This window comes from Pseudomonas medicaginis (assembly GCF_965119365.1).
Lineage (GTDB): Bacteria > Pseudomonadota > Gammaproteobacteria > Pseudomonadales > Pseudomonadaceae > Aquipseudomonas.
The window spans coordinates 3,834,360-3,888,728 of record NZ_OZ221631.1 but is presented as its reverse complement, the minus strand read 5'-3'; the positions used below and the strand labels follow the sequence as shown (position 1 = coordinate 3,888,728).

At 56.2% G+C, this 54,369-nt stretch carries 60 protein-coding genes and 3 pseudogenes (2 of these 63 running past the window's edge); 41 read left to right on the top strand and 22 right to left on the bottom strand.

Annotated elements, in window-relative coordinates; all coding sequences use genetic code 11:
* The 7 genes from ACMTA2_RS17095 to ACMTA2_RS17065 form a co-directional block, all read left to right on the top strand.
* Positions 1-252, top strand: partial view of a chemotaxis protein gene (locus ACMTA2_RS17095; RefSeq protein ID WP_413790929.1) — the final stretch only. 420 nt of this gene lie to the left of the window's left edge; the window shows 252 of its 672 coding nt (coding positions 421-672); the start codon falls outside the window, past its left edge; it ends in the stop codon at positions 250-252.
* A gap of 9 nt (positions 253-261) precedes the next feature.
* Positions 262-981, top strand: a complete 720-nt coding sequence (locus ACMTA2_RS17090; protein ID WP_413790928.1) for a TIGR03759 family integrating conjugative element protein — start codon at positions 262-264, stop codon at positions 979-981.
* Positions 963-1,511, top strand: coding sequence for a lysozyme family protein (locus ACMTA2_RS17085; protein WP_413790927.1), 549 nt, complete (start codon positions 963-965; stop codon positions 1,509-1,511). The genes ACMTA2_RS17090 and ACMTA2_RS17085 overlap by 19 nt, the downstream gene beginning before the upstream one ends.
* Complete coding sequence (locus tag ACMTA2_RS17080) at positions 1,508-2,023, top strand: integrating conjugative element protein (protein ID WP_413790926.1); 516 nt, start codon at positions 1,508-1,510, stop codon at positions 2,021-2,023. Before ACMTA2_RS17085 ends, ACMTA2_RS17080 begins: the two co-directional genes overlap by 4 nt.
* 9 nt (positions 2,024-2,032) lie before the next feature.
* On the top strand, positions 2,033-4,192 hold the full coding sequence (gene traD / locus ACMTA2_RS17075; protein WP_413790925.1) for a type IV conjugative transfer system coupling protein TraD: 2,160 nt from the start codon (positions 2,033-2,035) through the stop codon (positions 4,190-4,192).
* A gap of 22 nt (positions 4,193-4,214) precedes the next feature.
* On the top strand, positions 4,215-4,946 hold the full coding sequence (locus ACMTA2_RS17070; protein ID WP_413790924.1) for a TIGR03747 family integrating conjugative element membrane protein: 732 nt from the start codon (positions 4,215-4,217) through the stop codon (positions 4,944-4,946).
* A 127-nt stretch (positions 4,947-5,073) separates the two neighbouring features.
* Positions 5,074-6,054 carry an integrase domain-containing protein gene (locus ACMTA2_RS17065; RefSeq protein ID WP_413790923.1) on the top strand — a complete coding sequence of 327 codons (981 nt, stop codon included), beginning with the start codon at positions 5,074-5,076 and terminating at the stop codon, positions 6,052-6,054.
* Positions 6,055-6,389: 335 nt separating this feature from the next.
* On the opposite strand, the gene ACMTA2_RS17060 is transcribed toward ACMTA2_RS17065, so the two are convergent.
* From ACMTA2_RS17060 to ACMTA2_RS17015, 10 genes are all read right to left on the bottom strand, one after another.
* Positions 6,390-6,773: a hypothetical protein gene (locus tag ACMTA2_RS17060; protein WP_008075291.1), complete on the bottom strand. Its 384-nt coding sequence runs from the start codon at positions 6,771-6,773 to the stop codon at positions 6,390-6,392.
* A 97-nt stretch (positions 6,774-6,870) separates the two neighbouring features.
* Positions 6,871-7,059 carry a hypothetical protein gene (locus ACMTA2_RS17055; RefSeq protein WP_413790922.1) on the bottom strand — a complete coding sequence of 63 codons (189 nt, stop codon included), beginning with the start codon at positions 7,057-7,059 and terminating at the stop codon, positions 6,871-6,873.
* A 460-nt stretch (positions 7,060-7,519) separates the two neighbouring features.
* Positions 7,520-8,320: an SEL1-like repeat protein gene (locus ACMTA2_RS17050; protein WP_413790921.1), complete on the bottom strand. Its 801-nt coding sequence runs from the start codon at positions 8,318-8,320 to the stop codon at positions 7,520-7,522.
* Positions 8,321-8,768: 448 nt separating this feature from the next.
* Positions 8,769-9,581, bottom strand: coding sequence for an AbiJ-NTD4 domain-containing protein (locus ACMTA2_RS17045; protein ID WP_413790920.1), 813 nt, complete (start codon positions 9,579-9,581; stop codon positions 8,769-8,771).
* A gap of 116 nt (positions 9,582-9,697) precedes the next feature.
* Positions 9,698-10,345 carry a hypothetical protein gene (locus ACMTA2_RS17040; RefSeq protein ID WP_413790919.1) on the bottom strand — a complete coding sequence of 216 codons (648 nt, stop codon included), beginning with the start codon at positions 10,343-10,345 and terminating at the stop codon, positions 9,698-9,700.
* A gap of 94 nt (positions 10,346-10,439) precedes the next feature.
* Complete coding sequence (locus tag ACMTA2_RS17035) at positions 10,440-11,237, bottom strand: DNA translocase FtsK (RefSeq protein ID WP_413790918.1); 798 nt, start codon at positions 11,235-11,237, stop codon at positions 10,440-10,442.
* A 146-nt stretch (positions 11,238-11,383) separates the two neighbouring features.
* Positions 11,384-11,695: a DUF4156 domain-containing protein gene (locus ACMTA2_RS17030; protein ID WP_413790917.1), complete on the bottom strand. Its 312-nt coding sequence runs from the start codon at positions 11,693-11,695 to the stop codon at positions 11,384-11,386.
* A 103-nt stretch (positions 11,696-11,798) separates the two neighbouring features.
* The gene (locus tag ACMTA2_RS17025; RefSeq protein WP_413790916.1) at positions 11,799-12,122 is read right to left on the bottom strand and encodes a hypothetical protein; all 324 of its coding nucleotides are present in this window, start codon (positions 12,120-12,122) and stop codon (positions 11,799-11,801) included.
* 11 nt (positions 12,123-12,133) lie between these two features.
* Entirely contained in the window at positions 12,134-12,463 is a 330-nt protein-coding gene (locus ACMTA2_RS17020) for a hypothetical protein (protein WP_413790915.1), read from the bottom strand.
* Positions 12,464-12,478: 15 nt separating this feature from the next.
* On the bottom strand, positions 12,479-12,727 hold the full coding sequence (locus tag ACMTA2_RS17015) for a hypothetical protein (RefSeq protein ID WP_413790914.1): 249 nt from the start codon (positions 12,725-12,727) through the stop codon (positions 12,479-12,481).
* 250 nt (positions 12,728-12,977) lie between these two features.
* Between ACMTA2_RS17015 and ACMTA2_RS17010 the strand changes: the two genes are divergently transcribed.
* From ACMTA2_RS17010 to ACMTA2_RS16970, 9 genes are read left to right on the top strand one after another with little or no spacing between them, the layout of a single operon-like run.
* Positions 12,978-13,313, top strand: a complete 336-nt coding sequence (locus ACMTA2_RS17010) for an integrative conjugative element protein, RAQPRD family (protein WP_413790913.1) — start codon at positions 12,978-12,980, stop codon at positions 13,311-13,313.
* Positions 13,310-13,549, top strand: a complete 240-nt coding sequence (locus tag ACMTA2_RS17005; RefSeq protein WP_161549007.1) for a TIGR03758 family integrating conjugative element protein — start codon at positions 13,310-13,312, stop codon at positions 13,547-13,549. Before ACMTA2_RS17010 ends, ACMTA2_RS17005 begins: the two co-directional genes overlap by 4 nt.
* 17 nt (positions 13,550-13,566) lie before the next feature.
* On the top strand, positions 13,567-13,938 hold the full coding sequence (locus tag ACMTA2_RS17000) for a TIGR03745 family integrating conjugative element membrane protein (RefSeq protein WP_413790912.1): 372 nt from the start codon (positions 13,567-13,569) through the stop codon (positions 13,936-13,938).
* 7 nt (positions 13,939-13,945) lie between these two features.
* Positions 13,946-14,359, top strand: coding sequence for a TIGR03750 family conjugal transfer protein (locus tag ACMTA2_RS16995; RefSeq protein WP_413790911.1), 414 nt, complete (start codon positions 13,946-13,948; stop codon positions 14,357-14,359).
* A complete protein-coding gene (locus ACMTA2_RS16990) occupies positions 14,356-14,997 on the top strand; it encodes a PFL_4703 family integrating conjugative element protein (protein WP_413790910.1) in 642 nt (213 codons plus the stop codon). The genes ACMTA2_RS16995 and ACMTA2_RS16990 overlap by 4 nt, the downstream gene beginning before the upstream one ends.
* Positions 14,994-15,806, top strand: a complete 813-nt coding sequence (locus ACMTA2_RS16985) for a TIGR03749 family integrating conjugative element protein (RefSeq protein ID WP_413790909.1) — start codon at positions 14,994-14,996, stop codon at positions 15,804-15,806. Before ACMTA2_RS16990 ends, ACMTA2_RS16985 begins: the two co-directional genes overlap by 4 nt.
* Positions 15,796-17,310 carry a TIGR03752 family integrating conjugative element protein gene (locus ACMTA2_RS16980; RefSeq protein WP_413790908.1) on the top strand — a complete coding sequence of 505 codons (1,515 nt, stop codon included), beginning with the start codon at positions 15,796-15,798 and terminating at the stop codon, positions 17,308-17,310. The genes ACMTA2_RS16985 and ACMTA2_RS16980 overlap by 11 nt, the downstream gene beginning before the upstream one ends.
* Positions 17,273-17,689, top strand: coding sequence for a TIGR03751 family conjugal transfer lipoprotein (locus ACMTA2_RS16975; RefSeq protein ID WP_413790907.1), 417 nt, complete (start codon positions 17,273-17,275; stop codon positions 17,687-17,689). The genes ACMTA2_RS16980 and ACMTA2_RS16975 overlap by 38 nt, the downstream gene beginning before the upstream one ends.
* Entirely contained in the window at positions 17,689-20,442 is a 2,754-nt protein-coding gene (locus tag ACMTA2_RS16970) for a conjugative transfer ATPase (RefSeq protein WP_413790906.1), read from the top strand. The genes ACMTA2_RS16975 and ACMTA2_RS16970 overlap by 1 nt, the downstream gene beginning before the upstream one ends.
* A gap of 39 nt (positions 20,443-20,481) precedes the next feature.
* On the opposite strand, the gene ACMTA2_RS16965 is transcribed toward ACMTA2_RS16970, so the two are convergent.
* Positions 20,482-20,739 (bottom strand): LasR-specific antiactivator QslA, encoded by a 258-nt coding sequence (locus ACMTA2_RS16965; RefSeq protein WP_413790905.1) that lies wholly within the window; start codon positions 20,737-20,739, stop codon positions 20,482-20,484.
* Positions 20,740-20,908: 169 nt separating this feature from the next.
* On the opposite strand from ACMTA2_RS16965, the gene ACMTA2_RS16960 reads away from it, so the two are divergent.
* The 5 genes from ACMTA2_RS16960 to ACMTA2_RS16940 all read left to right on the top strand — a co-directional run bounded on the left by ACMTA2_RS16960 (position 20,909) and on the right by ACMTA2_RS16940 (position 25,483).
* Positions 20,909-21,163, top strand: a complete 255-nt coding sequence (locus tag ACMTA2_RS16960) for a helix-turn-helix domain-containing protein (protein WP_177115045.1) — start codon at positions 20,909-20,911, stop codon at positions 21,161-21,163.
* A gap of 117 nt (positions 21,164-21,280) precedes the next feature.
* A complete protein-coding gene (locus ACMTA2_RS16955; RefSeq protein WP_413790904.1) occupies positions 21,281-22,237 on the top strand; it encodes a TIGR03756 family integrating conjugative element protein in 957 nt (318 codons plus the stop codon).
* A complete protein-coding gene (locus ACMTA2_RS16950) occupies positions 22,234-23,616 on the top strand; it encodes an integrating conjugative element protein (protein ID WP_413790903.1) in 1,383 nt (460 codons plus the stop codon). Before ACMTA2_RS16955 ends, ACMTA2_RS16950 begins: the two co-directional genes overlap by 4 nt.
* 3 nt (positions 23,617-23,619) lie before the next feature.
* Positions 23,620-23,928: a hypothetical protein gene (locus ACMTA2_RS16945; protein WP_413790902.1), complete on the top strand. Its 309-nt coding sequence runs from the start codon at positions 23,620-23,622 to the stop codon at positions 23,926-23,928.
* 10 nt (positions 23,929-23,938) lie between these two features.
* A complete protein-coding gene (locus ACMTA2_RS16940) occupies positions 23,939-25,483 on the top strand; it encodes a conjugal transfer protein TraG N-terminal domain-containing protein (RefSeq protein ID WP_413790901.1) in 1,545 nt (514 codons plus the stop codon).
* A gap of 10 nt (positions 25,484-25,493) precedes the next feature.
* On the opposite strand, the gene ACMTA2_RS16935 is transcribed toward ACMTA2_RS16940, so the two are convergent.
* A complete protein-coding gene (locus ACMTA2_RS16935; protein ID WP_413790900.1) occupies positions 25,494-25,877 on the bottom strand; it encodes a DUF3742 family protein in 384 nt (127 codons plus the stop codon).
* Between the two features lie 456 nt (positions 25,878-26,333).
* Between ACMTA2_RS16935 and ACMTA2_RS16930 the strand changes: the two genes are divergently transcribed.
* Both ACMTA2_RS16930 and ACMTA2_RS16925 read left to right on the top strand, forming a co-directional pair.
* Positions 26,334-26,663 carry a hypothetical protein gene (locus tag ACMTA2_RS16930; protein WP_413790899.1) on the top strand — a complete coding sequence of 110 codons (330 nt, stop codon included), beginning with the start codon at positions 26,334-26,336 and terminating at the stop codon, positions 26,661-26,663.
* 135 nt (positions 26,664-26,798) lie between these two features.
* Positions 26,799-27,758 carry an ArdC family protein gene (locus ACMTA2_RS16925; RefSeq protein ID WP_413790898.1) on the top strand — a complete coding sequence of 320 codons (960 nt, stop codon included), beginning with the start codon at positions 26,799-26,801 and terminating at the stop codon, positions 27,756-27,758.
* A gap of 132 nt (positions 27,759-27,890) precedes the next feature.
* Here ACMTA2_RS16925 and ACMTA2_RS16920 read toward each other — a convergent pair whose 3' ends face one another.
* Positions 27,891-28,088 (bottom strand): DUF7740 domain-containing protein, encoded by a 198-nt coding sequence (locus ACMTA2_RS16920; RefSeq protein ID WP_007901093.1) that lies wholly within the window; start codon positions 28,086-28,088, stop codon positions 27,891-27,893.
* A gap of 222 nt (positions 28,089-28,310) precedes the next feature.
* Between ACMTA2_RS16920 and mobH the strand changes: the two genes are divergently transcribed.
* From mobH to ACMTA2_RS16885, 7 genes and pseudogenes are all read left to right on the top strand, one after another.
* Positions 28,311-30,050 carry a MobH family relaxase gene (gene mobH, locus ACMTA2_RS16915; protein ID WP_413790897.1) on the top strand — a complete coding sequence of 580 codons (1,740 nt, stop codon included), beginning with the start codon at positions 28,311-28,313 and terminating at the stop codon, positions 30,048-30,050.
* Positions 30,051-30,224: 174 nt separating this feature from the next.
* Positions 30,225-30,491, top strand: a pseudogene (locus ACMTA2_RS16910) (DNA polymerase V subunit UmuC); the annotation flags it as partial.
* Between the two features lie 64 nt (positions 30,492-30,555).
* A complete protein-coding gene (gene tnpA, locus ACMTA2_RS16905; RefSeq protein WP_413790896.1) occupies positions 30,556-30,930 on the top strand; it encodes an IS66-like element accessory protein TnpA in 375 nt (124 codons plus the stop codon).
* A complete protein-coding gene (gene tnpB / locus ACMTA2_RS16900) occupies positions 30,927-31,271 on the top strand; it encodes an IS66 family insertion sequence element accessory protein TnpB (protein WP_233367667.1) in 345 nt (114 codons plus the stop codon). The genes tnpA (ACMTA2_RS16905) and tnpB (ACMTA2_RS16900) overlap by 4 nt, the downstream gene beginning before the upstream one ends.
* Positions 31,272-31,306: 35 nt before the next feature.
* Positions 31,307-32,812 (top strand): IS66 family transposase, encoded by a 1,506-nt coding sequence (tnpC, locus tag ACMTA2_RS16895; protein WP_413790895.1) that lies wholly within the window; start codon positions 31,307-31,309, stop codon positions 32,810-32,812.
* A 3-nt stretch (positions 32,813-32,815) separates the two neighbouring features.
* Positions 32,816-33,397: a plasmid pRiA4b ORF-3 family protein gene (locus ACMTA2_RS16890; RefSeq protein WP_413790894.1), complete on the top strand. Its 582-nt coding sequence runs from the start codon at positions 32,816-32,818 to the stop codon at positions 33,395-33,397.
* A gap of 136 nt (positions 33,398-33,533) precedes the next feature.
* Positions 33,534-33,737, top strand: a complete 204-nt coding sequence (locus ACMTA2_RS16885) for a hypothetical protein (RefSeq protein WP_095964904.1) — start codon at positions 33,534-33,536, stop codon at positions 33,735-33,737.
* Between the two features lie 186 nt (positions 33,738-33,923).
* Here ACMTA2_RS16885 and tnpC (ACMTA2_RS16880) read toward each other — a convergent pair whose 3' ends face one another.
* The 5 genes from tnpC (ACMTA2_RS16880) to ACMTA2_RS16860 form a co-directional block, all read right to left on the bottom strand.
* The gene (gene tnpC, locus ACMTA2_RS16880; protein WP_413790893.1) at positions 33,924-35,492 is read right to left on the bottom strand and encodes an IS66 family transposase; all 1,569 of its coding nucleotides are present in this window, start codon (positions 35,490-35,492) and stop codon (positions 33,924-33,926) included.
* 190 nt (positions 35,493-35,682) lie between these two features.
* Positions 35,683-35,889 (bottom strand): IS66 family insertion sequence element accessory protein TnpB, encoded by a 207-nt coding sequence (gene tnpB, locus ACMTA2_RS16875; protein WP_413790892.1) that lies wholly within the window; start codon positions 35,887-35,889, stop codon positions 35,683-35,685.
* Complete coding sequence (gene tnpA, locus ACMTA2_RS16870; RefSeq protein ID WP_413790891.1) at positions 35,886-36,203, bottom strand: IS66-like element accessory protein TnpA; 318 nt, start codon at positions 36,201-36,203, stop codon at positions 35,886-35,888. Before tnpA (ACMTA2_RS16870) ends, tnpB (ACMTA2_RS16875) begins: the two co-directional genes overlap by 4 nt.
* A gap of 238 nt (positions 36,204-36,441) precedes the next feature.
* Positions 36,442-37,083: a DUF1109 domain-containing protein gene (locus tag ACMTA2_RS16865; RefSeq protein WP_413790890.1), complete on the bottom strand. Its 642-nt coding sequence runs from the start codon at positions 37,081-37,083 to the stop codon at positions 36,442-36,444.
* Entirely contained in the window at positions 37,080-37,652 is a 573-nt protein-coding gene (locus tag ACMTA2_RS16860) for a sigma-70 family RNA polymerase sigma factor (RefSeq protein ID WP_413790889.1), read from the bottom strand. Before ACMTA2_RS16860 ends, ACMTA2_RS16865 begins: the two co-directional genes overlap by 4 nt.
* Before the next feature lie 248 nt (positions 37,653-37,900).
* Here ACMTA2_RS16860 and ACMTA2_RS16855 point away from each other — a divergent pair, with 248 nt between their 5' ends.
* From ACMTA2_RS16855 to ACMTA2_RS16835, 5 genes and pseudogenes are all read left to right on the top strand, one after another.
* Positions 37,901-38,173 carry a BufA1 family periplasmic bufferin-type metallophore gene (locus tag ACMTA2_RS16855; protein WP_413790888.1) on the top strand — a complete coding sequence of 91 codons (273 nt, stop codon included), beginning with the start codon at positions 37,901-37,903 and terminating at the stop codon, positions 38,171-38,173.
* 27 nt (positions 38,174-38,200) lie between these two features.
* A complete protein-coding gene (bufB, locus tag ACMTA2_RS16850; protein WP_413790887.1) occupies positions 38,201-39,055 on the top strand; it encodes an MNIO family bufferin maturase in 855 nt (284 codons plus the stop codon).
* Positions 39,052-39,816: an HvfC/BufC family peptide modification chaperone gene (locus ACMTA2_RS16845; RefSeq protein ID WP_413790886.1), complete on the top strand. Its 765-nt coding sequence runs from the start codon at positions 39,052-39,054 to the stop codon at positions 39,814-39,816. The genes bufB and ACMTA2_RS16845 overlap by 4 nt, the downstream gene beginning before the upstream one ends.
* 34 nt (positions 39,817-39,850) lie before the next feature.
* Entirely contained in the window at positions 39,851-40,324 is a 474-nt protein-coding gene (locus tag ACMTA2_RS16840) for a DoxX family protein (protein WP_413790885.1), read from the top strand.
* Between the two features lie 490 nt (positions 40,325-40,814).
* Positions 40,815-40,934: pseudogene (locus tag ACMTA2_RS16835) on the top strand (DUF4113 domain-containing protein); the annotation flags it as partial.
* 193 nt (positions 40,935-41,127) lie between these two features.
* On the opposite strand, the gene ACMTA2_RS16830 reads toward ACMTA2_RS16835, so the two are convergent.
* Genes ACMTA2_RS16830 through ACMTA2_RS16820 form a run of 3 tightly spaced genes read right to left on the bottom strand, consistent with a single transcriptional unit; the run spans position 41,128 to position 44,811 of the window.
* Complete coding sequence (locus ACMTA2_RS16830; RefSeq protein WP_413790884.1) at positions 41,128-43,134, bottom strand: DUF3732 domain-containing protein; 2,007 nt, start codon at positions 43,132-43,134, stop codon at positions 41,128-41,130.
* Positions 43,131-43,592: a three component ABC system middle component gene (locus tag ACMTA2_RS16825; RefSeq protein ID WP_413790883.1), complete on the bottom strand. Its 462-nt coding sequence runs from the start codon at positions 43,590-43,592 to the stop codon at positions 43,131-43,133. Before ACMTA2_RS16825 ends, ACMTA2_RS16830 begins: the two co-directional genes overlap by 4 nt.
* The gene (locus tag ACMTA2_RS16820) at positions 43,585-44,811 is read right to left on the bottom strand and encodes a hypothetical protein (protein ID WP_413790882.1); all 1,227 of its coding nucleotides are present in this window, start codon (positions 44,809-44,811) and stop codon (positions 43,585-43,587) included. The genes ACMTA2_RS16825 and ACMTA2_RS16820 overlap by 8 nt, the downstream gene beginning before the upstream one ends.
* 450 nt (positions 44,812-45,261) lie before the next feature.
* On the opposite strand from ACMTA2_RS16820, the gene ACMTA2_RS16815 reads away from it, so the two are divergent.
* The 6 genes and pseudogenes from ACMTA2_RS16815 to ACMTA2_RS16790 all read left to right on the top strand — a co-directional run bounded on the left by ACMTA2_RS16815 (position 45,262) and on the right by ACMTA2_RS16790 (position 54,261).
* Positions 45,262-46,551, top strand: coding sequence for a phosphoribosyltransferase-like protein (locus ACMTA2_RS16815; RefSeq protein WP_413790881.1), 1,290 nt, complete (start codon positions 45,262-45,264; stop codon positions 46,549-46,551).
* Between the two features lie 191 nt (positions 46,552-46,742).
* Positions 46,743-47,909, top strand: a complete 1,167-nt coding sequence (locus ACMTA2_RS16810) for a reverse transcriptase family protein (RefSeq protein ID WP_413790880.1) — start codon at positions 46,743-46,745, stop codon at positions 47,907-47,909.
* A 369-nt stretch (positions 47,910-48,278) separates the two neighbouring features.
* Complete coding sequence (locus tag ACMTA2_RS16805) at positions 48,279-50,417, top strand: AAA family ATPase (protein ID WP_413790879.1); 2,139 nt, start codon at positions 48,279-48,281, stop codon at positions 50,415-50,417.
* Complete coding sequence (locus ACMTA2_RS16800) at positions 50,417-52,198, top strand: UvrD-helicase domain-containing protein (RefSeq protein WP_413790878.1); 1,782 nt, start codon at positions 50,417-50,419, stop codon at positions 52,196-52,198. Before ACMTA2_RS16805 ends, ACMTA2_RS16800 begins: the two co-directional genes overlap by 1 nt.
* 358 nt (positions 52,199-52,556) lie before the next feature.
* Positions 52,557-53,825: pseudogene (locus ACMTA2_RS16795) on the top strand (tyrosine-type recombinase/integrase).
* Positions 53,826-54,063: 238 nt separating this feature from the next.
* On the top strand, positions 54,064-54,261 hold the full coding sequence (locus ACMTA2_RS16790; RefSeq protein WP_208555565.1) for a hypothetical protein: 198 nt from the start codon (positions 54,064-54,066) through the stop codon (positions 54,259-54,261).
* On the opposite strand, the gene ACMTA2_RS16785 is transcribed toward ACMTA2_RS16790, so the two are convergent.
* Positions 54,258-54,369 carry the end of a methyl-accepting chemotaxis protein gene (locus ACMTA2_RS16785; protein WP_413795672.1) on the bottom strand. It continues 653 nt past the right edge of the window, so the window shows 112 of its 765 coding nt (coding positions 654-765); its start codon lies beyond the right edge, outside the window; it ends in the stop codon at positions 54,258-54,260. The two genes, ACMTA2_RS16790 and ACMTA2_RS16785, sit on opposite strands and share 4 nt — an antisense overlap.

Here is a 54,369-nt window from a genome sequence, read left to right as displayed (position 1 = left end):
ACGGCCAAGCCGAAACAGACCGCTCACCCCAAACCCATCTCGCTCTCGCCACCGTTTTCAGTGTTGAGTGTCGAGTCCCGCGGTGGTGAGCGCTTTCTGGCGGTCGCTCCTCATGACAGTCGCTCGCTCATGGATGTTCGGCTGCTGCATAGTGGCGAGCAAATGGGCGCCTGGCAGTTGAAAGTGCTAGAGCCGAACTCAGCCATCTTCGCGGTGGTCGCTCAGCCAGACCAGACCGTGCAACTCCCTTGAGACGCGATCATGAACCGAGCGCAAATGCCCGTCGTCGTCTGTCTCGCTTCGCTACTGACCACAGGCGCTGCGATGGGCAATCCCGTCCCGACACAGTCACGGATCCAGGACGCGCAGTCTGCTCCCTTGGCGCGCTCTCACGCGGAACAAGCTGCGAGCTGGGGTCTGACGGAGCAGGAGTGGAAGCGTTTCGAACAGATCCAAGCCGGCCCACGCGGTTTCTGGAGCCCGAACCTCGATCCGTTGACCGCACTCGGGGTCGAGGCCGAGACCGACCAAGAACGCCAGCGCTATGCCGAATTACAAGTAGCGCTGGAAGCCAAACGCGCCGAGCGCGAGTTGGCCTACCAAAACGCTTACACCGCGGCCTGGACCAAACTGTTTCCCGGGCTGCTGCCGATCCAGGGCATGGCCTCCCCGTCCCCTACCAGCTCAACGGTCGCGCCGCGCCAAGCTCTGTTTGTGGAGGACCACTGCCCAGCGTGCAGCGCCGAAGCGCAGCGTCTGCAAAGCAGTGACACGGCGTTCGATATCTACCTGGTGGGCAGCCAGGGCGAGGATGAACGCGTCCGTCGCTGGGCTCGGCAAGCGGACATCGATCCGGCCAAAGTGCAACGCCGGCAGATCACCCTGAACCATGACCGTGGTCGCTGGTTCAGCCTGGGTGCCCCGGAGCCATTGCCTGCCACATTTCAACAGGTGAATGGACAATGGCAACGCCTCGACTGAGTGGTATTGCGCTCCTGCTGACGGTGCTCGCCGTCCAGGCTGACGAACTTCCGCCTCCTGCCTACCAACTGGCGGCGCATGACGCCGATATCCCTTCTACAGTGCTGTTCGCGATTGCCCTGCAGGAGAGTGGACTCCGCGTCCGTGGTCGACTGCTGCCCTGGCCTTGGACCCTGAACATCGCCGGAACACCCTACCGCTTCGCCACTCGCCAGGCCGCCTGTGACGCCTTGCTTCAGACGCTCGCCCTGCATGACGCCAAGCGGGTCGATGTCGGTCTTGGACAAACCAACCTGGGTTACCACGGGCAACGTTTTTCCAGTCCCTGTGAAGCCCTCGATCCCTACCGAAATCTCGCCGTGACCGCCGCGCTGTTGCAGGAGCATCACGCCGCCACCGGTGATTGGGTGTCAGCTGCCGGACGCTATCACCGCCCGGCAGGAGGAGCGCCCGCCGCGCGTTACCGCGCAGGTTTTTCCCGGCAACTCGAACGGTTGCTGGTTTCTTTCGAACAGGGCACATCGCCATGAAGCCCATATCTCTTACCTGTTATTTCCTCCTGCTCTTGGCACCTTTCGCCCAGCCGGAACTAACCATAGCTGGGGGGCAGCCAAGCGACTTCACCCGACCCCACTTTCAAGTTTCCAGACCGCCAATAAACGACAAGACCCAGCTTGATCGGGCCATGCATGCGGACCTGTCCACGTTTGCCGATGAAGCCTGGATACTGCCCGTCCGCAGCTCTCACTTGAGCCCCGGCCAGATCACGCCTCGCGCCCTGAGCATGCCGGGCTTGCAGCCATTTTTCCTGGTCGGTGACGATCCCCAATCACTGGCTTGGTTGCGTCACCGTGCGGCTGAACTGCAGGAAATGGGCGCGGCTGGCCTCGCCGTCGAAGTGGCCGATACTGAAGCCCTGTCCCGGATTCGAGCAGCCGCTCAGGGCATCACCATCCTCCCGGTCAACGGCAACGACATCGCCACCCGCCTGCAGATTGAGCACTACCCCGTCTTGATCACCGCCACCTCACTGGAACAGTGAGTCCAGGTCATGGCCGAGCATGCGATGGAGTCCAAGCTTCGGCCAGCGGTGGAACTGTACACCGTAGCGATCTGCATCGCCGCCGCGGTGTTGTGCGTGTACTCGCCCTGGGCTGTGGCCCTGTCACCCGAGATCGGTCTGGTTGCAGCGCTGGCCTATGCCCTGTTCGGCCTGATCCGGCTGCGCCAAGCCTGGGAGGTGCTGCGCTATCGGCGCAATATCCGTCGGCTGCCCCGCTACGAGCTGACCAGCCGACAGATTCCGGTCAGCCGCAAGCGTCTGTTCATGGGTCGCGGCTTTCGCTGGACCCGCCTGCACACCCAGCGCTTGGTCGAGGCCCAGGATCCGGCGGTCGCCCACTATGTCGACCAACCAACCCGCTACCGCCTGTCCCGTGGACTCGAGCGGCGCCTGGAGCATGCACCGTTTCCGCTCTCGACCCTGGCGCGTGTCACTGCCTGGGACAGCGCCTTCAATCCGTTGCGCCCTTTGCCCCCGGTCGGTGGTTCGCCGCTGCTGCATGGGGTAGAACCCGACGAAACGGAAGTCAGTCTGCCGCTGGGCGAACGGGTCGGACACACCCTGGTGCTGGGCACTACCCGTGTCGGCAAGACGCGACTCGCCGAGGTGTACATCACCCAGGACATTCATCGCACCGAACATGAGGTAGTCATCGTCTTCGATCCGAAAGGTGATGCCGACCTGCTCAAACGGATGTACGTCGAAGCCAAACGCGCTGGTCGGGAAAAGGAGTTTTATGTGTTCCATCTGGGCTGGCCGGAGATCTCCGCGCGCTATAACGCGGTGGGACGTTTCGGACGGATCTCGGAGGTAGCATCACGCATCGCCGGGCAGCTCAGCGGTGAAGGTAACTCGGCGGCCTTCCGTGAGTTCGCCTGGCGCTTCGTCAACATCATTGCCCGGGCTTTGATCGAGTTGGGCCGACGCCCGGACTACCTGCAGATTCAGCGACATGTGGTCAATATCGACGCGCTGTTCATCGAATACACCCAGCAGTTTTTCGCCAAGACCGACCCGAAGGCGTGGGAAGTGATCGTCCAGCTTGAAGGCAAGCTCACCGAGAAGAACATTCCCCGACATATGATCGGGCGCGAAAAGCGCGTGGTGGCGATCGAACAGTACCTGGCGGTGAAAAGGGTATTTGATCCGGTGCTGGATGGATTACGCTCAGCGGTGCGGTACGACCGCACCTATTTCGACAAGATTGTCGCCTCGCTGCTACCGCTGCTGGAGAAACTCACCACCGGCAAGACCGCCCAGTTACTGGCCCCCAACTACACCGATCTCACTGACCCGCGACCGATCTTCGACTGGATGCAGATCATCCGTAAGCGCGGCATCGTTTACGTCGGCCTGGATGCGCTGACCGACGCCGAGGTGGCCGCCGCCGTGGGCAACTCCATGTTCGCCGACCTGGTCTCGGTCGCCGGACACATCTACAAACACGGCATCGACCATGGCCTGCCCCCATCGGGCAGCAGCAGTGACAAGTTGCCGATTAACCTCCACGCCGATGAGTTCAACGAGTTGATGGGGGATGAGTTCATTCCGCTGATCAACAAGGGTGGCGGCGCCGGCATCCAAGTGACGGCCTACACCCAGACCCTCAGCGATATCGAAGCGCGCATTGGTAATCGCGCCAAGGCCGGTCAGGTGATCGGCAACTTCAACACCCTGCAAATGCTCCGGGTGCGCGAAACCGCCACTGCGGAACTGCTCACCCAGCAGTTGCCCAAGGTCAACGTGCTTACCAAAACCCTGGTGTCGGGTGCCACCGACACCTCCGATCCTGAAGCCAATACAGACTTCACCTCCTCCTCGCAGGACCGGGTCAGTAGTACCAGCGTGCCGTTGATCGAGCCCGCACATATCGTCAGTTTGCCCAAGGGGCAAATGTTCTCCTTCCAGGCCGGTGGCCAGCTCTGGAAAGTCCGTATGCCACTGCCCAAGCCTTCGCCCGACGATGCCATGCCCAAAGATCTACAGGTACTGACTCAGCGGATGCGCGCCAGCTACAACGAGCAATCGGGACACTGGTGGAGTGCGAGCGGTGGCGGCCCGACACTGGACTTTGATCCGGATAGAGTTACGCCAGCGCGCACTTCCTCAGTGGTGGATTCAGGTGCCCCCGTTCAGGAGGCGCCGTGAGGCGCGCATCGTGGAGTAAAGGATGATGACTTCAGCTCAGCCCCTTTCACCGCAACTGATCCAACGCCCTGGACTGATCGTTTCGGTGATTGGCTTGGTTTTACGCATTATCGGTGTACTGATCGCCTCGTTGCTGTTCTCGATCCTGATCGAGTTCGCAGGCCTACTGCTGTTCTGGAGCGATCAGGGTTGGCGACACAGCCAGGCCATGCTGACCAACGAACTGGGCTGGCTCACCGAGCACTTCAAATCGTCACTGATCCTCCAACAGCCTGGGCCAACGATTGTCCAGTGGCTGGACCTCCTCAACCAATGGTTGTTGGTCAAGACTGGATTTGCGAATTTTGCCCAGCAGGCGCGGGTATCGAGCATGGGCGACAGCTTCTGGGGGTGGATCAACCAGTTTTACGTGAGCATTGAGGGTTTCGTGCTGGCGGCGGTGTATGTGATCTTCACCTTTGTGGTGCGTCTGACCATTTTGGCCTTGGCGACCCCCTTGTTTCTACTGGCCATGTTCACCGGCTTTATTGACGGCCTAATGCGCCGCGACCTGCGAAAATTTGGAGCCGGGCGCGAAAGCAGTTTTGTCTATCACCGGGCCAAGCGAGCGGTCATCCCACTGCTGAGCGTACCCTGGATCCTTTACCTGTCTCTGCCCTTTTCGCTCAATCCCATGGTTGTTTTTGTGCCTTGCGCCGTGATGCTCGGTGTGGCCATGGCCATCACAGCGGCGACGTTCAAAAAATATCTCTGAGTGCGACACGAATGCTTATCTGCGGAAGTGTTCAGGAGGCCAGCTGCACAAACTTCCGGTCGTAAGGAACCGCCAGTCCCGCGTTAGTGGCCCCCCACAGGTGTTTGGCTTCGAGAGGAGTTTGATCATGGCATTGGTTGGTAGAAGAGACGGGCGCAATTTTGGCTATGGCCGACAACTGAGTTATGCCGGACCGAAAGCATTGCGCGATTTTTTTGGCGGCGGACATTACGCCACGGTCAAGGCGCACAGTGATCGCTGGCAGGCGTTCGTCCGCTGGTGTCGTTTGGAGGATGGGCCGGGATTTAATGATGCACAGCAGATTGATCGGCAGACCTTGCTGGACTACGCAGGGCATCTTCGCCAACAAGTTGAACAAGGCGCTATCGGCATCGCCACCGCGCAAAACCGGTTGTCCAGCGTGAACCGGACTATGGCGGCGCTTCGCGGCGATCAGTCTGTGAAGGTGCCGAGTCCGAGTATGGCATTGGGAATGCGGCGCACCAATGTTCGTCGCTCGACGCCGCAAGGGCAAGACCATGAGCAGGTGAAGCGGATCGTCGACGTGCTCTGCGAACACCAAATGCCGCGCGCGGCGGCCATCGTTCAGTTGGCGCGAGCCACCGGCATGCGCTTGCGCGAGGCCATTTTGGCCGACCTACCGCGCCTAAAACATGAGACCGAACACTGCGGCAAAATCAACATCCGAGATGGCATCCAAGGTGGCCGCTCACGTGCGTCGGCGCTTCGTTGGATTACGGTAAATGATCCTATTCGTGACGCGCTGAAATTTGCCGAACAGGTTTCACCCAACGGTAGCCGCAATCTGCTTGCACCGAACGAAAGCTATGTCGATTTACAACGGCAAATCGTCCGCCCCGCACGAGAGATCCTCCACTCGCACAACCTCAAAGGCTTCCACGAGCTTCGGGCCGCCTATGCGTGCGAACGCTATGAGCAAATCACTCATCATCTCGCGCCCATCAACGGTGGCCGTTGCTACCAATTCGACCGACGCCTAGATCAGGATGCCCGAGTACAAATCAGCTACGAGTTGGGGCTCGGCCGTATCGACCTGTTATCGACTTACATTGGTGGTCGAACATGAGCCATTCGATATGAAGCCGTTGCTACTGCTCGCGAACGTAGTCCGACATGATCGGATCGACCGTGACGTGTGAATTGTGCTGGTGGACTTTTGGGAATGCCATGGTCGTTTCCTATGCGGGTGGCTTCGGGACGCGAGACATCAGCAACCCGCACACTTCGCATAAATAGCTGCCATCTGGCCCGTTTCTGAGGCCCTTGATCGAAATACTCTCCCAGCACTTCGAATATGGCTGATCGTTCTCGGCGGTTTTCTCTTCGCCCTGGTGGCCGTTGGGGCAAGCAAAGTATTCATACGTGCGCATGATCATAGCCGTGGTTTCCTCTAGCTGGTGATCAGCCTGCGAACCTTTCCCATTTTTTGATCGCTGCGCTGGTTTTATCCACGTCTATACCACTGACGAGTGAATCGGCAAATGCAAGGTGAGCCTCCATGTAACTGTCAAAGTCCTTCACCTGGACACCATTCGAAAGAGCGCGACTCCACCAAGAAAATGCGACTACCAGCTTACCGAGTTCAGGGTCATGCTGATCTTTCATTCGCTCAAGACCGCCATCGTTATGAGCTACCGCCCAGCCAAAGGCTTTGGAAAAGTCCCGAACCTTCTGCGGCTGTGAACCGCTTGCTAGCTTTTTATGAATAGCAGCGTGAGTTTTTTGATCCTCTACCAAAGACGACACATAAAGAAGCCCGCAGATGCGGCAGGTAGCAGTGCTCATAATGCTGATCCCCTTGTAAACGTGGACGCGAAAGTGGTCCTCTCCTACGGGCTTAGCCCGCGCATTGGCGGGCTGGCGGTGGAGCGGCTTTTCCTGCTTATTCCAACGCGCTGCGACCGGTACGGTCGGCCAGCTCATTTCGAACGGACTGCAACTCGGCTACTTGCTCTTCCAGCGCCTCAACGGAAGCGTGCGGCGAGTTGCTTGCCAGCTTGCGGATCAGTGAGGTGGCCTTTGCAGAACTGTTCAAAGCCCGTTGCTCAAGTTCATTCAATTCGTGATTCATGGGTATTTTCCATGTAACTTCGACGCTTGGCTGCTGACCCATATTCAACACATTTGAATGTGTAGTTCCGGTCCCAGTAGCCGCCCTTGATTGTCATCTTGGCGTAACGGTTATACTTCTTGCATTCAGCGTCAGCAAGCCTCTGCGCCTCTGCTGCATTCAAAGATTGCGACTCGACAACCACGTTGCGAGGATTGGAACTGACAACCGAAGTCGAGCAACCAACCAAGGCACCGCCACAAAAAACTGCGACGACCAAGCAGTACACCCGTGGATTCCATAACGCCAATAGCGACCACAGTCAGCTGCCCCTTTTGAGAAGTAATCCTGTAACACGCGAATCGATCCTCAATCACGTCGATCGCCTTTTGCGATGGGTTCATAACGCAGCTCGCTGGGGTCTTAGCCAGCATGGCCTGGGAAGACCTCTACCTATCGAGCCTAAGCATTCAGAAATTAATTACTCAGGAAGTATCTGCCCGGCATAATCAACAGGCAGAACAGACTCATAATTAAACAACTCTGCTCCAGACAAAGCGTTTTTAACTACAATCTTGTAAGTCCACGATTCAGAGGGGTATTGGTAGCTAGCGTCGGCTGGCAACCATGCCCTGAATTTACTTTTTTCGGGCACAGAGACAATACTACTCCCACTAGTCCTAACCTCATTGTTTTCATCCTTGTAATAAGCCGACAAAACATACGTCGCTTCTTCGTCACTGGTATTTTCCATCACTAGATAACCAGTAGGCCTAGCTCCATTAGTCGTAACCTCCCATGCGAATCTACCGGATGCCACTGGGAGCCTGGCATTGACTGTTGCATCCAGTTCAGCCTTATGACGCTCGCTGAGTGGTTCCTGGGACTGCTGAGCTGCGGAGACTTGAACCTGTCTAATTTGCTCCTGCACAGCCGCCATTTTTTTTAGGTTTTCGGGGGCATATGTATCACCTTCTTCTGCCGCCAGCTTCATCCACCGCTCAGCGAATCCAAAATCATGCTCAACATAGCGACCAAAGAGATAACAAACCCCGAGAGAATTTTTATCTCCAGCACCGAGGTGCTTTTTATTCTCGAATATCCACTTACAGGCTGACTCATGACCCTGCTCAAGAAAGATTTTTTTAGGGGTTTCAGACATTGAAAAGTCCACATTTAGATTAAACTTAACGACCTCATCTGCCAGACAAAATAATGAAAAAACCCCACAGACCAATAAGAAAACACTCTGCGGAGCGCGCATCCTTTTAAATCCCTTCATAAGCTTTAATCCCTCGGCGATTTTCAAGGTACTTGTCGCGTCAACCGTCCAACTATGAGGCTGTGTAAAAACGTTTTAGAGCAGGTTTGACGGTCAGAACCAGAACAAAAATCGCGCTCCTACGTAAATTTCGGCACTGCTGATTAACCAAGCACTGACAGATTTTACGTAGCTACGCAAGACTTCAAAACAGGGTCTACGTTTTTACACAGCCTGGGCCAATAGTAGTCTGGCGCGTTGACCGTGCGTCTCTTGCCGTTTTCTGCCGTTCGCAAGACAGGTTGGCCTGGGTCCGCTGTGAGACCTGTCTTGACTGGTCGGTATCCGCTTGGCACCATTTTTCCTGCTTAATTGCGTTCCGGCACTGGGCCCGGGAGTTCAGGCCACGACGCCTCGTGAGAGTCTGCGAGGGTTTCCGGCGGTGGTCGCCCATGCCTAATGCACTCCATCACTGCGTATTCGATTTCTTGATCAAATAGTTGCTCACCGAGGCGCACAAGCCGACGACCAATTCGGCATCCTCAAAGGATGGTTCCCGCCCCTCCTGAAGGTGTCGTCCAAACTCCGACGCATAGGCCCAGGTCTTGATCACCGCTTGGTCTAAAGGTGCTGATATGAGCATGCGATTATCATTCATGATCTTCCCAAGAGTTGCTTGATGATCACCGGTAAGCTGCCTGGCAACACACTCCAGCGAAACCATTGCGTGCTGTATCGCGCCTGTAGGATCAGGTGCTGGCCGTCGCGAGAGATCGGAGATTGCCTGGTGCAATTCGTTGCTAGCCGTAAGGTGCCCTGCTTGTAGCTCCGTTTCCCTGGCCGACTTCAGGACCACTTCAAACGACTCCGGACCTCGAATCTCGACACGGCCATCGAGCAGCTTCCACCCAATGCCATGCTCAACAAAGAATTCGTTCAAATCATCAGTGAAGTGCTGGTACGTGTCGCCGTTGTAGTTCCACTGGCCGAGGGATTCATCGACGCGCTCGATCACGTCATACACCTTGTACCATTTGCACTCACCCAGCAGCTGGACGTTTTCTTCGTGGATGTTGGGCTGCTCGCTCCAGTTCTGCTTCTTGTTGGGCAGTATCTTCAGGGCTTGGCAGATGATTTGACGAAGCTCTGACGGCTTCAGGCCGCACTCATAAACGAGCTGAATCAGGTACTCCTGCAACTCCTGCGGTGCGTCTTCGCGGACGGTGATCACTGCCTCTTCGACAGATGCGAAACCGTGACGCTTCGAGAATGAGTCCCTCATAAAACGACTCCCTATCTGTTTTCGCGGACACCAAATGAGCGTCCTCCTACGTGCTTAGCCCGCGCATTGGTGGGCTGGTGGGTTTTCTTCAATCGCCTCGTCGGAGGTCATGGCCTTTACCGATAAAGCTTCAATAGAACGAGGCCACCGATCATGACTATTGCCCACCAGATAGATCGCAGGTGGCGGATTATTTGTGGGTCCGAAAGCACAATAGGTGGAGGTTCCACGGTCCGACTGTCCTCAACGGGACGACTGGCCTCACCATGATCGTCTTCGGACAATCCCGGGGCTGGTTTGTCTCTCGGAACAATTACGAAAACAACCTCTTCGGCTTTAACCGGGTTAGATTTTTCAGTGTCCCAGCACTTTTCACTGCCATCAGGCGCTACATCGTAGGTTAGGCCGGTACCAAAAAGGCTCGTAGAGAACCTCAGGAATATTTGGTAGGCATCGAGGTCGACGTTCAATACTGGCTCAAAAGACTCAAATGGCAGCGACGTTTCGATAGAGAATGAATGCGGGTAGTCGGAATCGGTGTCTGAATCCCTCCAGGCACCAACATAATAAATGGAGCCGATCTGCCCTTCGCGGGGGGTGGTAGTAATTGAAACATCACCCTTTCTCAGAAAACCCTTTTCAATGACTCTTAGCTCCTCACTCGACTCGACGAATGCATCGAATATCATTTTTCTTCTGCTTAAGTCGGGGCCCAGCTCGTGAAAAAAACGTCGGTTAGTCAGTTCAAAGCGCAGGTGTACCATGCTGTGTCATCCAATTCTCGATAAGCCCATGGTCAGGTATAGCGGCGTTTTTTCCTATGGCCGCAGATTATGCTCTTGCTCTTCCCGGCAGTTCTCACTCATCGCCTGTAGGTAGATTGACCATCACCCCTATGTTCAATCTAGTTCCGTACCCACCTACCAATTTCGCCCTCAGCTGGAAACATGAAACACCTTGGACTCCTTGGTCCGCTATCTGGTCGACAAAGCTCGCGGCCGCATCTCTGGGCAGATAGCCGACTTTGAAGCCGTCTATAAACACTGCGCATGCATTAGCGTCATGGGGGTTATCGGGCTCGGTCAAAATGAACGCCTCGAAGTCATTGTCTACGGCCAAGCATCTGGAGTTTCGGATTTGTCTAAGAGCTGCTTGAAAATGCGATTCCCCTACAATGTTGAACCCCATATCCTTGGTGCCTCTGATTTTTCCCGTCAGCGGTGGGAGGTCCATCTTTTCTGGGCTGGGGAGTTTTTTACCGCGACGTGTTTTCTGCTCAACCTCAATGTTCGGGGGAGTTGGCTCAACATTGCGGCGAAGAAGGTAGGAGCTGCGTTCTTCTGTCGATAGCAAACGACGTTCACCAGTTGCGCTCAGTGACGATACGATCCCATCAAACTCCATGGTCTCGATGAAGCGAGCAGCTCGGTTGCACCCAATTTTGAGGTGGCGCTGGATTCCGCTGACAGAAGCCCGCTGGGACTCAAGAACGAAGCTAATCGCCTGGATGTACATAGAGTCGTCGATATCGCTATACGGTCCAGCGAGAGCGACAGACGGCTTTGATAGGTCGTTGCGAGATGGCCTAGGGTGAGCCGCAGGTTGATCTATTTCATCGGTGCGTGGGAATTGAAAAAACCTATCAAACCATGACATTTCGTTCCTTCCTTAATAGCGAATAAGGGCCATGCGTTGCATTCAGTTAGTGGCGTTCAGCCAAAGCCCGTGAAGCGGGCTGGTAGGGCAGCGATTTTTTCCCGAACTATTGGCCGCTCGATGGAAGGGTTAGGCTATCAGCACGGCTAGAACTTGCATTGCAACGCTTCGGCAGTAACCGATGCGCCTTCCGCCCAGTCTAGGTTGCTCGACACAATGAAGATGCCATTTCCACCCTTACGAGCAACCTCGTTGATTGCCTTGTTCATCGCATTGCTAGGCTTGTTGGGACCGACGCGCTGTTCTGTGCTGACGACGCCGAGCGACTGACACAAACGTTCCTTCTGACTGGCGGTGACGATTTGAACCTTCTCTGCGCCGGATTCGAGAGGCGTTGCGCAACCAGTGAGCGACAACAGGGCCAAAGCGGATGCAATGAGTGTGATACGGGCTTTCATGCGTAGGGTTCCTTCCTGGCAACCGGCCTTCCCGGCGCCTCTACTGGCTCAGCCCCGCGTTTTTAGGGCGAGGCCTGTCGTGTACCTGTACGGCTTTTCCGTGCTACTTCGGTTGATCTTCGATACCGGAATTGTCGGGCATCAGTGCGCCATGCAACGGGACTTCGTGCAGCTCGAACATACGGTAGCCTGCTACAGCAATGCCGCCCGGATGCCCCCGTTGCCAAGCCTTCAGTTGCGCGTCGTAGTCCTCCCAGCTTTCGATATCAACAGGGCACTCAGGCACGCTGATGTGGTAGTCGATCAGGTCGGCCTGCCATTCCTCGGCCTGGGCGCGGCCTTGGAAGGCACGAAGCGGGACGGGCGGCTGCCCGATGGCGGTTGCCATGATCAGAAAAATGCTGCCTCGGGCTGCATTATTGCTCATGTGAAGTTTCCTTACTTCAAGTACGCTAAGACAGCCACCACTACGCTTGCAATTGCAGCCATGCCAGCCACAACCGCAACAGCAACAGACGCCCAGGTAGCGCGACGCTGTGAACTCTGAAGCGCCATTAGCTTCAGATCTGTTTGTTGGCGACTAAGGTCGTCGTACTCGCGAAACAACCGCTCAGCGTCGTGTCGGGCAGTTTGAAGCCGATGCTCGACTTGGATTTGAGCATCAGGATCACCGTATCCGCTGCCAGATTGGTGCATTGACTTGGCTAAATTGGAAGCGGTATCACTCGCCCTGATCCACTTGGCACGCGCTAGGTCGATGTCGTTCATTGCTCCGATTTTCCTTTAATCCGGCTTGCTCGCCTTGAGGTGTACGTTCAGTGCATTGCGAAGGTACTGGACGGGCTCAGGCATGGGATGGCTTTTGCCCGGTTTGGTCTTGCGCACATGCTTGGCGTACTCCCGCTCGACCTTCTCCCAGTCCTTCGGGTACTGAGCCTGGAACGCAGCCAGGAACTGTTCAAAACTGAAACCTGCGTCAAGAGTGCCAACCGTGGCACTGACCTTCTCAGCTTTCTTCGTGATTACGCTCATGGATACTCCCTGTTGTTTTCACGGACGCGAAAATGGGTTGTGACGATATCGTTATCAACGAAGCTCATCGAGAGCGGAATTTCCCTAGAGCCTCAACCACTCTCTCCATCAAAGATCGAAGGACCACATAGCTGTAAGTAAACATCTCCAGTACCTCCCCAGAAAAAGCGATTCATCAGACCTCAGGTTTCTTACGGAAAAATTCGACCTCTAACTTGATTCTGCTCCCAGATCCATATGGGCCAGCATCATGCCAACTACCATCTTTCGCTGCTTGTTACTGCTCTCGCTGGCTATCGTCGATGGCAACAGCTATGCCGCATCTGGTCATGAGCAGGATCAGCTCAGCCTAGTCCAGCAGCAGCTCGATATTATCGAACGCCTTGCAACGCAAGCTGAGGTAGCCAGCACGGCTGAACCAGTCGAGCGCTATCGCTTCGACTATCTCCGTCTTTCCCAAGACATCCAGCGCATCCGCCACGGTGTGCAGGGCTACCTTTCCCCCTCCCGTGCTCAACCTCGCGATCCCAGTGAACTGGTCGGCGACTACCGCCTCGACACTCCGTCCGTGGAGCCCTCGCCATGAGCATGACTGAGGCTCAGACCGCTGCCTTTCAAAACGCCTCCGGTTTCTCACCGCAGAGCAGTTCGACGCTCTGGCTGTCCCTGGTTCTCGTCCTGGCTTTGCTGTGGTGTGCCTGGGTGATGTGGACGGCTTACCGGGGTTGGGCGGCTGGCAGCGTGCGCTTCGGTGCGTTGGGCGGCAGCGCCGCCCGCGTCCTGCTCGTGTTGTTGGTTCTGATGTTCTTCACCCTTTCCTAATCCAGGAGATCGTCGTCATGTTCAAGTGCCTTGTCCCCCTGAAAAACAACCTGCGTGATCGTGCGACCCAACGCTTGATCGGTCTGCTGCTGGTGCTCGGCCCAAGCCTGGCTTTCGCCGAGCTCCCCACCATGGAAGCCCCCTCGCGCGGCGAAGGCTCCGGGTTGATCGAGACGATCAAAAACTACGCCTACGACGGCGGTATCCTGCTCGGCCTGCTGATCGCCCTGCTCGCGTTTCTCGGCGTGGCCTGGCATTCCCTGACCGTCTATGCCGACGTGCAGAACCAGCGCAAGACCTGGAAGGACTTAGGTGCGGTGGTCGGTATCGGTGCTCTGTTGGTGGTGATCATCATCTGGTTCCTGACCAAGGCTGCCGCGATTCTGTGAGGTCGGCATGAACGACAAAATCGAACATCTTGCCGACGGCACCTTGGTCTTTCTGCCAGAGCGACTCAATCGTGATCCCGCCGTATTGCGCGGTTTAACCAATGATGAGATGTGGGTAGCGCTCGGCACCGGCGCCGTCATTGGCCTGCTGCTGGGCGTTCCTCTGGCGATCGCCACCGCCTCCATTGCCGTGGCGCCGACCAGCATGATCGCAAGCATGGCCGTGGTGTTATTGGCCGGTGGCACACTACTGCGTCGGGCCAAACGGGCTCGCCCCGAGACCTGGTTGTACCGCAAGCTCGAATGGATACTCGCCAGCCGTTGGCGCCTGGGGCGCGGCAGTTTGATTCTCCACTCTGGCGCCTGGACGGTTCGCCGTTCGCATCGACTGCGCCCTGCCCTGTCCCGGTGGCAACCATGAGTCGTTTTCGGAATAAGGTGGACGCCCAACAGGCCCATATCTTCAGCCTGCGTCTGGCGGTAATAATCCTTGCCCTGGTCTGTGCCGGGCTCTGGTACGGCTGGCGCTCGGCACCGACCGATCTGACCGTGCATGTACCACCGGATCTGCGCTCGGGCAGCACTCGCAAGTGGTGGGATATCCCCTCAGAGAATGTCTATGCCTTTGCCCTGTACATCTTTGGTCAGCTCAACCGCTGGCCCTCAGATGGAGAGCAGGACTATCGCCGCGCCATCTATGGCTTACAGTCCTACCTGACACCCGCCTGCAAGGCCTTCCTTGACGGTGATTATGAGTACCGCAAGGCCGCCGGCGAACTGCGTCAGCGAGTTCGTGGCGTCTACGAAATTCTGGGTCGAGGCTACAGCGAGGATCCTGAACTCCGGGTCAAGCAACTCGACCGCGACAGCTGGTTGGTCAAGCTCGATCTCAATGCCGATGAGTATTACGCCGCCGAACCGGTGAAACGGGTGGTGGTGCGTTATCCATTGCGCGTGGTGCGTTTCGACCTGGACCCCGAACGCAATAAGTGGGGGCTGGCACTGGATTGTTATCAGGGCACGCCGCAAAAAATCTCCCTGCCTGGAGGTGAGCCATGAAGCGGATGTCTACCCTGGGAGTGACAGTCGCACTGATGTTATGGGGAGTTGCAGCGCAGGCCGTCGAGCTGATGCACTGGGAACGCCTCCCTCTCGCGGTCCCACTGGTGATCAATCAGGAGCGGGTGATCTTTGTCGATGAGGCTGTTCGAGTCGGCGTGCCCTCAACCCTGACGGACAAGCTGCGCGTGCAGTCAACCGGCGGCACGCTGTACTTGCGCGCGTCAGAAGCCATTGCCCCGACTCGACTGCAACTCCAATCGGTCGCGACGGGCGAGATTATCCTCCTGGATATCGCGGCCACGCCTGGTGATCAACCGTTGGAGCCCCTGCGTATTCTCAAGAATGTTCCGGTGCAAGCTACCGAGACTGAATCGAGCACCGTACCTGTTCCAGAACGTACACCGATCCCGGTCGCTTTGACGCGCTATGCCGCACAGAGCCTGTACGCGCCGCTGCGCACCGTAGAATCCCTACCCGGCGTACGCCGCGTACCACTCAAGCTGCGCACCGAACTGCCGACCCTGTTGCCGACCGAAAACGTTTCCAGCACACCTATCGCCGCCTGGCGACTCGGTGATTACTGGGTGACGGCGGTGAAGTTGCGCAATCGTAGTTCAGAGACGGTGCAACTCGACCCGCGTCGGCTTCAGGCCAAGCTGTTCGCCGCGACATTCCAGCATGCTTTCCTCGGGCCTGTCGGCAGTGCTGAAGACACCACGATTGCCTACCTCGTCACCCGCGGTGCCGGCCTCGAGCACGCCGTGCTGCTCCCGCCCGTTGCGCGAGGTGCTGACGATGAAAGCTAACGCCTTGCTCAAATGGCTGGTACCGGCTGCGCTGTTGGCCGTGGTATTTATCATCCTGAAAACTTGGGTCCCGGGTAGTACTCCCTCTCCAGAGCACCCAGTTGATCAGGGCAACATCCAGTTATCCGCCGAGCAAGCCAAGTCGCTCGGCATTGCGGGCGACACCCCACGCGACACCGTCGCCACCCTGGTCGGCCAGGTGAAGGCCATGCGCAGCGACATGCTCGGTTTGAAGAAACACAACGATTCACTGCAGACGGAGAACAACCGCCTGCGCGAGCGGGAAAACAGCGTCGATTCGCGCATCCAGACGGCGCTTGGCAGCGTGACCCAGCAGGTCGACGAAGGCCGCCGCCAAGCCAACGAGGCCCGACTCAAAGCGGAACAAGACAGTCGCCAGGCCCGCGGTCTGCTGACGCAATTGCAGGAACAGCTGTCGGGGCTGACTGGCAAAGGCAAGGACATGCCAATCGGATTGGGGCTTGAGCCGGGCGACGGTGCTCAGTTCGAAGGGCGGCATTCTGACAATGATGCGCTGCAGTGGATTGAACCCTCGGATGCTCCGCCCACCGACGCCCGAGGCAAAACCAAGACCTCCCCCGCACTGAGTCTGCCGACTGCCTTCAACTCACTGGAAGGCTTGAAAGATAACGCCATTGATCGCAGCCAGAAACAGCTACGTGCAGCCACCCAGGGTGAGCGTGACCTGACCCGGTCCGTTGATCGGACTGAAGGCGCGAAGCCGGTCTACACCATTCCCGAAAACGCGACACTGATGGGCTCGGTCGCCATGACCGCGCTGATCGGCCGAGTCCCGGTGGACGGTACAGTGAATGATCCCTACCCCTTCAAGGTGCTGGTCGGTCCCGAGAACCTGACTGCCAACGGCATCGACCTGCCGGACGTTGCGGGTGCCGTCATGAGCGGCACGGCGTCTGGGGACTGGACCCTGTCTTGTGTACGCGGACAGGTCGAGTCAATCACCTTTGTGTTTACCGATGGCACCATCCGCACGGTGCCTAAGCCGAAGGCGGTAGCCAGCCGCAACGCCTCCACCACCCAAAGCTCGAACACCGACAAGATTCGTGGCGGACTCGGCTACCTGTCCGATCCGTATGGCATTCCTTGCATCGCCGGCGAGCGTCGCTCGAACGCTCAGCAATACCTCGGTAGCCAGAGCTTGATCACCGCAGCCGGCGCCGGAGTTGCTGCCTTGCTCGGGGATGAGCAGAACAACAGCAACGTGATCAGTTCGGGCGGTAGTACGCTCGGGGTCGCCAGCAGCAGTGGCAATAGCGCGCTGAATTCAATTCTCAGTGGTGGGGTCAGCGACATCCGTGAGTGGATCAACAAACTCTATGGCGAGACCTTTGCTGCCGTGTACGTGCCACCGGCCGCCCAAGTCGCGCTGCACCTCGACCATGAGATCACCATCGACTACGAGCCAAAGGGCCGGAGCGTTCGCCATGAAAAAGACCATGCTTCTCTACCTGACCTGGATTAGCGTGTTTTCCTTAGTTCTGACGGGGTGTTCCACCGACAAGGAGACGCTGCTGCCCCATGGCGAGCAAACCATGCTGGACATTTGGAACGGTACCGGTTCGCAAGGTACTCAGCAGCAACTGCTGGATGCTCGGAAGCAGTTACGCCGTCCGCTGGACCAGTCAGATTTCTTCGCCTCTCTCCAAGAACCTTACACGCGCACAGCGACGAACGAGATCCACAATTTGTTCCCTCGCCTGCCCAATCCCGATCTGGTGCTGTACGTGTATCCGCATTTGAGTGGTACCGAACAGGCACCGGTCCCGGGTTACTCGACCGTCTTTCCGTTCTACCAACGGGTGCAGTACGCATTGCCGGGTGAACGTCAGGAAGACTTGTAGTGCGTACCGGCGATTCGCGGAACCGTGCTCCTGCGTGGAAAGCCTGGCGCAACCCATTGCGCCCTCGCGCCACCTTGGCCGATGACGCCGCACTCTATGCGCACAATCCCAGCTTCACCGATCACCTGCCGTGGGTCGAATACCTCGACACCGAGCAGTGTTTTCTGCTCGATGACAATCGCTCGGTGGGTGCGGTGTTCGAGCTACTGCCCATCGGCACCGAAGGGCGCGAACCCGATTGGTTGATGGCCGCCCGCGATGCCCTCGAGGATGCCCTGCAAGACAGCTTTGACGAGCTGGATCAAGCGCCTTGGGTGGCGCAGTTTTTCTGCCTGGATGATAACGACTTTACCCCCTACCTGACCCGGCTCATTGGCTATGTTCGGGACAGCGCGCGAGGCACGGTCTTCACCGAGGCGTATTTGCAACTCACTCGCCGCCATCTGAAGGCCATCGCCAAGCCGGGAGGACTGTTCGAGGACAAGACAGTCACACGCTTGCCCTGGCGTGGCAATAACCGCCGGGTGCGCTTGGTGATCTATCGCTGGCTCGAGTCTGACGCTGAGGAGACGGGACTCAGCCCGGTGCAATCCCTGCAACAGGCTTGCGAACGTATCGCGGCTTCGTTGCAGGCGTGCGGGGTGCAATCGACGCGAGTCGATGGCCGAGGTCTGTATGCCTGGCTGCTGCCCTGGTTCAATCCAGCGCCCACGCTCACCGATGATGCCCCCGAGGAGTTCTACCGCCGCGTGACCTATCCGGAGCCGGGCGATGACGAGTCGCTGGAACTGCCCTTCGATCACGATTTCGCCGAGCGCCTATTTTTCAATGAGCCGCATTCGGACGTCCAACGTGGACTCTGGTACTTCGATGGTCAGCCCCATCGGGTCATGGTAGTGGACAAGCTGCGCCGGGCGCCCTTGATTGGCCAACTCACTGGCGAAACCCGCAAGGGTGACGCGGTGAATGCCCTGTTCGACCAGTTACCTGAAGGGACGGTGATGAGTCTGACCCTGGTGGTCAAACCGCAGGATGTACTTGAGGAGCAGTTGAACCGATTGGCGCGCAAGGCCATCGGTGAAAACCTGGCCTCGACCCAGACCCGTCAGGATGTTGAAGAGGCTCGCGCGATCATCGGCCGCCAGCACAAGCTGTATCGGGGCACCCTGGCGTTCTACGTGTGCGGTCACGATGAACAGCAACTGCACCAGCGCTCGGTCAGCCTGGCTAACGCGCTGTTGGGCGCGGGGCTGCAACCGGTACGCGAAGGCGATGAAGTCGCCGCCTGCAACAGTTACCTGCGTTGGTTACCGATGGCTTACAACCCGGCCCGCGACACGCGCAACTGGTACACGCGTTTGATGTTCGCCCAGCACCTGGCGAACCTGGTTCCGGTGTGGGGTCGCAGCACCGGCACCGGCCACCCGGGCATCACCCTGTTCAATCGTGGCGGCTCGCCGTTGAGTTTCGATCCGTTGTCACGCCTGGACCGGGCCATGAATGGTCATCTGCTGTTGTTCGGCCCCACCGGCGCCGGCAAGTCGGCCACCCTCGTCACCCTGCTGATGCAGGTCATGGCGGTGTACCGCCCTCGCCTGTTTATCGTCGAGGCCGGCAACTCCTTCGGTTTGCAGGGCGACTACTTCGCGACACAGGGCCTGTCGGTCAACAAGGTCCAATTGAAACCTGGCGCCTCGGTTAGCCTCGCGCCCTTTGTCGATGCCTGGCGCCTGGTCGAGCAACCGGATCAGGTGGCGAGTCTGTCGATTGATGAGCTGGACGATGAGGCGGTAGCCAGTCGCGAAGACCAGCGCGATGTGCTCGGTGAATTGGAAATCACCGCTCGCCTGATGATCACCGGTGGCGAGGCCAAGGAAGAAGCGCGCCTGAGTCGAGCCGATCGCAGCTTGATCCGCGAGTGCATCCTCGATGCGGCGCAGACCTGCGGCACGGCGGGTCGCCAGGTACTGACTCACGACGTGCGCGACGCCTTGCTGCGCGTCGCCGCCGACCCGCACTTGCCGGAGAAGCGTCGTGAGCGTGCCCAGGAAATGGGCGAGTCCATCGACCTGTTTTGCCAGGGTTTCGAGGGTGAACTGTTCGACCGCGAGGGCACATCTTGGCCCGAGAACGATGTGACCATTGTCGACCTGGCCACCTATGCTCGCGAAGGCTACGAAGCCCAGATGTCCATCAGCTACATCAGCCTGATGAACACCGTGAACAATCTCGCCGAGCGCGACCAGTACCTGGGCCGGCCGATCATCATGGTCACCGACGAGGGTCATATCATCACCAAGAACCCGTTGCTGGCACCGTTCGTGGTCAAGGGCACGAAGATGTGGCGCAAGCTCGGTGCCTGGTTCTGGCTCGCCACACAGAACCTTGCCGACTTCCCCGCGGCCGCGCAGACCATGCTCAACATGATCGAGTGGTGGATTTGTTTGAACATGCCGCCCGCGGAAATCGAAGAAATCGCACGGTTCAAGAAACTCACGCCGGCACAGAAAGCCTTGTTGCTCTCCGCCAGCAAGGAACCGGGCAAATACACTGAGGGGGTCGTGCTGTCGAAGAAGCTCGAAACGCTGTTTCGAGCCGTGCCGCCCAGCCTTTACCTCGCCCTGGCCATGACGGAGCCCGAGGAAAAAGCCGAGCGCTGGACACTGATGCAGGACAACGGCTGCTCAGAGTTGGAAGCGGCTTACCGGGTAGCCGAACGGATCGATAGGGCGCGAGGCATAGAACCCGCATAGGGAAATCTATTCAGGTAGCGCGCCAAAGCGAGTGACCGGTTATTGCGATGCGCCTCGAAGCCGCTGCTGAATCCTCAACAGGAATCCGGCTTCAAAAGCATCTTGGCAATCACCGATAGGAAAGGTCTTGCGGGTTTGCGCCAGCTCCCACCACAGTGGAATCTCGCCGGGCGTATCAAGCCAAGCCTGAGCGCATTGCACGCCACGTTCGATCATTGGGGCAAATTCGTTGCCCCAGGGTGTCAGAAGACTTGGGCAACCATCCGCCGCAGGAATTGAAATGTAGTTTTCGTCCATACACACCCTAGATGTCTGATTTTATTGTTAGACGCTGGACCCAGCCTGGAAATCATAACGAAACCAAATGAACGCTCGATAACAGACATCAGCATCAAATGGCCTAGATCAATACCAATGTAGACTATATCCCGTGGATTGAGAGTCCCTCAAGGCGCAATTTGCGCGCATGACTCAAGACTACGAACAGCTGCGTTTGCAACTGGCGGAAAACATCCGCTTGATGCGACGTATAAAGAACCTTACCCAAGAGCAGTTGGCGCTCATGGCCGAGGTCGATCGTACCTACGTCAGTCAAATCGAACGATGCACGGGCAATCCGTCGCTGATGGTCCTGTGCAAGCTCGCCAATATTCTCGAGGTTACGACGGATCAGCTACTTACCGAGCCAGATTCCCTTCGCCGTGCGCTGAGCATCGAATAGCCACCTCGTCACCCTGAGAATCCTTGTAAACCGACAACGCCAGCTTCAGCTTTATCACTGACGGTGTAGGTTCAATCATTGAACGTGTCCAGGCCATTAGCCCAAAGAGCCTGGATCATGCCTGTCGTATGCCCGTCAATTGCGCCCCAGAAGCTACGACCTTTGGCGCTGAGTATCCTGCTGGCGTGCGGGCCAGGCATGGCGCTGGATACCGGCAGCATCATGTCCTCAGTGTTGTCGCCAAATTGCCTCGCCTACAGGGTCGTCGGCATTTGTTTCTGGCTCCTCTGCACGCCCTTCGGCTGCACAGTCAAAACCTCGACCAAGGTGCGTCATTTCATTCCTGAGCTGGTGGTCTCGAGCTACGCCACCACCGGCAATAACCCCTGGACCGAGATGGCCACCCTCTCCTCTCCCATCAGCGGTGCGGAAGGTGGCGGCAACCTGATCACCCCGAACACCCACCGCGACAACCTGCCCCGCTTCAAGAACGTCGATGGCATCGGCCACCCCGGTGGCTGGATCGCAACACAACTGGCTTCGCAATCCGGCTATGCCTGCGTCAGCGGTGCAACTGCATTCATGCCTTACTACCTGAGTACCCTGGACCCACTGGCCTGGCGCCATGGAATCCCGGAAAGTTTCTACCCCGAGTCGCTCATGCCGGGGATCCGTGAAATCGGTCATCAGGCCTCGGGAAACATGTGGGGCAACGTCTATCCCCGGCAGGGCTTTCTAGTACAGCCCGACGACTTCAAGGCGGCCGCAGTCATGGCGCAACGGGCCGGCGATGTGATTACCCGCAACGGACAGCCGCATGTGTATGTACCACTCACGCCCGCCAAACACGACGGCTACTGGCCGCCTGGTCCTATCGTTGAAAACGACGCTTCGACCCACAAATGGCAATTGCTCTACCCCCAGGTTCAGTCCACCTGCGCTATATTCCCCAGCGATCCCGTACAGAGCGCGGATGGTGGCTACGCCTGGTCGTTGTGGCGCCCCTATAGCTGTTGCAAACGTGAAGGACAGACCTTTCTGTTCAGCATCGACTTCGAAGGCGGTGCATCATGAGTCGGCTTCTCGCGCGACCATGGTTGGGCGTGATGAATCTGTTGCTCTACGGACTGCTCACCATTGCCACGCATGCTCACGCCGCCGAAGGCGATTACCGCCTGGGCACTCAAGGCGAAGTGCTCGACGACCGAGTGATGTACACCATCGGTGGCGGCTCGGCAGTGGGCTCACCGAGCTCGCTCTACCGACCCAGTGGTCTCGGTGTCGGTGGGTCCTGGCGAGCGAACATGATGTGCGGAAACATGAGCCTCACCAACACCCTGCAAAACCAACTGAACGGCGCCACCGAAGGCTTCCAGCAGATCATGGGCAGCGTCGTGCAGAACGCGACCCAGGCGGTGATGTCGCTGCCGGCGTTGATCATCCAGCGCGCTAACCCTGGTCTCTATGAGCTACTGAGTAACGGGGTGATGCAGGGCCGCATCGACTTCGATCGTTCCAAGCTGACCTGTCAGGCCATGGCCGAGAAGATGGCGGACAAGGTCGGTCAAGCCGGCTGGGGTGCGCTGGCCAAGAACCAGGAAATGCAAGGCAATCTGGAGCAAACCGGCGGTGATGCGGTGGCCGCGGTGAAAAACACCGAGACCCATAACGGCAACAATGGGGTGTCCTGGGTCGGCGGTTCGAAGGCGGGGGGGAACGGGCAGACGCCCATTCGGGTGACTTCCGACGTGGTGCGCGCGGGCTACAACCTGCTGCACAACCGTACGGTGGATGACAGCACTTCGATCAGTAGTAGCGACTGTTTGGGTGGGGCCATTTGCCAGACCTGGGCTTCGCCCCAAGAGGAATCCGAATGGGCCGTTCGCGTGTTGGGCGAGAGCGAAGTCGCGACCTGCGACAGCTGCGAAACCCTGCGTACTACCGCTGGCAGTGGTTTAACGCCGCTGATCCAGGAGGCCTACAGCGAGCGCCTCAAGGCCTTGCAAGAGCTGCTGTCTGGCTCACTGCCGCCTACCCCTGACAACCTGGTGAAAGCCTCCAGCCCGATGCTGCCGGTGACCCGTGGTGTGATCGAAGCGCTGCGCGACGATCCCGACCAGGATCTACTGGCGCGGCGCCTGGCCAGTGAGACAGCCCTGTCCAGCGTGCTCGACAAAGCGCTCCTGCTGATGCGCACGCTGCTGGCGGGCAGCCACGAACCCAACATCGCTTCCGCCGAACCGGCCCAAACCGCCTTGACGAAAAACATCGACGCTCTGGAGCGCGAAATTCGCCTGCTGCAGACCGAACTGCAGGTCCGGCAGATGCTGGCCACCAACACCGCCAGCTTGGTGCTCGATCGGCATGCCGGGGGTGCCGACGCATCGCGCACCGTCGAACAAGGTGATCCCGAGCCCGGCCGACTCAATGACGCCGACGCCAGGCGCAAGTAAGCCATGAAACACTCGCCGCTATTCACTTTGCTTTCGAGTCTGGGGATTGCCGCGGTGATGATCCTGACCGCCGCATTGGTCGCATGGATCAGCAGCACTCTGTTGGGTAGCCTCGAGGCCTGGCAACAGGCATTCGAATCCGCACGACCTTATCTGCGGTGGTGGCGCGCCCTGCTCTACGGCGCCCTCTTTGCGCTCTGGTGGGATCTGCTTCGGCGCTACCGACATCGACCACAGGATCGACTGCGTGTGAAGCACATCGGGACATTAGGGCTCGTGCTCTTGACCGTCGTCGAGTTCACCCGACTGTGAGGTCACCACCATGCTCATGAGCACCAACAGCTACCTGGAGTTTTACCTCTCCCTGCTGGCCTGGATCATCAACAACGGCCTCTGGAGCGTCCTGTCCGACACCGGACTGTTCGCCGCGCCCTTTGGCGCAATCATTTTGCAAGAATGGTTGTCGGCTCGTCAGCAAGGCGCGGATGAAGGCAACAAGGGACTGCTCTCGGTGCCGCGGATCGAGAACCGGCTGTGGCTGGCCTACATCGTCGTGTTGTTCGGCTGCGCGCCGGTCTTTCCGTTGAGCCTCACGTCAATGGCGTTCGATGATGCGGCAAGCCAGCGCTGTGGTATCAGTGTGGCTAAGCCAACAGAAGCCGCTTGGGGGACGACTTTCAATACCATTGGCGAACGCTCCGCCAATGTGCCGATCTGGTGGTTTCTGGTGCATGCCTTGAGCAAAGGCGTGACCGCGGCGGCCACCGCTTCCATCCCCTGTGCACCGGATATCCGGCAGATGCGCATGGAGATCGACAGCTCGCGCATCGACAGTCAGGTACTGCTGCAGGAAGTCGCCGACTTCACCCGCGACTGCTATGGCTATTCCCGTTCTCGGTTGTTCACCAACCGTCCGCAGTTGGACAAGGCGCAAAGTCACGACGCGTCCTGGATCGGCTCAAGCTATTTTCTCGACACGCCCGGCTACTACGACACCGATCGCTCACGTACACCGCGAGTCAGTTGGCCGTATGACGAAAGCCGCGATGTCTCCTTGCCTCGGTTAGAGAATGGCGCGGGCTACCCCACTTGCAAACAATGGTGGAGTGACAGTGGTGTCGGCTTGCGCGAGCGTTTGATCGAGCAGGTCGATCCTTCACTGCTGACTAAACTGAAAGGCTGGTTGACTGGTCGTTCGAGCAACGAGATCGAGGATGCCACCCTGCGTGAGCTGGTCAGCCCGCGCCAGCAATCGATGTCCATGTCGCCCGGACAGGTGTACCAAGACTATGGCTCCAGTGCCCGAGGCGGTTCGATCAATCAGGGGCTCAATAACCTGGCCACCAACACCGGGCTGGCCCTCGGCTCCTTCAGCAACTTCCCGGCGATGAATGCGTTACGCGCCGCCCTACCGATGGTGCAGGCTTTCCTGATCATGGGCGTCATCATCAGCTTGCCGCTGATTCTGTTGGTCAGTACCTACCAGTTGAAGACCGTCATGACGGTGACGTTCGCGCTGTTCACTTTGCACATGCTGAGTTTCTGGTGGGAGTTAGCGCGCTGGGTCGACTCCAGTATGCTCGACACCTTGTACAACCAAGTTTCGGCCTCCAATCAAGTGCTGTTATCGCTGCCCACATCCGGTTTTATGGATGGGACGGTCACGGCGCAGGTAATTGAGTATGTGATGGGGGCGATGTTCATCGTGCTGCCAATGGTCTTTCTAGCCGCAATGAGTTGGGCCGGATATAGCGTAGGTTCCATAGCAGAAGGCATGTTAGGAAAAGGGACACTCAGTGCACAAAATGCGGGGTCGAAAGGTACTGATGCTCTGATCTCTGCAGGTACTTCAATCAGAAAAAGCTAACGACAACCCACTAATGCTCGTCCAGGTCAGGCTGTCCCGGTGCACGATTGAGTTCGTACTCGCCATAAGGATCGCCGAATGCCTGAGCCCCGTAAAAGTCCTTTGAGGCGTTGGGTGGGCGATGGACGATTACCCAATACAAACCCATTAGAGTCATCAACGACAGGAACAGCCAAAAACTTACAAAAAGCAACGCTCCCACCATAATGAACTTGGCGATCAGAAAGCTCCCGCGAACGAGTAATTTACCCGCAGGCATACCTGCCGTCACCGCACGCTCAGCCAGGTGGGACTCAAACGCTTTCAATTTGCGATAACCACGCTTTACCGACATGCCACAGGCGTACGCCCAGCGGTGGGCACGTGAATTCTGAACAGGGTTCTGAGTCGGCATGTTCTCGCCCTCTTCTGAGCGTTTTCATGATTGAGACAGGAGTAACAGCCTACTACTGAAAACTGTCCGTGCTTGACCGTCTATCAGCTTGCCCAGCCAAAAAATCTTCACTGGAAGATAGAAGACGAACATCAAGACACAGCTTTTCTTCGGAGGTTGACCCGTATAAATCGCTACGCTAAATACAAGGTACGGATCGCTGTTATCGACAGCACCTTCCCAGGCAGCCAGAACCTTCAAGGCTACGTCACTTCGGTGATGGTTCTTCCCCAAGTGCGATTAGCGTTCGGTAGCTCACACGGTCACCGTTTCTACGGTGATGAACGCCTACTGCTCTTCTGAGCGTCTTCCGAGCTCCGCTCGCCAGGCAACCTTTCTTGTTTTTCTTCAACCCACCGCGGGGAAATTATCTCCCGCACGGGACAGGTTTCTTCGCGTTTTCAACGGAGGCACACCATGTCCGACTCACTTACGCCGGAAGCACTGAACACCCTAGAGTTGCCCATTGTGTTCACGCCTGGCGCGTGGCAACGCGCAGTACTGCTCGAGCCCTCAGGTCATCCTGAGAAGCTGCAGGTCGATCGCCTGAGCAACGTATTGCGCGCAGCTTTCGAGGCTCACCTGGTCTATCCACACGAGCCCTATGTGCTGTTCGAGGTAGCCCACATCGCGTCAACGGGTCATCCACGCCAAAACCCGTTGCTGCAACTGAGCCTAAGCCTGCTCCTAGAGCCAGGCCAGCCCAACGCCTTGCTGATAGCGCTTGCAGGAGAACATCAACGCTAAACGCATACGGTCGTACTCGGCACCCCGATCCACACTCAGACGGCATGCAAGCCTTGCATCAATCCAACCATCACCCACCGGGGAACCCTCCCCGACGGGCAAGGCGTTCCTCCGTTTTCTCTTGAGGAAAATGCCATGCGCGATATCTACCAAGACGTGACTGACAAGATCGTTACCGCTTTGGATCAAGGCGTTGCCCCCTGGATCAAACCCTGGTCCTCAAGTGGCTCAGCTTACATCGGTCATCAACCCTACCCCATCAACGCAATCACGCATCGTCCCTATTCGGGGATCAATTTACCGTTGCTCTGGGCCGAGGCCAGGTTGCAGGGGTTCACTCAAGATCGTTGGCTGACCTTCAACCAAGCCAAAAAAGCCGGTGGGCACATCCGTAAGGGTGAGCAAAGTGCCCTAGCAGTGCTCTACAAGCCGATGGAGCGCGAGGAACAGACGGAGTCAGGCCAACCCGTACTCGATGAAAACGGTCAGCCCAAGGTCGCTCACTTCGGTATTCTCAGGACGCATTTTCTGTTCAACATCGAGCAAACGGAGGGGCTCGAAATGCTCAATGAAACCCTGCTCGAGACGGAACAGAGTGATCCCTTCCAGCCCAACAGCGTTGCGGAAAACCTGCTGTTAAGTTCGGGTGCACACATCGTTCATCGATCTGCAGATAAAGCCTTTTACCATCCGATCAGGGATCTCATCCAACTGCCGACAAAAGCGCAATTTCACGATGAAGGTGGGTACTACGCCACCGCACTGCACGAGCTGACGCACTGGACCGGGCATCACGCTCGGTTGCAGCGCGAAGGCGTGACGTCATCCTGTCCGTTCGGCTCGCTAGGCTACGCGTTTGAGGAGTTGATCGCCGAAATGGGCGCTGCTTTTTTGTGCGCCTACTCCGGTATACAGGGAGAGTTGCGGCACGAGGGATACATCGACTCCTGGCTCAGCCTGCTCAAGGCTGACAAGCGCGCGATCTTTCGCGCCAGTGGTCACGCCCGAAGCGCCTCGGAGTATGTACTCAACTTGGAGCAGCAACCAAAGCAAGCGGTCTTGGATGATTCACTATGCATGAACGATGGAGCTTAATCGTTACCTCTTCGCTGCAAACGCTTCACAGGGTCCAACACGAGTTGGACCCTTTTTTCTACGCCCAGAAAAATCCCCATGCCGCAGGGCTCTGACGCAAAGAATCAGAGAGGGGCACACACCCGTAGCATGTCATTCCGCATCCAGGTTCTGCGCCAGAAAATCCACCAGCTCGAGCGGACTTCGACTATCGATTACCTTGTAGATCAGATCACGCTTACTGCGCGGCAACTTCTTCACCACGCTCTTCGCCGAGGCGCGGACGGCTTCGTCGGTCCCATGGATACGTGCCGCGAGCAGCAGCACGAGCGTGGCGTCAGTGAGGTTCATGGCAAGACCCAAAAAATATGCACCGCAGTGTACCGAAACTTTTCTTTTTCGTACCAGCCCCCAACAAAACGATGCCTAGCAGTATCCATATTCCGATTGCGGCACAAAGGGACACAAGCCAAAAGGTCGGGTAAGGGTTGGAAGGGAATGGGGATTCAAGGGTAAGAGCCCTATCCGAAAAGGCTAAAAGGCCACTGACCCAGCCACTTCCCGGAGGTCACGATGCTCAACCTGTTTCGCCGCAAAAGGCAGAAGCCCCCTCCGCCACCGACCGTCAACGTCGCCGAAGGTTACCTGCCCATCGAGTCGGCTCACAGCTTGTTAGCCGCAGAGCACCGCCGCCAGTTGCTCGATCGCATCTGGCAGTACACCGCCCTCTCCCACGCGCAGTTCATCCAACTCTATTTAAATCCGATCCATCGCTACGCCGAACAGGTCCAGCAACTCCCAGCCAGCGAGACGCACCACCATGCTTATCTCGGCGGCATGCTCGACCATGGACTGGAACTGGTCGCCTGCAGTTTGAAACTACGTCAGTCGTATCTGCTTCCCACCGGCGCTGCGCCGGAAGACCAGGCCGCCCAGACTGACGCCTGGTCCGCCGGCATCACCTATGGCGCGCTGCTGCATGACATTGGCAAGATCGCCGTGGACCTGCAGGTCGAGCGTCAGGATGGCCGTCTTTGGCATCCTTGGCACGGCCCCCTGGATCAGCCCTACCGTTTTCGCTATGTCAAAGGTCGCGACTATCACCTGCACGGCGCCGCTGCAGGTTTGCTCTACACCCAGATTCTCGACCGTCCGATCCTCGATTGGCTCAGTGGATTTCCGTCGCTATGGGCCAGCCTACTGTATGTCCTGGCCGGTCAGTACGAACGTGCCGGCGTGCTGGGCGAATTGGTGATTCAAGCAGACCGAGTCTCTACCGCACAGAACATCGGTGGCAACCCGAAGAAGGCACTGCAGGCACCAATGCATTCGCTGCAACATCACTTGATCAGCGGACTGCGTCATCTGGTTCAACACGAGTTGAAACTCAACCAGCCAGGTGCCGCGGGTTGGTTGACTCAAGATGCTCTGTGGCTCGTCAGCAAGACCGTCACCGACAAGCTGCGAGCCTATCTACTGTCGCAATCAATTGAGGGCATTCCCTCCTCCAACATCGCGGTGTTCGACGAACTCCAGTCGCATGGGTTGGTCGAGTCCACCCCGGCAGGCAAAGCCATCTGGACCGCTCTTGTCGCACAGGGGAACTGGCAGCAAACCTTTACTTTTCTGCGCATTCAACCGGCTTTAATTTGGGGGAGCGAAGACCGCCCCGAGGCTTTCAGCGGAACGGTGAGCGCTGCGTTCGATGACAATCAGTCCAACGCTCCGGTATCACCACCAGCCCCCAAGGCTGTCAATACAAAGTCAACTCAAAACCCATCGCAGCCAGATCCCATGACGAAGGAGGATGCCGACTATCTCGGTAAACTGCTGGATATGTTCGAGTTGGAAGAGCCTGAGGCCATTGATGCACCGTCAGAAAGCCGTCCTGAAACCGCCCCCCTCCCTTCGGATAACCCTGGCCAGGCATTTGTAAATTGGGTCAAGGAAGGCATCCGGAGCCACAAGCTGATCATCAATGAAAGCAAGGCTAAAATCCACACGGTAGGCGGTACTGTGTTTCTGGTAACACCTGGTCTCTTCCAACGTTATGTCCAAGAGTTTCCAGGCGTCGCCAATGATGCCGATCAAGAGATTGAGGAATGGCGTTGGGTGCAGAAGCAATTCGAAAGAATGAAGGTACACAGGAAGCGTGACGACGGTCTGAATATCTGGGCGTGCCAGGTCGAAGGTCCTCGGAACAAAGCAAGACTCAAAGGCTATTTACTAGAAGAACCAGCGCTATTGTTCGAAACTGTTTCTGTGCCCTCCGACAATCCTTTTCTTAAAATCGAAAATACTAAAATCCCATAACATCACACTACGGTGATTGAGTGGACAGCCCGTCGACGGGAAGCCCGCTTCAATTACTGGTGGGCACCTACGTGGATGCCGGCGCTGTTCATCTGGCGGTTTTAGATGGAGGACACTACGCCTTCCCCATCAACTGTGGAGGATGCAGCTGATATGAGGTCGTAGTGAAGGTAGCATGCGAATGGGGTGGTCGTGGAACTGCCGTATTCGACGGATGATGTGCGGTTACTGACGCGGTATGGGGTGGAGGCCGTTGAACAGGTTTTTTGGGTGGGGTTTAACTACAGCAAGGCGGAGGTGCTGTTGCTGGGTCTTTGCCAGCCTGGGGAATATACGCATGATCTGTTTGCGGTGTCGCAGCCTGCGGAGGCGACGCGGGTGATGTCGGTGCTGGATCAGATTAATTGGCGCTGGGGGAAAGGCAGTAACCGTCCGGTCAGCACCCACTCCTGACCGTTCTCCAAATTAGCCAAGATAGTGGACACCATTTTTAGTGGACACTATCTTGGATACAGCTCCCGCTCGTCGCCCCGGTCGCCGCCCGAACTTCCCAACCGTATTCAAACGCAAGGTCGTTGAAGCCTCATACCAACCCGGCACCTCAGTGTCGATGATCGCTCGCGAGCACGACGTCAATGCCAACATGGTTTTCCGCTGGCGGCAGCAATACCAGGACGGCGCATTCGGCCCGGTCAGCCAGAGCGCAACGTTCTTGCCAGTCGAGGTGATCGAAGCACCCATCGATTTGCCGTCAGCAGCTTCACCACAGCAGGCGTGCCATTCCGAAATTCTGCTCGAGATGGGAAAAGCCAAGCTACGCATCACCGGCACACCTGACCCGCAGACCTTGCAACTCACCTTGCAGCAGTTGCTGCGATGATTGCACCTCCCGCTGGAACCCGTATCTGGATCGCCGCCGGCGTCACCGACATGCGCCGTGGCTTCGACGGATTGGCAGCATTGGTACAAACACAGCTGGAAGCCAATCCCTTCTCCGGCCAGATCTTTGCCTTTCGCGGACGACGCGGTGATCGGATCAAGTTGCTGTGGTGGGACGGCGACGGTTTGTGCCTGTTCTGCAAACGCCTGGAACAAGGCCGGTTTGTTTGGCCGCAAGCGAACAGCGGCAGCGTGTCGCTGACGGCGGCGCAGTTGTCGATGCTGTTGGAGGGCATTGATTGGCGCAGGCCAATTCGTACAGCACCCGTCCTCGCGGTCTGACTTTACGCGCTGAAAATTCTCAGTAATATTCGGCCATGACTCACGTGACCGACTCCTTGCCCAATGATCTTCAAACCTTAAAGGCGCTGGTCTCTGCCCAGCGGGCAGAGATTGAGCGCCTGAAAATGATGATCGCCAAATTGCGGCGCACGCAGTTCGGTCGTAGTTCCGAGCAACTGGACGCGATGATCGACCAACTCCAGTTGAGCCTTGAAGAGCTGGAGGTCAGCCAGGCCGAAGTGATGCCAATCACTGAGCCAGCACCTCGTACAGTTTCCCGCCGTAAACCATTGCCTGAACATCTCCCCCGCGAAATCCATGTCCATCAGCCCGAGTCGCAATGCTCCGGTTGTGGTGGGACGCTTCGTCAAATAGAAGAAGATGTGTCTGAGGTGCTGGAGTACGTCCCGGCACGTTTCAAGGTGATTCGCCATGTTCGCCCCAAGCTGGTTTGCCGCTGCTGCGAGCACATCGCCCAGGTACCTGCGCCGAGCCGCCCGATAGCCCGGGGCCTGGCAGGCCCTGGGCTACTGGCCCATGTGCTGGTCTCCAAATTCGTTGATCACCTTCCTTTGTATCGGCAGTCCGAGATCTACGCCCGTGAGGGCGTGGATCTGGAGCGCTCGACCCTGGCCGACTGGGTCGGCCAGAGCAGCCAGTTGCTCAGGCCGCTGATCAACGCCCTCAACCGCCATGTCATGAGTGGTCATAAAGTCCACGCCGATGACACGCCGATTGGTGCACTCGCACCGGGCACCGGCAAAACCAAAACGGCGCGCCTGTGGACGTATGTGCGCGATGACCGACCCGCTGGCTACACGACGCCGGCGGCGGTATGGTTTGCTTACTCGCCGGATCGCAAGGGGCAACATCCCCGTGCTCATCTCAAAAACTTCAGCGGGATCTTGCAGGCCGACGGCTACGCCGGTTTTGCTCAGTTGTATAGCTCGGGTAGTGTTCAAGAAGCTGCCTGCTGGGCTCACGCCCGGCGTAAGTTTTACGACGTTTATAAAGACCAGTCCTCACCACTTGCCGCCGAAGTGCTGCAACGAATCGCGGCCTTATATGTCATCGAAAGCGAGATTCGAGGCCAACCCCCCGACCTGCGAAAAGCCGTTCGGCAAAGCCGGGCAAGCCCGCTGCTGGAACAGCTGCACGCGTGGCTTAACCAGACGCTGACTCAACTGTCGAAAAAGTCGGCATTGGGCGGTGCGATTCTCTATGCCCTGAATCGATGGCAGGCCTTGGTGCGCTACTGCGATGACGGACGGATCGAAATCGACAACAACGCTGCCGAACGCGCGCTGCGCGCCGTCGCATTGGGTCGCAAAAATTATCTGTTCGTGGGTTCCGATGCCGGTGGAGAGCGAGCCGCTGCAATTTATAGCCTAGTAGGCTCGGCCAAACTCAACGACCTGAACCCGCAAGCCTATTTGACCCATGTGCTGGAGCGGATCGCCGACCACCCAATCAATCGGGTGGAGGAACTGCTGCCCTGGAACGTTTCTCTTAATTCTCTCGAACACTGCGAGGCTGCTTGATCCATGCCAAAAACATCTCATCTGTCCGTGGTTGAAACCGACCGTGTGCTGATACTGCACATGGAATTTAAATGGATAAAACCTTCGATCTGGCGTCGGGTGGCGGTGCCTGAAAACATCACCTTGAGCAAGTTGCATCGCGTGATCCAGGCCGTTTTTGGCTGGAGCGATACGCACCTGCACGAGTTTGAAATTGATGGTGAAAGCTATGGTGTGCCGGACGCGGAATGGGGCCCGCCAGTGATTTCTGAGCAGCGCAAAAAGCTGATCAGCGTGTTGTACGGGAAGAAGACGTTTCGCTATGTCTATGACTTCGGCGACAACTGGGAACTGCGAATTAAAGTCGAGAAAACGTTGCCCGCGATTATTTTTCCGCAAGTGCCGTGTTGCATCGATGGAGCCAATGCTCGCCCGCCGGAGGACATCGGTGGCGCGCCAGGGTATGAAGGTTTTCTGGCAGCGTTAGTGGATCCGAATCACCCTGAGCATGAGGCAATGTTGGAGTGGCATGGGGATGATGGATTCGATCCGACGGCGTTTGACTGCGAGTGGGTCAATCAATGGATGAAGCAAGCGAAGGTCTGATCAACAAGAGGGTGTTGGGCAGACGCTTACCCTTGTCTGGATGATCGAGCCGCAGATAGCTACGGGCCATTGGAGGACTGAAAATTTCAGCTAGTGTTGAATGTAGCGAATTTTCCCCTGATAGTCCGGAGACCCTATGAGTCGGCAAGAAGAGTTTTTAGCTAAAGCTTTGGAAATACATCATGAGTATCAAAGGGCGACAGCGGTCATCAATGACATGATGAAAAAAAATATGGCTGTAGGCCCTGATTGGGATGCTGCTGTTGCGAGACAGATTGCAGCTCTGGATGAGTGGATGGAGCTGCCCGGTGGATACGGCGACCTTAAGGGTGATGACTAACCTCAATTAGGTTCTCGCGTATTCTGTTAACGATCGAGTTCTCTACAGCGCAATCGAGAAGCAACTGAGCCATAAACTAGGGCGCGTTCCTTACCAACGCCCTCTGCCAGCCGCTGTTTTGAGTGGCCCAAAGCAGGTCGCTTACAAAGCAGTATCGTATGCGTCCGGGCATCACGCCTTGCGTGATTAGACCGGCTGCCAATTATGCGGCAGCAACTGATCGATCTCACTCGCCCGCTGCGTCGGCAGGCGCGTGAGAACATCCTTCAGATACGCGTACGGATCATGCCCATTGATTCGTGCCGACTGGATCAAACTCATGATCGCCGCCGCTCGTTTGCCGCTGCGTAGCGATCCTGCGAAGAGCCAGTTCTTGCGTCCCAGCGCCCACGGCCGGATCTGGTTCTCCGCCCAATTATTATCAATAGGTACGGCCCCGTCATCGAGGTAGCGCGACAGCGCTGCCCAGCGTTTCAAGCTGTAATCCAGTGCTCTGCAAATAGCCGAACCTTCAGGCACGAGGTCGCGCTGGGCGATCATCCAGGTATGCAGTCTATCCATCACCGGGACGGCTTTTTCTTGCCGTATTCGGCGGCGTAAATCCGGCTCCAGATCGCGGACTTCGCTCTCGATTTCGTACAGCAACTGGATGTAGCGCAGGGCCTGCTCGGCGAGCAGGCTCTTGTTGGTGGCGTGCAATTCGAAGAACTTGCGCCGGGCATGGGCCATGCAGCCGATCTCGGTCACACCGAGTTCGAAACTGGCCTTGTAGCCGCCAAAGTCATCACACACCAGTTTGCCCTTCCAGTCTTGCAGGAAGTTGCGAGCATGTTCTCCGGCGCGGCTGGGGCTGAAGTCATAAACCACCGCTGCCACGTCCGAAAACTGGCTGGTGGCGTAGGCCCAAACATAAGAACGGTGGGTTTTCTTCGAGCCTGGCGCAAGCATCTGCACCGGTGTTTCATCGGCGTGGACGACCTGCTGCCCAAGCACCACATCGCGTAGCGCGTCGACCAAGGGCTGCAACTGCACGCCGGTAACACCCACCCATTGAGCCAAAGTGGAGCGTGGAATCGCCAGGCCGGCCCGACCAAAAATCGATTCCTGACGGTAAAGCGGCAGGTGGTCGGCAAACTTGGCGATCATGACGTGGGCCAGCAGCCCGGCGGTCGGGATGCCCTTGTCGATGACCTGCGCCGGAACCGGTGCCTGGATCAGTGTTTCGCAGTCATCGCAGACCCACTTGCCACGCACATGGCGCTCGACGGTGAACACGCCGGGCGTGTAATCGAGCTTCTCGCTGACGTCTTCACCGATGCGCTTGAGTGCGCAGCCGCATGGGCAGTGGGTGTTGTCCGGTTCGTGATGGATCAGCGTGCGTGGAAACTCTACCGGCAAGGCCGTGCGCTTGGGCTTTTGCTTTTTCTCGGTCGCCGCTGGCGCGGTTTGCAAGGCTTGAAGCTCGGCCTCAATCGCCGCGATATCGGTATCGATCAAGTCATCGAGCAAGCTGGCCTGCTCAGGATTCATCTGCTCGCTGCGCTTGGCAAACTTCAAGCGCTTGAGCTGGGCGATTTCGTGGCTCAGCTTCTCGATCACCGTTTGACCATGATGAATCTTCTTGCCCATGGTCTCGACCGTCTTGCCCATGGTTTCGACTTGCTGGTCGAGTGTCTCGACACGCTGTATCAACTGCGCCGCCAAAGCGCGCAGTTGTTCAGGGGTAAGGTGATCGAGATTGGGGAGCGAAGTCATGGCGCCGATTTTGCCAGACCAGACAATTCGCGGCGATAGCCCGATAGGCTAATGGCCGCCGCTAAAGCAGTGTGATCGCGCCGCCGGAGCCCGCGCGTTGCCATGGCAGGCCCAGCACCAACGCCTGAAGTTGCTCGGTATCCAGTTCCATTTCAGAACCATGACGAATGCCAGGCCAGTGAAATTTGCCTTAATTCAAGCGGCGAGCAGCCAGCCAGATACCGAAGCCGTCATGCACCAACACTTTCATCCGTGTGGCGCGGCGATTGGCGAACAGATAAGCACAGTGCGGCTTCGCCGCACCGAACACCGCGATCACCCTGGCCAATGCGGTTTCGGTGCCCGCTCGCATGTCCATCGGTTCAGTGGCGAGCCAGATGGAGTCGATGCGGATCATTGCGCGAGCCCACGGATGAATCGGGCGCATCCTTCGGGATCGGAAGTTGGCCACTTTACCGTGAGTGTTTGCTGACCAAGCGATAATTCAATGATCGCCGGCGCTTCAGCCACTCGTTTTGATTCGACTTTTAAAGGAATGAAAGCTGGCAAGGTGGCGACCTGCTGATCACGGTAAAGCGGTAGCCAACGGCGCACGACATTGGCGTTGATACCATGACTCATCGCGATGGCTGCCACGGAAACGCCAGGCTGCTGGCACTCGTGGACCACCTGGGCCTTGAAGGATTTCGGATAGGACTTACGTTCACGCATGGCGATCCTGACGTTAAGGGTAATTGCGTCCGCTTAAAATTACGCAGACACAATCGCCCTTATCGGCCGGGTTCGGAAGGTGTGTTCGCCGGCCCCTTACGCAGTATCAGGCATGGATCATGATTGTTCAGCTAGCTCATCTGTTTGATCTCAATATGCGTTCGGTATCACGCATCGCCTGAAGTGATGGTGTCGGTAGATATTTCTGACCGTCAGCACGGGTGATGCCCACGATCTGCTACCAGCGCAGCCAGCGTCGACCGAGTAATGCGCCTAGTACCGTCGGCACCAGCATGCCCAACAAGTACCACACTCCCCAAAATGGTATCTGCATCTCGGGGCAGCCAAGGGAGTAAGCAATCGTTGCCATTGAGCCTGCTAGCAGTCCGCCGCAGGCTCCTGAGAGCGTCAGGTTGGTTGGCGCGAGACCGCGTAGCGCCCAAAACACAGCGATAAACCCCGGAATCGACAGCAAGGTTATGTTGCGTGCGCATACTCTCCAGGTTTCACCGAGGATGATCGCAACGCGATCGTCAGGTGCGGCCACTAAGAGTACATAGATAGATCCGCCCCACACCGAAGCGACTGCGGCGAAAATCAGAATTTTGCCGGGGCCCAAGGCTATTCCAGGTCTAGCCAGCCTCATTACCGTACTCAGCGCACCGATCATCAGACAGAGCGGAAAGGCGATCTTAGCCCAAAAAATCGGTGTAGCCATGACCTGGCCCAAGTCTGGCCGAACGCCCATTATTGCTATTACCAGCAAAGTGGCGCCCAAGAGGCCGGCCAGAACCGCGCCGCTGAATCGCTTTGCGAGCATCCTGCGGTCAACCGGGGCCACACCCGACGCGAGCAGGGAAATAAAATCATCAGTATTCATCGTGCACCTCTAACTCTTAACGCCAGTGCTTTAAGTCCTCGGTGTATCCCTATCTTCACCGCAGACTCAGATAACCCCGTCATTTGAGCGGTTTCAGTAACAGACAGGCCTTCTATTTTCACGTGCACGATAGGTAGACGCTGACGTTCAGGTAGCTGCTCAAGCAACCTGCCTAGGTCGCGACTGGCCTGCGCAGGTTCAAGATATGGCTCGGCAAATAGCTCTGCCGCATCGTCAAGGGAATCGTTGAACACGTCATGACGTGACCTCCCTCGGAAAAAATCGGTGAGCTTGTAACGCGCAATGGCAAAAACCCACGCCGTCAGCGGTTGGTCTATCCGATAAGTCTGGCGCGCATTATGAACGGCCAGCAAAACCTCTTGCAGCAAATCCTCGATTTCACCAGGTCGCGGCTGAAGTCTCGAGCGTAAAAAACCACGAAGATGACCACTTAACTCCGATAAAAACGTTCGATAAGACCGCTCATCTCCGTCCAGACCTGCGATAAACAGAGCCTGAAGGTGGAGCTCTCGACTGCGCAACACATCGTTATGTGTAGTTCGTTCCATCGCTCGCTCTGGTTACACGAAAAGTAAAAATATCTCGCTCATGCATGATGCCGGCGTTAGTGACGAGCAGCGGATCTAACATGCGGTTACCGGCATAAGGTAACAAGCGAATCAGCTTTGCAGGTTTGAAAAATATTTTGCGGTCGCTGTAACCGAAAGTGAAAAACCATCGAACTACCTTTTGGATCGCAAGCACGGTACTCAAGCGCTGATGCGACGACCCCCCCCCATCATCTGGAGACACAACCATGAACAATCTCAAGCTTGCCGCCCTTGCTGTTGCCTTCTCTACATTCGCGGCAGGTGCTATGGCCGCAGAGACTCCTGCTGCCGCAGGCGCCATGGAGAAATGTTACGGCGTTGCCCTGGCGGGCAAGAACGATTGCAAGGCGGGTGCAGGTACCACCTGCGCAGGCACCGCCAAAGTGGACTACCAGCCTAATGCCTGGAAAAACGTCCCTGCGGGTACTTGTACCTCCATCAAGACTCCAAAAGGCATGGGCACTCTCGCCCCCAAGTAATCGTAATACCACGGGGGCACACTAACCATGAAAACTGAACGCCAGATGGGGGCCGGGCTCGGCCTGAAACCAAATCATTACTCAGATGTGCTTGACTGCACGGCTGAGGGGCTCTGGTTCGAAGTTCATCCGGAAAACTACATGGTACGTGGTGGTCCCCGTCTCGCATGGCTGGAGGCAATTGGGAATCAACACCCGCTGTCGCTGCACGGCGTTTCACTTTCACTGGCTGCCGATTGTCCGCCGGACGAAAACCATTTGATGCGCCTGAAAGCGCTGGCAGATCACGTTCAGCCTGCGTTGATTTCCGAGCACCTAGCTTGGTCAGCATGGCGTGGCCAGTATCATCCTGACCTATTGCCATTCCCTCGCACGGTCGAGGCATTGCAGCGCATCGTAAGCAATATCCAACGGACACAAGATGCCCTAGGACGCCCTATTGCCATTGAAAACCCCACCCATTACCTACGCCTGGATGGTCATGAATTCAGCGAACTCGACTTTTTGACCGAGCTGAGCGCGAGAACTGGCTGTGGGTTACTGCTGGATGTCAATAACGTCCACATCAGCGCGCATAACCTGGGTTTTGATGCGGGAACGTATCTGGATGCCTTCCCGGCTAAGGCAATCGTGGAAATCCATTTGGCAGGCCACGCAGTGGATCCGGGGGATACGCGGTTGCTAATAGATACTCACGATGCCCCCATCGCTGACGACGTCTGGTTGCTGTATCAACGCGTTATCGAACGGATCGGCATGTGCCCGACCTTGATCGAGCGCGACGACAATATCCCAGGGTTCGACGTCTTGCTGGCTGAACGAGACCGAGCACAGACGCTGTTGAACATCGGTAAGAGGCGACCATCGGAAGTGACGATATGAGCACCTCACTCGCAAGCTTTCAGGATGCATTCGTCGATGCGTTATATGAGCGAAATTCGACTGGAATGACTGCACTAATCGAACAGCCCGGTTTTTTGGTGTACCGCAATACTGTATTGAAAGGATCCATGGACGCATTACTCGCGAACTTTCCCACCATCGAGCGTTTGGTCGGGACAGAGTGGCTTAAGGCCGCTGCAGCGATCTATGCCCGGCAGTCGCCACCGACGGATTCCCGACTGCTGCACTACGGCGCTGAGTTCCCGGATTTTCTCGACGCTTTTGAACATGCGCGAGAAATGCCTTATCTGGGCGATGTTGGCCGCCTGGATCTGCTTTGGACACAAGTCCATTGCGCTAAAGATGAACCCGACATTAATCCGAGCGCGTTAGCGAGCCTGTCCCAAAAAGAGTTGGCCCGTAGCCGGCTCATACTGAGAGCAGCTTCCCGTTGGGCCTGGTTCCCAGACCACCCGGCCTACACTATCTGGCGCTTCAATCGCGAACAGCGGGACATGCCTGACGAACTCGACTGGCACGGCGAAGGGGCGCTTCTGACGCGCAAGCAAGGCCGGGTTTGTTGGGAGGCCACCAGTGCTGCGGATTGCACGTTTTTAGATGCCTGCGCGGCACACTTGCCGCTTGAACTGGCCGCAGAAAAAACCCTTGAAGTTCAGCCTGACTTGGATTTGACAGACCTCATTGCCCGCTTATTCAGAGCCGATGCATTCGTTGCTGTAAGCATCCATCGCCCTTCCTAAAGACTTAGCACCAACTTAACCAACGGAGCACATCATGGACGTAATACGAAATACGTCGTCCACCGCCGACAAATCTTTGCGGGGCATGTGGAACCGCATTGCAGAGCGACTTGGCTTGATGATTGGTGACTCGCTATTGGTGCTGGTTGCTCGCCTATCCATCGCGGCCATTTTCTTGATGTCAGGACGCACCAAAGTCAGTGGTTTTTTGACGATTACGCCCAGTACCTATGAGCTGTTTCGCACAGAATACTCACTGCCATTTATCTCTGCGGAACTGGCCGCGCATCTTGCCACCTACAGTGAACATTTGTTTTCACTGCTTCTTGTGCTGGGCCTGTTCTCACGACTATCAGCATTCGCGTTACTGGGCATGACGTTTGTGATCCAGGTGTTTGTCTACCCTGACGCCTGGCCAACGCACCTTTCCTGGGCAGGCTTGCTATTGCTCATCGTCGCACGGGGTGGTGGGGCAATGTCGCTGGATCGACTACTCGGCATCAAGTGATGCTTAGGCCCCGTCCTCGCACTGTCTAATGGGAGGATTACGTACTCAGGCCCAATCAGGTATTTCGGACAGATAATCGAGTGAAACCATCGGTACGTGGCATAGCGGCGGCATAAAAAATTTCACAACCACCGGGGAGCAACCACTACAAACAAAAAAACACCCCATAAAGATCATCCTTACTGAAAGTTATGTTCGGTTAAGGTAGTGCTCAAGCTTCGTCGTGAGGGTGTTCAGGTCGATGTTATCGGTATGAACCGGGCAACCTCCACACTCGTGGATCGATTCGGTGTTCACGACAAGCCGGATGGCATCGATACGCTGATTAGTCACTAATCGAACTGACCTCACCCTTTACTGCTAGCACTTGTGCAAAGCCCTGCAAGTGATCGTGGTTTTGAAGGCCACAGGGGAAATGGTGTGTGCCGGAGAAGACGGACACCATTCGTTGGAAATGACGTTGTCAAGGCGTGTCTACCGGACGCTTACGAAAGGCACGCTGCGTTCGGCTAGAGTGCCGGATAATCCAGTTGGGGGGATGCGACGGGAGATGATGAGTCAGAGCTATGCGACCCGGCTGGATCAGTTGTGGAAGGTCTCTTGCACGTAACCTCATGTGTGGCGCGGTATCTCCGGGACTGTGTAGAAGCACAGACTTGAATTGACAGTCAGGACCGGCAACCCTGTAACTATCAGATCAAGTCTGAGTTTCTACACTTTAAAACTCGCTTTCAGATCAGACAAAGCAGCAAGCTCTGGCTGCCGATGCGTCAGCGCCTGCTCCAACCTGCTGCGTTGAAAGGTCAATCGGCGATTAGTCCTCTAGTTCTCCATCGGGCGCGGACAAACTTCTCAAAGATGTATCCATCATCAAGAGTCAGCCTGTCGGCGTGATCGCAAACAATTATCTGAGGCATCACACCTGTTTGCACAAGCGTCTCATCGCAGAACCGGGCGAGTTCTGTGAACATTTTCGAGACCGCGTTCACATCGTCGTCAAGCGTCTTTTCGGTCTTCCTGTCCCCACGAAGGTCAGCAGCCTTAAAATCTTCAGCATCATCGGTTGATGGGAAGTACACCTGCGTGGGCTGATCCAAGAACAGAATGGGTGGAATCTTGCACTTTGCGTCATGGGCTGCAAATTGATAATGCAGCGCCATGAATAGCGTCAAATGGGAATACAACCAGTTGGCACCGCTCCCCATCGAGCGCAGGAATATTTTCTTGGGGAATCCACCGTCACCAGGCTTCTCATGCCAGAGATCAAATGTATCGATATCGAATTTCAAAGAACCTGTCCTATAGGTTTCCTCGAAATCAAACCTGCTCCCAAACAACTTCATTTTCTTGTTGATGTCGTTTTTGAGGGCCCATAGTTTTGGCTCGACGTCGAACTTGGCCATCAGCCGTTCGAGCTCCTCAACCCGTTTCTGCCAGTGCTCCACCATTCCGGCCATCTGGGAAGGCGGCTGCTCGATACAACGTTCAATCGCCAGCTCCAATTTGAGCTTTGCCTTCTGAGCCGAGGCGTCGACGGATTTGGACTTATCCAGCCGATCGGCTTCCTCATCCAATGGTTTCAGAGCCTTCTGGACGACATCCAACTGCTGACGCAGCTCCTTGATTTTACCGTCCACCACTCGGCGCTCTTCGCCAAACCCTTCGCGCGCGTATGTGGAAAGCTTCAGTTCATCATTCAACCAGTGGATGGCTGCCGAGAGCTTATTTGCCTCATCCTCGGCCACTTCGGATTGAGAGGCGCAGACAGGGCACACGGTCTCCTCCAGACTGGCAGCCTTAGGGAAACTAAGTGAAGTCAATGACTCCCCAAAACCCGATGCCTGCTCCGTGGACACCTTCAATAGATAACGCTTGTTCAAGGTTTTCTGGATGCGAGCCATGAGTTCGGCTTTCTTGACCTGGAGCTCCGTCCGTTTGGTTTCAAACGCACTTGACAGTCCATCCACCCTAACAGCTATCCCGGTCAGATGAGTCAGCGCCGCCTTTGGTTTACGCCAAATGTCATCAGGTGTCAGATCCGTTAATTTCTGACCAGCCAATGCCTCGTATTCGGCAAGGAAGCTGGCGAACTCTGCAAGGAAATCTGCTTTTATTTTGTCCTGCTTAGGTACTTGGGCAAGCGCCCTTTTCAACTCGTAGGAAGCTTCCGTGTGCTCCTTGGCGAGATCGAAATAGTCCTCTCCGACGATTCCCATGAATATCTTAAAATGCTCGATCGCCTGATCACGCTTACGCTTTTCCTCAAATCGATAGAAAATCGCATGTTTGTTCGCCACCAGGTTTTGATGCTGCAGCATGAAGGACGAGAAGCTGCGAACTGAAGGGGTGGCGCTTTTTTTACCGGTGATTTCTTTCAGCAACGGGTCAACGTCGATGTTTTCGAGAGTGACCTGGAAATACCGGCCCAGACTCTTGAGAAACTCATCACGGTGCTGGAAAAACGACGGGGAAAAAAACTCGCCTGCGTCCTCTATAAGCGTATGCACATCGTCAATGGCAGGCCCAGAGATTTCGCGAATGAAACAACGCTTCGTCCCTAAGAGACGTCCAATGACTACCACAAGGGTCTGAAACCGGAGGGCCGTAAAAAAAAGCTTGGCCCGCTCGGTGATTACTCCTTCAGGTATCGTATCTTCGGAGCTGCCCATGCAGAAATCGAAAATATCAAGAATGGCACTCTTACCCTTGGAAGACTTCCCGGTAATGATATTCAGACCCGGTTCAAAAGGTACAGAATGAACCACGTCATTCTGGTCAACCACACCGATATATCTTACATAGCACTTCATAACGACTTGAGCCCTAACATCCTATAAATAGAGACGGCGCTTTCGTCGGAAAACACCATTGCCAATTTCTTGCTATATCGCAGCAAATTTTTGTCAGCGTTCTCCGAACGAAGCTTGTTGATTGAAAGCACCGACATTTCTGGTGTGATTTCCAGGCTTTTCTCGGCTGTCAGTATCAGCAACGCAGCATTGGTGATGGGTTTGAATTCTTGAACGCGCAGTGCTAAACCAAGCAGCCTGCCAGTGTCGGAAGTCATCGTCCTGACGGAGCTACTGCGCTTGGCAAGGTGCAGAAATGACTGCATCGGTTTGTAGGTCACCAATGGGAGTATCAGGTAGCTCAGCAAGATGTCCTTTTCCTGAGACTCCCACTCATCGTAAAAGCTCTGAATTACAGGCGCCAAAGCAAACGGCGTCCTGTGCAACGTGTAGAGGTGATCCGAGGCCAAATTACTCATTCCATAGCCTCCAGTGAAACTCCTCATCCTTATCGCCAGACACATCATCGGCAAGCATGTGGTAGATACCGTTGCGAAACTCGGTCATCGTGCTTTCCAGGCCACAGAACTGTTCGACATCCGTGGCATGCTGATCCAGATAAAACTTCATGGACTGAGTCTTGAGTTGCGTCGTGCAATAGATCCCAGAGCAGTCAAGCATCGCGCTTTCCCGACCATATAGATGACGCTCTAGATGGTTGTTGAGGTATCGATCAACATCGGTCTTGAATAGCTCGCCATCTGCATAGAGGTCAGAGATGGTCGTCTCAGCAACGAGCCGGTGCAGAGCTGCCCTCTTGAGTTGATGCTCTCCACCAATTTCCACTATTTTTCTGGCAAACAGCTTGGGTTTGATCTGCTCGATATCGATCGACTTCTTGAGCACCGCCACATCCACGGGGGGGAAGGTGGTCGGGTGCTTCATGTGGAGTTTGGTGAGTTCGGTCAATTTGTTGGTAAAAGCTTCATAGGTGACTTTCCATCCCTTCTGCACGAGTTCGGTGCTGCTCATGAAGCCTAGGAGGTCATCAATAAATCTTTGGCACTTTGAGGGGCGAATGATCTTGAGGTTGCTTGTCACGAACTTTTCGAGGCGCAGTTCCAGTGAATCCGCGCCCGTTGTTATCCGCATCCTCTCCAGGACATCCATCAGATCAGCGCGACGCTCGGTGGCCATTACATACTGCTGCAGAGACTGAGCCTTTGAGGGTTTCGCAGCGTCAGAATCATAATCTTTGGATGTAGGTTTCGCTGCTTTCTTCGCGGCCTGCGCGGCTGCGAAAATGGTCTCCAAAACCTCAAGCCTCTCGGATGGGGATTTTTCATTCCATCCCTTCAGCAAGGTCTGGGCGCCAAATTCTTGGGTAGTGAGCAATATCAGGCTCTGGTAGGACGCTCGGTCAAAATTCTCATGTAGCCAGTTTTTCAGAGTATTCCAGAGGTTGGTGTGGCTATCCGTCAACTTGTCCGTGTACAGCTTGACCTCTGTCTGACTGACACCGGGGACAGTCACATCACCAAAGACCTCAAGCCAAAGGCACTGCCCTGGTTGCAAGGCATAACAGTAGTCAACTGCGACCAATAGCTGATATTGGAGTGCTTTGAAGAGGAGTGTGGCATCGAAAGGCAGCTGGGAATCACCAGCTGCCGCTGCCGGGGCAGGTTGCGTCGTATCCATACACTTTCCACGTTATGGCTTCTTCCTTGACCACCGATCCGCCTGAATTTAAGGGCGCAGCCGTAACGGAGTCAGAGCCTCAAAGTCCGCCAGGAACCTATTTGGCGTTGGCGAAGGCAAGAGCCAGTTATACCAATACTGTATATAGATACAGCAACAATAGCTTAATCAGCTATATAGTATCAGCTTGGAAATGGGGTGATTGCAAAAAGCTATCTCACATCGATCAACGGTGGAAGGAGAAGAACCACCTGGTCGGTGCGTCGCTGATAAGCTGGGCAGTTACTGGCTCTGAACACACGGTCATTAACGTGCCATGATGGATCTGCTAGTAGCTGTGGACAAACTCAGCCATCCCGGTAGCACTGAAAGAACGTATTTTCCCCAGCGCTCATAGATCCACGCACAGCCTGGATGGTTTCAAAAATTAATTCAGTCCTGGACGCAATAATGGCTATAGACCGTGATATCAGGGCCCAAACATGGTTGACGCAGTTCAGCCTCGGGGATCGCGCGCTTGCCAGTAAGCTTTTGGAGGCCATGGCGTTCGTCTCGCGTGATGACTTCGTCGACCATATGCGCGCGATGCTTATCCGCGAAGCCGAGAGCGTCAATGGAGCGGTGGCGCTGTATGCCGAGCGGGAGCTCAGACACCGTTACGGGAAACCGCATCGTTTGTTCAAAGAAACCGAAAGAAAAATTCGACGAGCCTATGGCTCGGCTGGGCCTGAGGCAGTGAAGCCGACGAAGGCCTACGATCCCTCCGTGGGCAGTGAAGGGATTGTCGCGCAGATGATTTCAGAGCTATGCCGTGAGTATCCTAAAACTTTCCTCAACCATCCGGGGCCTGAGCAGATTCGGCGCAAGCGTGCGCGAGCGTTCTGGGTCGTAACGGATCTGATAGGCAGCGGCGATCGAGCTTGGCGCTATCTTGAAGCAGCATGGCTTGTGCGATCCGTACGAAGCTGGTGGTCAGGCCGATTCATCAAATTTGCTGTGATGGCCTATTCGGCCACTGAACGCGGCGAGCGCAGTGTGGCAAGGCACTCCTGCAAACCACAGATACACTTTGTTCTGCCGTGTCCTACAATCGACACGGCGTTTTCAACCAAGGTCGCCGAACAAATAAAGCGACTTTGTACAGCCTATGATCCAACTGAGGGAGAGCCAGGACATGCGCCCTGGGTCTGGAGCGGGCCGAGCCTAGGGTATGGCAATGCAGGTGCCCTTCTGGTCTTTGCTCATGGTGCGCCCAATAACGTCCCATTGATGTTTCACAAGGCTTCGAAGAACAAGGAGAATGCATGGACTCCTCTATTTCCGGCCAGAGTATCTGCCGGCATCAGTAAAGAGGAGTTCGGGATTGGCTTGACAACCGAGAAAATTAACGCTCGCCTCAATAATCTCGGTCAGACCACTCTAGCTAAATCAAACGCAATATTAAAATCCGATATACCCACAGGACAGATCTTCCTGCTCCTCGGAGCCCTGTCACGTCAGCCACGGCTAAACGACAGGGTGTTGGCCGGTAGAACGGGCCTAACAACGCAAGAGCTCGCGAAAGTGCTTCGGTTGATGGCGTCCTATGGATGGATAGACTCACAACGACGAGTCACCGACCGAGGAGCCGGCCAGCTCGCGCACGCGCGAAAGCAGCTGCGGCTTGCTACAGATATAATGCCGATTGGCAAACAGGAGTCAAAACCTTACTATCCCACCTCGCTGAGGCAACCAATCTAGATTCTAGCTCCGGCGTGCGTTCTTAGAATGTTGCCGCCAAGATGAGTAGGCTTCACAACTCATCTACCGGGCGCAGATTACTGTTGCCCTATGTCCTAGCCCTTGCTTACGGCTAAGCGCTCACGCCACAGCCTAGTGGTGTATGCCTTCTGCCTGCGGCGCGAGCACTCACCCTGCGGGTGTCAAAGTAGATGAAGGATTGGAAGCCTCAGCACTATCGTCGCGCCGCAGGAGCAGTCGGCGTCCCCACCCCTGTAATGGCAGCAGCGATCGCAACGGGCCAGAAAACTGTAGCAATTCACCCTTCCCTGCCTCCGATTTTAACCCTGAAACACCTAGCCCATCTAACCCAAGTGCCATACCTGCATCTACGTGACTACATCGCGAGAGAGATAGATGCCTACAAGATTTTTCGCGTCCGCAAACGTGCGCGTCCTGGCCAACCCACCTCATTCCGAGTTATCTGCGTGCCACCGCACAGCCTAGCAGTGGCGCAACAATGGATTTCCCAGAACGTATTAGCGAAAGGAAAGCCCCACCACGCCAGCACAGCATTTGCACCGAACTGCCGTCTGGTTGATGCAACTGCGCCTCACTGCTCCAGCCGCTGGCTGATCAAGGTTGACGTACAACGTTTCTTCGAGTCGATCTCGGAAGTAGACTGCTACCGGGTGTTCCGCAGTCTTGGCTATCAGCCTCTCGTATCTTTGGAGCTGTCGCGCCTGTGCACGCGCGTCGGCCCCTTCAACGGATTGCGACGCTCGCGGAAATGGTTCCGTAAAGCTCCGATTGAGAAGTCAAAAATCCGTCCCTATGCCGTGTCGAGACTTGGCCATCTACCTCAGGGTGCTTCGACCAGTCCAATGCTCGCTAACCTCGCGATGAGGGAAGTAGATGGTCTAATGACAGCAATGGCAGATCGGTACGGGCTAACCTACACGCGATACGCTGATGACCTTACGCTTTCCACTAGCGACCCTGAATTTCAAAGGAAGGATGCCCGTAAAGCCATCTACGAAATCTACGGAATATTGAGACGTTTCGGCCTGAATCCAAACCTAACCAAGACGGCGATCGTGTCTCCACGCAGCCGAAAAATTGTTCTGGGACTTCAGGTCGACAGGGATGAACCCAGGCTGACCCGCGCCTTCAAGATGAAATTGCGGATGCACCTGCACTATCTGGAGCACGAAGACATCGGCCCTCTGAAGCACGCTGAGCGCCGAGGATTTTCGGCGGTGGTGGGCATGCGCAATCATCTGATGGGGCTCGCCGCCTACGCTATCCAGATCGAGCCTGACTACGGTAAAGACATCAAGATGAGGCTAGAACGAGTGAGGTGGCCAGTGCTGTACTGACATAGCAGTAGAGCCGAATGAATTAAGCGCATCGCTAACTACAAATACCATCGCATCCCCTTTGATAGCGGGCGCCAGGTAACGATGTCGAGCAAGTCTCGCTGATCCAGACGCCCCGCGGCGCTCCTCAGATCTGCATAGGTTGATCCCGCGTCCACCTTCTCATCACGGCAGTTCCGTTTCAGTCATCCGTGACCAGGGCGGAGCCAAGTCAACGCGATAGCTTGTCGCATTCGAATAGCCCATGCGCACTGCGGCTCACTGGATGGTGCTGGACCAATTCCGCGAAACGCCCCTGAATTGAGTCGGCTGGGTTACGATTGCTTCCAAATAACTAAGGCTGCTCAGGGAGCGGCGGACCGGAGAAGAATGCATATTTCCAAATTGACCCTGGTCAACTACCGGAATTTCAAGAACACGACCCTTCGGTTTCACAAGGGGGTGAACACCATCATCGGGGAAAACGGCTCCGGCAAGTCGAACATCCTGCGAGCGATCCGGCTTCTGCTCGACGACACGATGGTGCGTGCCGCCTACCGCTTAGAGGAATCAGATTTCAGCCGTTCGCTCGGACAGTGGCAAGGTCACTGGATCATCATCAGCATGGAGTTCGAGGAGATCAGCACCGACGAATCCGTGCAGGCGCTGTTCCTACATGGCACGGCTACGCTTGAAGATACGCCGCTCCGAAAGGCTACCTATAACCTCATCTTCCGGCCCAAGAAAGAGATCCGACTGAAGCTGGCTGCCCTTGATATCTTTGACGAAGACAAGCTTGCTGAAATCCGCAGTGCGATCACAATCGACGACTATGAAACGATTTTCACAGGACGGAGTAGCGCCGACTTCAGCGCCCCCGCCGTGTACGAATCCATCGTCGGCGACTTCGAGTCGTGCGACTTCAAATCGGAGACGGAATTTCCGGAAATAGGGGCGAAAGTGCCCGGGTTCCTCTCCGTTACGAAAGAGGTCTCGCTTACATTCATTCAGGCGCTGCGCGACGTTGTAGCAGAGTTCCATAACAACCGAACGAACCCCTTGCTTACCCTGCTCAAGAGCAAAAGCGGGGAGATCAACCCCGAGACGATGCAGCCGATCACTCAGATGGTTCGCGATCTCAACACATCCATCGAGGACCTTGAGGATGTGCAGTCGGTTCGCAACCATATCCGCGAAACCATCAAGGACGCTGCTGGTGAAACCTACTCACCTGCTTCGCTATCGATCAAATCTGACTTGCCTGAGGAGGCTGAGAAACTTTTCCAGTCGCTACGGCTTTTCGTGGGCGAGTCAGAAGAAGGATACGAGGGGGCGATTCATGAGTTGAGCCTGGGTGGTGCCAACCTGATCTACCTGACACTCAAGCTTCTGGAGTTCAAGTACCAACGCGAAAAGCTTTCCATCGCCAACTTCCTCTTGATCGAGGAACCGGAAGCGCACATCCACACCCACATTCAGAAGACCCTGTTCGACCGCATCGCGTACAGCGACGCGCAGATCATCTACACCACACACTCCACTCACATCTCAGAGGTGAGTAATGTCAACAACGTCAACATTCTAGGACGGCACGGCTCATTTTGTGAGGCCTACCAGCCAGCTACGGGCCTTGAACCGTCCCAGGTCACGAGCATTCAGCGTTATCTCGATGCAGTGCGTAGCAATTTGCTCTTCGCCAAGAGCGTAATTCTTGTCGAAGGTGATGTGGAAGAGATTCTGATCCCGGTGCTCGTCAAGCAGGTGCTGGGCTTGAGCGTTGACGAGCTAGGGATCAGTGTCATCAACATCCGCAGCACGGGCTTCAAGAATGTAGCAGTCCTGTTCCACGACCTGCGCATCCGAAAGCGGTGCGCCATCGTCACCGACCTCGATCAGGCGTTCTTCGACATCACGCCATTGCCCACCGATGCCCCACCTACGGTAGCGAAAAAAGTCAAAGCGGCCGGTTCGCAGAAGTCTGGTTTAGAACGTAAAGCCGAACTGGATGTCTTCGTTGCCGAGAACCCATGGCTTGCAACGTTCTACGCCAAACATACGTTCGAGGTCGACTTCGTCGCAGCGGGGAACCATGAAGCCGTTGTTAAGACTGTCCCGAAAGTGTACAAGGACGCAGCGACGATCGAGGAGTCGATCAAAGCACTCCAATCTGGCCAACTGGCCCGAATGGGAGGCCGAACGCTGACGATGGCCCAGAAGGAGGGAAAGGGATGGTTCGCCATCCTGCTCGCCGACCAGCTCACCCCTCAGGTACAGATTCCCACCTACATCCAGCAAGCCATTCATTTCGCACATGGCCCTTTCTCCCGTCCGCTGCTTTCCCGAATCCTTCAACATCGCGCCGAGTGCCGGTTCAGCTCCAATTGTTCCGCAGCCCCTCTACACGCTGCTTTCCGGCTTGAGCTGGAACGCTTTCAGCGAGAGGAAATTAGCCTGCAGACCCTCAAAGCGGCAGTCGCCTTTATGCTGCAGGGGGACGTCATCAATGCGTTCCTGGCGGAGATGGCGTGATGTTCACCTGGGACCCGCGGGATCTTAATTGCGAGCAAGTTGCGGCCGTTGTAGAACCGTCAAGCATCTTCCTTACCGCATGCCCTGGCAGCGGCAAGACACGCACCCTGACCTACAAAATTGCCTATGAGCTGTCTCGCCGCGCAGACAAACGGATCGTTGTAGCCATTACCTATACCCATCGAGCCGCCGATGAGATTCAGGAGCGTATTGAAGACCTGGGCGTCGACACCTCCGGGCTGTGGATCGGCACAATTCACTCGTTCTGCCTGGAGTGGATCATCAAGCCCTACGGCATTTACTGCCCCGCGCTCGCGCATGGTTACCGTGTCATCGACACACATGATCGCGAACTCATGCTGGAGCGGCTATGCGCCCCTTATCGAGGCGTCACTCACTGGGATTGCGACTACTACGTTAGCGAGACCGGGTACTACCTTGGATGCCAAGACACTCGCAAGCACGATGCGATTCACAAGGTTCTGGCTGCATACTTCGAAGAGCTTTCAGCCAGTCGACAGATCGATTTCGAACTGATTCTGTGGCACGCCCATACCCTCATGCGGGACCAGGCGCATATCGCGGTTCTGCTTTCGCGGGTTTTTTCCCATGTTCTGGTAGATGAGTACCAGGACACCAAGCAGATCCAGTACAGCCTTCTGCTTACCATTCTGCGCGCAGGCCGCGGGCAGACGAAGACGTTCATTGTTGGCGATCCGAACCAGGCAATCTACGGATCGCTCGGCGGCTATGCGATACCAGTGGCTGACTTCCGCGCCCAGGCCGGCATCCCGATCAAAGAGATGGCACTCAGTCGCAATTACAGGTCTAGCAAGAGGATCATCAGCTATTTCTCCAACTTCAACGTCCACGCGACGAGCATTAAGAGCGCGGGCGAGCATGCAGCGTTTCCCAGCCTGGTGACCTACAACCAGGACGTCGCTCACACCGATGTGCACGATGAACTGGTCAGGTTGATTCAGGTGAGTCTTGCCGCCGGCAATACACCCCAAAACATCTGCGTGCTCGCTCCATGGTGGATTTTGCTGGCCTCCACGACCCGTAAACTGGTGGCGATGCTGCCCGATCAGCAGTTCGATGGTCCAGGCCTCGTTCCTTTCAGCAACGATTCGGACAATTTCTGGTTCAAGCTCTCCAAAATCTTGCTGACAGAGTCTTCACCGAGGCTGCTAGTTCGTCGAATGCGCTGGGCAAACGATGTGATCAAAGACCTCGATGATTTCGGTGTGGACACCACGCGGCTTACGCAACGAAAGCTGCTAGGGGAGTGCAACGCACTCTCGATTGATGAGACGGATGGACTCAGGTACCTGGATCAAGCTTTCACCGATTTGTTTGAGCGGCTCAGTTTATCGCCGGAGAATTTCCCACCGCTCGCGGCGCACCGTGAGGCGTTCTTTAACAGCTCAGCATCGAGAATCGAGAGACTCCAGAAAGCCGGAGCGAGCTACATCAATCAAGTGTCATTCTTCAAGAAGGTGTTTCGTGAGCGGACCGGCATAACAGTTTCCACTATTCATGGGGTCAAGGGCGCCGAGTTCGACGTTGTTATCGCATTCGGCCTGTTGGAGGGAATGGTGCCTCACTTCAATGAAGCGGACGGTCATGTTGCCGCGAGCAAGCTCCTTTATGTGTTGAGCTCCCGCGCTCGAAAACATCTTCACTTGATCTCAGAAACGGGACGATCGAAAGGACGGTACGGGGTCTATACACCGACCGAGTCACTCGTAGCTTGCCGCTTTAGTTACGACTCAGACTGAGATCACCGGAAGCCTTACCCTCCACCTATTAACTACTGAAAGCCAGCCAGTGCCATACTGGAATCTGTCAGGTTACCCGTTCGCAATCGGTCGTATACCGAGTGCGCGTGGGGGCAAATGCGGGGGCATAACTTGCAATTTTCGGCCTGAAACTATCGGAATAGAGCCTCATTCAGATGTTTTTTGGGGACCCCGATAGCCTGTAATGGAATTCCACTAAATTCCATAAAGTCGTTATATAGCAAATAGTTATTGACAATTTCAGTCCGCTGCCGTCTGTCTAAATCCAATGGATTCCACGACTCATGGGGGCATATTGGGGGCAAATTTCGGTTCCTTAAAAAGGATGCCCCCACCGATGCCCCCAGATAATGCGGTTGTTTTCAAACGAAAACTCAGCGATGCCTTGATCCGCTCACTGACCGAAACCGGCAAGCACGCCGATGGCGAAGTCCCTGGCCTCTACTTGGAGGTAAGGGCCTCGAGCAAGGTCGGAAAACACCCTTCCAAGGTTTGGCGATTGAAGTATCGGCTGCATGGCAAGGAAAACCGTTTCTCGATCGGTGCCTACCCCGACATCGGTCTGAAGGAAGCACGCGACATTGCCCGCGGCGCACGCCGCGACGTGGCCAACCACATTGCTCCGCTCAAAGCCAAGACCGCGAAGATCGAGGCACAGCTGCTCAACGAAGAGCGCACCTTCGAATATGTGGCCAAGTAATGGCTCGCATTTAAGTCTGCCGAACTTGTCACCAAGTCCATCTCAGGGTTTAGTGGCGCGCTGAGTAACCACATTTTGCCTGCCATCGGCAATAAACCGGTCAGCGAGATCAAGCTGGAACACATCACCACAATCATTACGGAGCTGCGCCGCCAACGCATCATGGCCATGGCGCGGCGCGTACGCACCATCATCCGTTCCATCCTGGGTTTTGCCGAAGGTCGAGGCTGGGTGGAACGCAACGTGGCGCTCAGTAACATCGAGGAGCTGAAGATTCGCCACGTCGTGACGAGCAATCCGGCGATTGAAAGGCCAGCCGACCTGGGCAGATTTCTTTTACGCCTGGATGACTGTAACGACGGCAGTGTTGCCACCGCCATGCGGCTGCTGGTCGTGTTGCCGGTCCGCCCTGGCGAACTGGTGCAGATGCGTTGGGAAGACGTCGATCTGGTCGGTGCCGATTGGCGTTATGTGGTGAGCAAGACCAAGCATCTGGACAAGAGCAAACACATCGTGCCGTTGCCTGAACAAGCCTTGGTACTGTTACGCGAGCTACATAAAACCCGCGTGGTGGATGAAGAAGGCAAAGGCTGGGTGTTCGTCTCACCGGTCTATCCAGGTCGCCCCATTAATCCGACCTCCATGCTCAAGTCCTTTCAACGTATCTGGCCAGAGTACGACATCACAGCCCACGGCTTTCGCGCCACTTACCGCACCATTGCCCACGAGCACTTGGGCATTGACCCCATCGTGCTTGAACTGTCGCTATCCCACCGTATGCCAGGTGCGCTGGGGGCTGTGTATGCGCGCGCGCAACTGCTGGTGCAACGTCGGGAGGCGGCTCAACGATGGGCGAACTATCTAGACCTGTTGAGGCAGAATGCAGCGAGGGTGACAACAGGTTGACGATACCGGTTAAAAATCAAACAGTGGAGTGGGAAACGAGACTCGCATCTGGTGTCCGACCCATTGAAATCCAAGGGGTTTCTTTTATTCCTGAAGCAGGAATGGACTCAATTCTGGACTTGTTTTCAGGGTGTATCGAGAGCAAAAAAAGATGATTCCAAGCCATGCTAGCGAGCTCTACCTACAACATGCTGAACTAATCGGTTGGTGCGGCAGCAGTCGCGCATGAGATAGGGGAATGCCTGATCCATTGGATAAAGCGACATCCAGAGCTCCGGCGACCTTGGGCGAGGGCTGCTTGGGTCGTTACGGCCCGGATGACCTGAGTGCCGAGGATGACACCGAATTTACCGGCGCGGCGGAGCTCTGGGAGCAAATGCAGAATGAGTCCGAACCTATCTCCGTAGGCGCGGACTTATCGTTGAAGAAACCCTAAATCCGGAAGCTGCCTACCAGCTGCTTCAACCGCGCTGCTTGCTGTTCCAGGTCGGAACAGGCCCGCAACGTCGATTGCAGGTTTTCCACACCTTCCTGATTCAGTGTA

Excerpts from the sequence above, each read along its gene's own strand:
- ACMTA2_RS16950 (WP_413790903.1), top strand. The coding sequence starts at position 22,234 with ATGAGTCGGCTTCTCGCGCGACCATGGTTGGGCGTGATGAATCTGTTG.
- ACMTA2_RS16920 (WP_007901093.1), bottom strand. The coding sequence starts at position 28,088 with ATGAACCTCACTGACGCCACGCTCGTGCTGCTGCTCGCGGCACGTATC.
- tnpB (WP_413790892.1), bottom strand. The coding sequence starts at position 35,889 with ATGATCCGCATCGACTCCATCTGGCTCGCCACTGAACCGATGGACATG.
- ACMTA2_RS16805 (WP_413790879.1), top strand. The coding sequence starts at position 48,279 with ATGCATATTTCCAAATTGACCCTGGTCAACTACCGGAATTTCAAGAAC.
- ACMTA2_RS16855 (WP_413790888.1), top strand. The coding sequence starts at position 37,901 with ATGAACAATCTCAAGCTTGCCGCCCTTGCTGTTGCCTTCTCTACATTC.
- ACMTA2_RS17060 (WP_008075291.1), bottom strand. The coding sequence starts at position 6,773 with ATGAGCACTGCTACCTGCCGCATCTGCGGGCTTCTTTATGTGTCGTCT.
- ACMTA2_RS17020 (WP_413790915.1), bottom strand. The coding sequence starts at position 12,463 with ATGAACGACATCGACCTAGCGCGTGCCAAGTGGATCAGGGCGAGTGAT.
- ACMTA2_RS17050 (WP_413790921.1), bottom strand. The coding sequence starts at position 8,320 with ATGAAGGGATTTAAAAGGATGCGCGCTCCGCAGAGTGTTTTCTTATTG.
- ACMTA2_RS16845 (WP_413790886.1), top strand. The coding sequence starts at position 39,052 with ATGAGCACCTCACTCGCAAGCTTTCAGGATGCATTCGTCGATGCGTTA.
- ACMTA2_RS17015 (WP_413790914.1), bottom strand. The coding sequence starts at position 12,727 with ATGAGCGTAATCACGAAGAAAGCTGAGAAGGTCAGTGCCACGGTTGGC.
- ACMTA2_RS16830 (WP_413790884.1), bottom strand. The coding sequence starts at position 43,134 with ATGAAGTGCTATGTAAGATATATCGGTGTGGTTGACCAGAATGACGTG.
- ACMTA2_RS16985 (WP_413790909.1), top strand. The coding sequence starts at position 14,994 with ATGAAGCGGATGTCTACCCTGGGAGTGACAGTCGCACTGATGTTATGG.
- ACMTA2_RS16935 (WP_413790900.1), bottom strand. The coding sequence starts at position 25,877 with ATGCCGACTCAGAACCCTGTTCAGAATTCACGTGCCCACCGCTGGGCG.
- ACMTA2_RS16955 (WP_413790904.1), top strand. The coding sequence starts at position 21,281 with ATGCCTGTCGTATGCCCGTCAATTGCGCCCCAGAAGCTACGACCTTTG.
- ACMTA2_RS17025 (WP_413790916.1), bottom strand. The coding sequence starts at position 12,122 with ATGAGCAATAATGCAGCCCGAGGCAGCATTTTTCTGATCATGGCAACC.
- ACMTA2_RS16960 (WP_177115045.1), top strand. The coding sequence starts at position 20,909 with ATGACTCAAGACTACGAACAGCTGCGTTTGCAACTGGCGGAAAACATC.
- ACMTA2_RS17085 (WP_413790927.1), top strand. The coding sequence starts at position 963 with ATGGCAACGCCTCGACTGAGTGGTATTGCGCTCCTGCTGACGGTGCTC.
- ACMTA2_RS17005 (WP_161549007.1), top strand. The coding sequence starts at position 13,310 with ATGAGCATGACTGAGGCTCAGACCGCTGCCTTTCAAAACGCCTCCGGT.
- ACMTA2_RS17090 (WP_413790928.1), top strand. The coding sequence starts at position 262 with ATGAACCGAGCGCAAATGCCCGTCGTCGTCTGTCTCGCTTCGCTACTG.
- ACMTA2_RS16800 (WP_413790878.1), top strand. The coding sequence starts at position 50,417 with ATGTTCACCTGGGACCCGCGGGATCTTAATTGCGAGCAAGTTGCGGCC.
- ACMTA2_RS16810 (WP_413790880.1), top strand. The coding sequence starts at position 46,743 with ATGAAGGATTGGAAGCCTCAGCACTATCGTCGCGCCGCAGGAGCAGTC.
- ACMTA2_RS17055 (WP_413790922.1), bottom strand. The coding sequence starts at position 7,059 with ATGAATCACGAATTGAATGAACTTGAGCAACGGGCTTTGAACAGTTCT.
- mobH (WP_413790897.1), top strand. The coding sequence starts at position 28,311 with ATGCTCAACCTGTTTCGCCGCAAAAGGCAGAAGCCCCCTCCGCCACCG.
- ACMTA2_RS16860 (WP_413790889.1), bottom strand. The coding sequence starts at position 37,652 with ATGGAACGAACTACACATAACGATGTGTTGCGCAGTCGAGAGCTCCAC.
- ACMTA2_RS17070 (WP_413790924.1), top strand. The coding sequence starts at position 4,215 with ATGATGACTTCAGCTCAGCCCCTTTCACCGCAACTGATCCAACGCCCT.
- ACMTA2_RS16865 (WP_413790890.1), bottom strand. The coding sequence starts at position 37,083 with ATGAATACTGATGATTTTATTTCCCTGCTCGCGTCGGGTGTGGCCCCG.
- ACMTA2_RS17035 (WP_413790918.1), bottom strand. The coding sequence starts at position 11,237 with ATGTCATGGTTTGATAGGTTTTTTCAATTCCCACGCACCGATGAAATA.
- ACMTA2_RS16930 (WP_413790899.1), top strand. The coding sequence starts at position 26,334 with ATGTCCGACTCACTTACGCCGGAAGCACTGAACACCCTAGAGTTGCCC.
- tnpC (WP_413790895.1), top strand. The coding sequence starts at position 31,307 with ATGACTCACGTGACCGACTCCTTGCCCAATGATCTTCAAACCTTAAAG.
- ACMTA2_RS17000 (WP_413790912.1), top strand. The coding sequence starts at position 13,567 with ATGTTCAAGTGCCTTGTCCCCCTGAAAAACAACCTGCGTGATCGTGCG.
- traD (WP_413790925.1), top strand. The coding sequence starts at position 2,033 with ATGGCCGAGCATGCGATGGAGTCCAAGCTTCGGCCAGCGGTGGAACTG.
- ACMTA2_RS16790 (WP_208555565.1), top strand. The coding sequence starts at position 54,064 with ATGCCTGATCCATTGGATAAAGCGACATCCAGAGCTCCGGCGACCTTG.
- ACMTA2_RS16990 (WP_413790910.1), top strand. The coding sequence starts at position 14,356 with ATGAGTCGTTTTCGGAATAAGGTGGACGCCCAACAGGCCCATATCTTC.
- tnpB (WP_233367667.1), top strand. The coding sequence starts at position 30,927 with ATGATTGCACCTCCCGCTGGAACCCGTATCTGGATCGCCGCCGGCGTC.
- tnpC (WP_413790893.1), bottom strand. The coding sequence starts at position 35,492 with ATGACTTCGCTCCCCAATCTCGATCACCTTACCCCTGAACAACTGCGC.
- tnpA (WP_413790891.1), bottom strand. The coding sequence starts at position 36,203 with ATGCGTGAACGTAAGTCCTATCCGAAATCCTTCAAGGCCCAGGTGGTC.
- ACMTA2_RS17080 (WP_413790926.1), top strand. The coding sequence starts at position 1,508 with ATGAAGCCCATATCTCTTACCTGTTATTTCCTCCTGCTCTTGGCACCT.
- ACMTA2_RS16890 (WP_413790894.1), top strand. The coding sequence starts at position 32,816 with ATGCCAAAAACATCTCATCTGTCCGTGGTTGAAACCGACCGTGTGCTG.
- ACMTA2_RS16945 (WP_413790902.1), top strand. The coding sequence starts at position 23,620 with ATGAAACACTCGCCGCTATTCACTTTGCTTTCGAGTCTGGGGATTGCC.
- ACMTA2_RS16995 (WP_413790911.1), top strand. The coding sequence starts at position 13,946 with ATGAACGACAAAATCGAACATCTTGCCGACGGCACCTTGGTCTTTCTG.
- ACMTA2_RS16975 (WP_413790907.1), top strand. The coding sequence starts at position 17,273 with ATGAAAAAGACCATGCTTCTCTACCTGACCTGGATTAGCGTGTTTTCC.
- ACMTA2_RS16885 (WP_095964904.1), top strand. The coding sequence starts at position 33,534 with ATGAGTCGGCAAGAAGAGTTTTTAGCTAAAGCTTTGGAAATACATCAT.
- ACMTA2_RS16820 (WP_413790882.1), bottom strand. The coding sequence starts at position 44,811 with ATGGATACGACGCAACCTGCCCCGGCAGCGGCAGCTGGTGATTCCCAG.
- ACMTA2_RS16925 (WP_413790898.1), top strand. The coding sequence starts at position 26,799 with ATGCGCGATATCTACCAAGACGTGACTGACAAGATCGTTACCGCTTTG.
- ACMTA2_RS16825 (WP_413790883.1), bottom strand. The coding sequence starts at position 43,592 with ATGAGTAATTTGGCCTCGGATCACCTCTACACGTTGCACAGGACGCCG.
- ACMTA2_RS17065 (WP_413790923.1), top strand. The coding sequence starts at position 5,074 with ATGGCATTGGTTGGTAGAAGAGACGGGCGCAATTTTGGCTATGGCCGA.
- bufB (WP_413790887.1), top strand. The coding sequence starts at position 38,201 with ATGAAAACTGAACGCCAGATGGGGGCCGGGCTCGGCCTGAAACCAAAT.
- ACMTA2_RS16965 (WP_413790905.1), bottom strand. The coding sequence starts at position 20,739 with ATGGACGAAAACTACATTTCAATTCCTGCGGCGGATGGTTGCCCAAGT.
- ACMTA2_RS17040 (WP_413790919.1), bottom strand. The coding sequence starts at position 10,345 with ATGGTACACCTGCGCTTTGAACTGACTAACCGACGTTTTTTTCACGAG.
- ACMTA2_RS17030 (WP_413790917.1), bottom strand. The coding sequence starts at position 11,695 with ATGAAAGCCCGTATCACACTCATTGCATCCGCTTTGGCCCTGTTGTCG.
- ACMTA2_RS17045 (WP_413790920.1), bottom strand. The coding sequence starts at position 9,581 with ATGAGGGACTCATTCTCGAAGCGTCACGGTTTCGCATCTGTCGAAGAG.
- ACMTA2_RS16980 (WP_413790908.1), top strand. The coding sequence starts at position 15,796 with ATGAAAGCTAACGCCTTGCTCAAATGGCTGGTACCGGCTGCGCTGTTG.
- ACMTA2_RS16940 (WP_413790901.1), top strand. The coding sequence starts at position 23,939 with ATGCTCATGAGCACCAACAGCTACCTGGAGTTTTACCTCTCCCTGCTG.
- ACMTA2_RS16815 (WP_413790881.1), top strand. The coding sequence starts at position 45,262 with ATGGCTATAGACCGTGATATCAGGGCCCAAACATGGTTGACGCAGTTC.
- ACMTA2_RS17010 (WP_413790913.1), top strand. The coding sequence starts at position 12,978 with ATGCCAACTACCATCTTTCGCTGCTTGTTACTGCTCTCGCTGGCTATC.
- ACMTA2_RS16840 (WP_413790885.1), top strand. The coding sequence starts at position 39,851 with ATGGACGTAATACGAAATACGTCGTCCACCGCCGACAAATCTTTGCGG.